Annotated in this window: 45 protein-coding genes, 1 tRNA gene and 1 pseudogene (1 of these 47 running past the window's edge); 24 read left to right on the top strand and 23 right to left on the bottom strand. The window is 67.5% G+C overall.

The genetic code is table 11. The annotated features are described in order from the left end of the window. On the bottom strand, window positions 1-19 hold the 5' portion of the coding sequence (locus tag ACWDN5_RS15210) for an SEFIR domain-containing protein (RefSeq protein ID WP_449676719.1). Its footprint begins 1,175 nt before the window's first position; only the first 19 of its 1,194 coding nucleotides appear in the window; it begins with the start codon at window positions 17-19; the stop codon falls past the left edge of the window. A gap of 119 nt (window positions 20-138) precedes the next feature. Here ACWDN5_RS15210 and ACWDN5_RS15205 point away from each other — a divergent pair, with 119 nt between their 5' ends. The 3 genes from ACWDN5_RS15205 to ACWDN5_RS15195 are packed head-to-tail and all read left to right on the top strand — an operon-like array spanning window position 139 to window position 5,661. Then, window positions 139-1,512, top strand: a complete 1,374-nt coding sequence (locus tag ACWDN5_RS15205) for an SEFIR domain-containing protein (RefSeq protein WP_449676718.1) — start codon at window positions 139-141, stop codon at window positions 1,510-1,512. 10 nt (window positions 1,513-1,522) lie between these two features. Next, window positions 1,523-4,459 carry a DEAD/DEAH box helicase gene (locus ACWDN5_RS15200; RefSeq protein WP_449676717.1) on the top strand — a complete coding sequence of 979 codons (2,937 nt, stop codon included), beginning with the start codon at window positions 1,523-1,525 and terminating at the stop codon, window positions 4,457-4,459. Next, window positions 4,456-5,661, top strand: a complete 1,206-nt coding sequence (locus ACWDN5_RS15195; protein WP_449676716.1) for a hypothetical protein — start codon at window positions 4,456-4,458, stop codon at window positions 5,659-5,661. The genes ACWDN5_RS15200 and ACWDN5_RS15195 overlap by 4 nt, the downstream gene beginning before the upstream one ends. Here the strand turns inward: ACWDN5_RS15195 and ACWDN5_RS15190 are convergent. Together ACWDN5_RS15190 and ACWDN5_RS15185 are read right to left on the bottom strand one after the other, a co-directional pair. Continuing rightward, entirely contained in the window at window positions 5,654-6,463 is an 810-nt protein-coding gene (locus ACWDN5_RS15190) for a MerR family transcriptional regulator (RefSeq protein ID WP_449676715.1), read from the bottom strand. The two genes, ACWDN5_RS15195 and ACWDN5_RS15190, sit on opposite strands and share 8 nt — an antisense overlap. Further along, the gene (locus ACWDN5_RS15185; protein WP_310971563.1) at window positions 6,447-7,736 is read right to left on the bottom strand and encodes an amidase family protein; all 1,290 of its coding nucleotides are present in this window, start codon (window positions 7,734-7,736) and stop codon (window positions 6,447-6,449) included. Before ACWDN5_RS15185 ends, ACWDN5_RS15190 begins: the two co-directional genes overlap by 17 nt. Before the next feature lie 299 nt (window positions 7,737-8,035). Between ACWDN5_RS15185 and ACWDN5_RS15180 the strand changes: the two genes are divergently transcribed. Beyond that, on the top strand, window positions 8,036-8,482 hold the full coding sequence (locus ACWDN5_RS15180) for a nitroreductase family deazaflavin-dependent oxidoreductase (protein WP_449676714.1): 447 nt from the start codon (window positions 8,036-8,038) through the stop codon (window positions 8,480-8,482). Between the two features lies 1 nt (window position 8,483). On the opposite strand, the gene ACWDN5_RS15175 is transcribed toward ACWDN5_RS15180, so the two are convergent. Further along, window positions 8,484-9,254 carry an ANTAR domain-containing protein gene (locus ACWDN5_RS15175; protein WP_449676713.1) on the bottom strand — a complete coding sequence of 257 codons (771 nt, stop codon included), beginning with the start codon at window positions 9,252-9,254 and terminating at the stop codon, window positions 8,484-8,486. Between the two features lie 60 nt (window positions 9,255-9,314). Then, a complete protein-coding gene (locus ACWDN5_RS15170; RefSeq protein WP_310971566.1) occupies window positions 9,315-9,746 on the bottom strand; it encodes an Hsp20/alpha crystallin family protein in 432 nt (143 codons plus the stop codon). A 106-nt stretch (window positions 9,747-9,852) separates the two neighbouring features. On the opposite strand from ACWDN5_RS15170, the gene ACWDN5_RS15165 reads away from it, so the two are divergent. From ACWDN5_RS15165 to ACWDN5_RS15155, 3 genes are all read left to right on the top strand, one after another. Beyond that, window positions 9,853-10,461: an HSP18 transcriptional regulator gene (locus tag ACWDN5_RS15165; protein WP_310971567.1), complete on the top strand. Its 609-nt coding sequence runs from the start codon at window positions 9,853-9,855 to the stop codon at window positions 10,459-10,461. Window positions 10,462-10,711: 250 nt separating this feature from the next. Beyond that, window positions 10,712-10,945, top strand: coding sequence for a DUF6480 family protein (locus ACWDN5_RS15160; protein WP_310971568.1), 234 nt, complete (start codon window positions 10,712-10,714; stop codon window positions 10,943-10,945). 29 nt (window positions 10,946-10,974) lie between these two features. Further along, window positions 10,975-11,148, top strand: a complete 174-nt coding sequence (locus tag ACWDN5_RS15155; protein WP_310971569.1) for a hypothetical protein — start codon at window positions 10,975-10,977, stop codon at window positions 11,146-11,148. Here ACWDN5_RS15155 and ACWDN5_RS15150 read toward each other — a convergent pair. Genes ACWDN5_RS15150 through mdlC form a run of 4 tightly spaced genes read right to left on the bottom strand, consistent with a single transcriptional unit; the run spans window position 11,145 to window position 15,555 of the window. After that, window positions 11,145-11,303, bottom strand: coding sequence for a hypothetical protein (locus ACWDN5_RS15150; RefSeq protein WP_449676712.1), 159 nt, complete (start codon window positions 11,301-11,303; stop codon window positions 11,145-11,147). The genes ACWDN5_RS15155 and ACWDN5_RS15150 overlap by 4 nt on opposite strands. Window positions 11,304-11,334: 31 nt before the next feature. Continuing rightward, window positions 11,335-12,546, bottom strand: a complete 1,212-nt coding sequence (locus ACWDN5_RS15145) for an MFS transporter (protein ID WP_449676711.1) — start codon at window positions 12,544-12,546, stop codon at window positions 11,335-11,337. Window positions 12,547-12,556: 10 nt separating this feature from the next. Beyond that, window positions 12,557-13,984, bottom strand: coding sequence for a benzaldehyde dehydrogenase (locus ACWDN5_RS15140; RefSeq protein WP_310971572.1), 1,428 nt, complete (start codon window positions 13,982-13,984; stop codon window positions 12,557-12,559). A 2-nt stretch (window positions 13,985-13,986) separates the two neighbouring features. Then, window positions 13,987-15,555, bottom strand: coding sequence for a benzoylformate decarboxylase (mdlC, locus tag ACWDN5_RS15135; RefSeq protein WP_449676710.1), 1,569 nt, complete (start codon window positions 15,553-15,555; stop codon window positions 13,987-13,989). Between the two features lie 90 nt (window positions 15,556-15,645). On the opposite strand from mdlC, the gene ACWDN5_RS15130 reads away from it, so the two are divergent. Beyond that, the gene (locus ACWDN5_RS15130; protein WP_449676709.1) at window positions 15,646-16,536 is read left to right on the top strand and encodes a LysR family transcriptional regulator; all 891 of its coding nucleotides are present in this window, start codon (window positions 15,646-15,648) and stop codon (window positions 16,534-16,536) included. Here ACWDN5_RS15130 and ACWDN5_RS15125 read toward each other — a convergent pair. After that, window positions 16,533-16,841: a cellulose binding domain-containing protein gene (locus ACWDN5_RS15125; protein WP_449676708.1), complete on the bottom strand. Its 309-nt coding sequence runs from the start codon at window positions 16,839-16,841 to the stop codon at window positions 16,533-16,535. The genes ACWDN5_RS15130 and ACWDN5_RS15125 overlap by 4 nt on opposite strands. Here ACWDN5_RS15125 and ACWDN5_RS15120 point away from each other — a divergent pair. The 4 genes from ACWDN5_RS15120 (at window position 16,828) to ACWDN5_RS15105 (ending at window position 19,302) form a co-directional block, all read left to right on the top strand. Further along, window positions 16,828-17,157, top strand: a complete 330-nt coding sequence (locus tag ACWDN5_RS15120; RefSeq protein WP_449676707.1) for a hypothetical protein — start codon at window positions 16,828-16,830, stop codon at window positions 17,155-17,157. The genes ACWDN5_RS15125 and ACWDN5_RS15120 overlap by 14 nt on opposite strands. A 419-nt stretch (window positions 17,158-17,576) precedes the next feature. After that, window positions 17,577-17,660 (top strand) — tRNA-Leu (locus tag ACWDN5_RS15115). Window positions 17,661-17,800: 140 nt separating this feature from the next. Next, window positions 17,801-18,268 (top strand): hypothetical protein, encoded by a 468-nt coding sequence (locus tag ACWDN5_RS15110; RefSeq protein WP_449676706.1) that lies wholly within the window; start codon window positions 17,801-17,803, stop codon window positions 18,266-18,268. Beyond that, window positions 18,265-19,302 (top strand): tyrosine-type recombinase/integrase, encoded by a 1,038-nt coding sequence (locus ACWDN5_RS15105; RefSeq protein WP_449676705.1) that lies wholly within the window; start codon window positions 18,265-18,267, stop codon window positions 19,300-19,302. Before ACWDN5_RS15110 ends, ACWDN5_RS15105 begins: the two co-directional genes overlap by 4 nt. Window positions 19,303-19,377: 75 nt before the next feature. On the opposite strand, the gene ACWDN5_RS15100 is transcribed toward ACWDN5_RS15105, so the two are convergent. Next, window positions 19,378-19,932, bottom strand: coding sequence for a hypothetical protein (locus tag ACWDN5_RS15100; protein WP_449676704.1), 555 nt, complete (start codon window positions 19,930-19,932; stop codon window positions 19,378-19,380). A gap of 572 nt (window positions 19,933-20,504) precedes the next feature. On the opposite strand from ACWDN5_RS15100, the gene ACWDN5_RS15095 reads away from it, so the two are divergent. Beyond that, window positions 20,505-21,116, top strand: a complete 612-nt coding sequence (locus ACWDN5_RS15095) for a hypothetical protein (protein WP_449676737.1) — start codon at window positions 20,505-20,507, stop codon at window positions 21,114-21,116. Between the two features lie 258 nt (window positions 21,117-21,374). On the opposite strand, the gene ACWDN5_RS15090 is transcribed toward ACWDN5_RS15095, so the two are convergent. After that, complete coding sequence (locus tag ACWDN5_RS15090; protein ID WP_449676703.1) at window positions 21,375-22,061, bottom strand: RICIN domain-containing protein; 687 nt, start codon at window positions 22,059-22,061, stop codon at window positions 21,375-21,377. 921 nt (window positions 22,062-22,982) lie between these two features. On the opposite strand from ACWDN5_RS15090, the gene ACWDN5_RS15085 reads away from it, so the two are divergent. Beyond that, window positions 22,983-24,212, top strand: coding sequence for an ABC-three component system protein (locus ACWDN5_RS15085; protein WP_449676702.1), 1,230 nt, complete (start codon window positions 22,983-22,985; stop codon window positions 24,210-24,212). Here ACWDN5_RS15085 and ACWDN5_RS15080 read toward each other — a convergent pair. Beyond that, a pseudogene (locus tag ACWDN5_RS15080) lies at window positions 24,203-24,325 on the bottom strand (ATP dependent DNA ligase); the annotation flags it as partial. The gene ACWDN5_RS15085 and the pseudogene ACWDN5_RS15080 sit on opposite strands and share 10 nt — an antisense overlap. On the opposite strand from ACWDN5_RS15080, the gene ACWDN5_RS15075 reads away from it, so the two are divergent. Further along, on the top strand, window positions 24,290-24,433 hold the full coding sequence (locus tag ACWDN5_RS15075) for a hypothetical protein (protein ID WP_449676701.1): 144 nt from the start codon (window positions 24,290-24,292) through the stop codon (window positions 24,431-24,433). The pseudogene ACWDN5_RS15080 and the gene ACWDN5_RS15075 overlap by 36 nt on opposite strands. 76 nt (window positions 24,434-24,509) lie before the next feature. Here ACWDN5_RS15075 and ACWDN5_RS15070 read toward each other — a convergent pair whose 3' ends face one another. Continuing rightward, window positions 24,510-26,828, bottom strand: a complete 2,319-nt coding sequence (locus ACWDN5_RS15070; RefSeq protein WP_449676736.1) for an ATP-binding protein — start codon at window positions 26,826-26,828, stop codon at window positions 24,510-24,512. 1,069 nt (window positions 26,829-27,897) lie between these two features. Here ACWDN5_RS15070 and ACWDN5_RS15065 point away from each other — a divergent pair. The 3 genes from ACWDN5_RS15065 to ACWDN5_RS15055 all read left to right on the top strand — a co-directional run bounded on the left by ACWDN5_RS15065 (window position 27,898) and on the right by ACWDN5_RS15055 (window position 33,600). Beyond that, a complete protein-coding gene (locus ACWDN5_RS15065; protein ID WP_449676700.1) occupies window positions 27,898-29,373 on the top strand; it encodes a tyrosine-type recombinase/integrase in 1,476 nt (491 codons plus the stop codon). 1,642 nt (window positions 29,374-31,015) lie between these two features. Then, window positions 31,016-33,202: a hypothetical protein gene (locus ACWDN5_RS15060; RefSeq protein WP_449676699.1), complete on the top strand. Its 2,187-nt coding sequence runs from the start codon at window positions 31,016-31,018 to the stop codon at window positions 33,200-33,202. Between the two features lie 20 nt (window positions 33,203-33,222). Continuing rightward, window positions 33,223-33,600, top strand: coding sequence for a hypothetical protein (locus tag ACWDN5_RS15055; protein ID WP_449676698.1), 378 nt, complete (start codon window positions 33,223-33,225; stop codon window positions 33,598-33,600). Window positions 33,601-33,763: 163 nt separating this feature from the next. Here the strand turns inward: ACWDN5_RS15055 and ACWDN5_RS15050 are convergent, their stop codons facing one another. The 4 genes from ACWDN5_RS15050 to ACWDN5_RS15035 all read right to left on the bottom strand — a co-directional run bounded on the left by ACWDN5_RS15050 (window position 33,764) and on the right by ACWDN5_RS15035 (window position 37,926). Further along, on the bottom strand, window positions 33,764-34,996 hold the full coding sequence (locus tag ACWDN5_RS15050) for a hypothetical protein (RefSeq protein ID WP_449676697.1): 1,233 nt from the start codon (window positions 34,994-34,996) through the stop codon (window positions 33,764-33,766). Window positions 34,997-35,097: 101 nt separating this feature from the next. Beyond that, the gene (locus ACWDN5_RS15045) at window positions 35,098-35,661 is read right to left on the bottom strand and encodes an ATP-dependent DNA ligase (protein WP_449676696.1); all 564 of its coding nucleotides are present in this window, start codon (window positions 35,659-35,661) and stop codon (window positions 35,098-35,100) included. Between the two features lie 791 nt (window positions 35,662-36,452). Continuing rightward, window positions 36,453-37,097 carry a hypothetical protein gene (locus ACWDN5_RS15040; protein WP_449676695.1) on the bottom strand — a complete coding sequence of 215 codons (645 nt, stop codon included), beginning with the start codon at window positions 37,095-37,097 and terminating at the stop codon, window positions 36,453-36,455. A gap of 106 nt (window positions 37,098-37,203) precedes the next feature. Continuing rightward, complete coding sequence (locus tag ACWDN5_RS15035; protein ID WP_449676694.1) at window positions 37,204-37,926, bottom strand: class I SAM-dependent methyltransferase; 723 nt, start codon at window positions 37,924-37,926, stop codon at window positions 37,204-37,206. 373 nt (window positions 37,927-38,299) lie between these two features. Here ACWDN5_RS15035 and ACWDN5_RS15030 point away from each other — a divergent pair, with 373 nt between their 5' ends. The 4 genes from ACWDN5_RS15030 to ACWDN5_RS15015 all read left to right on the top strand — a co-directional run bounded on the left by ACWDN5_RS15030 (window position 38,300) and on the right by ACWDN5_RS15015 (window position 42,409). Next, a complete protein-coding gene (locus ACWDN5_RS15030) occupies window positions 38,300-39,265 on the top strand; it encodes a nucleoside hydrolase (protein ID WP_449676693.1) in 966 nt (321 codons plus the stop codon). 99 nt (window positions 39,266-39,364) lie between these two features. Then, window positions 39,365-39,970: a histidine phosphatase family protein gene (locus ACWDN5_RS15025; RefSeq protein ID WP_449676692.1), complete on the top strand. Its 606-nt coding sequence runs from the start codon at window positions 39,365-39,367 to the stop codon at window positions 39,968-39,970. Between the two features lie 1,058 nt (window positions 39,971-41,028). Continuing rightward, window positions 41,029-41,733 carry a hypothetical protein gene (locus ACWDN5_RS15020; protein WP_449676691.1) on the top strand — a complete coding sequence of 235 codons (705 nt, stop codon included), beginning with the start codon at window positions 41,029-41,031 and terminating at the stop codon, window positions 41,731-41,733. Window positions 41,734-41,773: 40 nt separating this feature from the next. Next, window positions 41,774-42,409, top strand: a complete 636-nt coding sequence (locus ACWDN5_RS15015) for a GNAT family N-acetyltransferase (protein ID WP_449676690.1) — start codon at window positions 41,774-41,776, stop codon at window positions 42,407-42,409. Between the two features lie 22 nt (window positions 42,410-42,431). Here the strand turns inward: ACWDN5_RS15015 and ACWDN5_RS15010 are convergent, their stop codons facing one another. The 3 genes from ACWDN5_RS15010 to ACWDN5_RS15000 all read right to left on the bottom strand — a co-directional run bounded on the left by ACWDN5_RS15010 (window position 42,432) and on the right by ACWDN5_RS15000 (window position 50,216). Continuing rightward, complete coding sequence (locus ACWDN5_RS15010) at window positions 42,432-46,694, bottom strand: hypothetical protein (RefSeq protein ID WP_449676689.1); 4,263 nt, start codon at window positions 46,692-46,694, stop codon at window positions 42,432-42,434. Window positions 46,695-47,521: 827 nt separating this feature from the next. Then, window positions 47,522-49,162 (bottom strand): hypothetical protein, encoded by a 1,641-nt coding sequence (locus ACWDN5_RS15005; RefSeq protein WP_449676688.1) that lies wholly within the window; start codon window positions 49,160-49,162, stop codon window positions 47,522-47,524. 382 nt (window positions 49,163-49,544) lie between these two features. Further along, window positions 49,545-50,216 (bottom strand): hypothetical protein, encoded by a 672-nt coding sequence (locus ACWDN5_RS15000; protein WP_449676687.1) that lies wholly within the window; start codon window positions 50,214-50,216, stop codon window positions 49,545-49,547. A gap of 307 nt (window positions 50,217-50,523) precedes the next feature. On the opposite strand from ACWDN5_RS15000, the gene ACWDN5_RS14995 reads away from it, so the two are divergent. Together ACWDN5_RS14995 and ACWDN5_RS14990 are read left to right on the top strand one after the other, a co-directional pair. Next, window positions 50,524-52,278 carry a hypothetical protein gene (locus tag ACWDN5_RS14995; RefSeq protein WP_449676686.1) on the top strand — a complete coding sequence of 585 codons (1,755 nt, stop codon included), beginning with the start codon at window positions 50,524-50,526 and terminating at the stop codon, window positions 52,276-52,278. A gap of 32 nt (window positions 52,279-52,310) precedes the next feature. Continuing rightward, complete coding sequence (locus ACWDN5_RS14990) at window positions 52,311-55,769, top strand: NACHT domain-containing protein (protein WP_449676685.1); 3,459 nt, start codon at window positions 52,311-52,313, stop codon at window positions 55,767-55,769. Window positions 55,770-56,035: 266 nt separating this feature from the next. On the opposite strand, the gene ACWDN5_RS14985 is transcribed toward ACWDN5_RS14990, so the two are convergent. Both ACWDN5_RS14985 and ACWDN5_RS14980 read right to left on the bottom strand, forming a co-directional pair. Continuing rightward, window positions 56,036-56,446 (bottom strand): histone-like nucleoid-structuring protein Lsr2, encoded by a 411-nt coding sequence (locus ACWDN5_RS14985; RefSeq protein ID WP_449676684.1) that lies wholly within the window; start codon window positions 56,444-56,446, stop codon window positions 56,036-56,038. 714 nt (window positions 56,447-57,160) lie between these two features. After that, a partial coding sequence (locus ACWDN5_RS14980) for a hypothetical protein (RefSeq protein ID WP_449676683.1) occupies window positions 57,161-57,671 on the bottom strand: 511 nt, incomplete at its 5' end.

Below are 57,671 nucleotides of genomic sequence, written 5' to 3'. Positions count from 1 at the left end.
TGTCGTACCGGTTCGCCATCGGAAGTCCTCAGCGGGAAAACAGGACAAATATCGGACAGTTACCGCGTTCGGTGCTGCCCCGTTCGCGATCATGAGAGGGTACAAGCCGCCGTGATCTTGCGGGGGGAAGGGTCAGAAGTGGGGACAGCCGGCACTTCGCCGCGGATCTACGTGTCCTATGCCCACGATTCGGCGGAACACGATCGCGCGGTCCGGGAGTTCGCGACCTTCCTGCGCGAAAAAGCCGGCGTCGACGCGCAGCTGGACGTCTGGTACACCGATCGGCGGCGGGACTGGACGGCGTGGACCATCGGCCGGCTCCGGGAGGCCGAGTTCGTGCTGGCCATCGCTTCCCCGCAGTACAAACACATCGTGGACGGCCGCGTGCCGTCGGCGGCCGGGAGCGCGAAAGTGCTCGAAGCCGCGATGCTCCGCGACAACCTCGCCCGTGATCTGCCCGGGGAGACGCGCCGGATTCTGCCGGTCGTGCTGCCCGGGCATGACGCCGGCGAAATCCCGGAGTGCCTGTGCGCCCATTCGACGACGCATTACGCGGTCGAGGAACTGACGCTTCCCGGCGTCCGGAATCTGCTGGCGGCACTGGCGGGCACGCCGCTCTACGAAATGCCGCCGCTCGTTCCCTTCGTCGTACCGGAACACGGCGTCGACCCGGTCGTCGTGGGCGTCCGGCCCGCGCCGAGCCGGCCGGCCGAGCTCCTGACCGCGGAGGCGGAGGTCGAGATCGGCGGGGTGCGGTACCTCGTCCACGGTGACCCGCTCGAAGACGCGGCCCTCCGCCAGGCGCGGGCGCTGCGGCTGGGGCCGCCGCACGAGGACGTCTGGCTGCGGCAGGTCGACGTCCGGCGGGAGACCCCGGCCGCGCTGGCGGCGTCGGCGGCGCTGACCCGCGAACGCGACCTCCTGACCGCCCTGCGCGGCAACGGTTTCCCGGCGGTCCGGGAGCTGGTCCGGGAGAACGGCGTGGTGACGCTCGTGACCGCGTGGCCTGGCTCGAAGTCCGCCACCTTGGCCGACTTCGTCCCGCAGCCCGCCGAGGTGATCGACGCCTGGCGCAGCCGCCGGACGCTGTCCGGTCTGGCCGGCCTCGGCCGCACGTTGACGCTCCTGCACGCCCGGGGCGCCACCCACCGGCTGCTCACCCCGGCGGGGCTCGTCCGGTTCGACGACGGGCGAGTCGTGCTGCGGGACCTCGGCCTCGCCGGGACGGACTTCCGGCCCGGCGAGGGAACACCGCCCTACCAAGCTCCCGAACAGCGGGTCCGCAGCGCCGGCCGGGTGGGGCCGTGGACCGACGTCCGCCAGCTCGCGGCCGTCGCCTACCACGTCGTCACCGGGTTCGCGCCGGACCCGGCCGTTCCCGTGCCCGTCCGTCAGTTCGCCACCGCGCTGCCCGAACGCGCGGCCGTCGCCATCGACGCCGCCCTGGCCACCGACCCGGCGAGCCGCCCCGCGATGCGGTTCCTGGCGGCCGCGCTCGATCACCGCCGATGAGGAGTTCCGGTTGCTGGAGATTGTCGATCTTCCCCGCTGGGTCGTGCTCGTCCCGGCGAAGTCGCTCGACGGGCGGCTGGAGCGGCAGCGCCGGGACCACCCCGGCCTGCCCGCGGGGATCGGCCGGGTCGCGGCGGATCTGGCCGCCCGGTCCGAGGGCGTGCCGGCCACGCTGAGCCCGCCGCAGCGCCCGGGTGGCGACCCGAGCCTGCTGCTGCACACCCACACCTACCTGGTGCGGCTCTTCGTCACCCAGTACGGCGACGCCTACACGATCGCGGGGATCACCCCGATCCGGCTGCGGGACCACGATCGGCTGGCTCGGGGCTGCCTGCTCCTGCGCACGGCGTGGCACACCGTCTTCGAACGCCGCGAGATCCCGCCGGGGTCGTCCGCGCACTGGCCGCGGATCGAACAGGCCTGGGCCGGGCTGCACCGGGACCGGGAGCGGCCGGTCCGGGAGGTGCCCGCGCACACGCGGTTCCTGGACCGGCTGGACGAGGTGATCGACACCGACCAGCAGCTCGCCGCGAACCGGAGCCGCTCGGCGCCGGCCTACCCGTACCGGGCCGTGGAAACGGTGGGGGAGCGGCGGTACACCGGTTCGCCGGTCTACGTCTTCCGGGTCGTCGGCGGCCGGGTTCCGGATCGCGACAGGTTCGTGCAGGTGCGCGGCGAACCGGAACAGCGCGGCCAGGTGACCCGGACCGCAGGCGACCGGGTGACGGTCCGCTTCGACCAGCCGATCAGCTGGGAACGACTGGCGCAGCAGGGAGAACTGGAACTCAGCTCCAGCGACGTCGTCTACGCCAAGCAGCGCGAGGCCGTCGCCCTCCTGCGGACCGGGCGGACCCGCAACCGGTCCCTGCTCCCGGTGCTCGTCGACCACCGGGTGCAGCCGTACCGGCCGGTTCCGGTGCAGCCGGGCGAAGAACTCGACGAAGACCAGCTCGCCGCGTTCCGGAACGCGCTCGGCGTGCCCGATCTGCTGGTGGTCCTCGGGCCACCGGGCACGGGCAAGACGCGGACGATCAGCCAGATCGCGCGGGCGTGCGCGCTGGCTCCCGAGCGAGGACCCGTGCTCGTGGCCTCCCACACGAACCGGGCGGTGGACAACGTCCTGGCCAAGCTGCCCGCGGACGTCGTGGTCGTCCGGGTCGGCAACGAGGGCAAGGTCGATGCGTCCGGCCGCCCGTTCCTGCTGGAGCGGCTGGCGGCCGAGCTGCGGGCCGAGGTCCTGGCCACCACCGCGGCGGCCCGTCCGAAGTACGCGGGCTTGCCGAACGCCGGACGCTGGGCCCAGGAGCTCGGCCGCCGGATCGGGGAACTCGGTGACGCGCTCGGGGCGCTCCGAGCCGCCGCGAACCACCTGGCCGAGGTGCGGCGCCACTTCGGCGGACCGGCCCAGGAGCAGTTCGCGGCCGCGGTCGCCGCGCTCACCCGCCAGCAGGCGAAAGCCGCCAAGCGGCAGGACAAGGTGAACCGCCTCGCGCAGCGCGATCAGCAGGCACGCGCCCGGCCGCCGTGGCCCGGCTTTCTCGCGAAAGCCGTGGCTCGGCGGCGAGCCCGGCTGCTGGCCGCCGGGAGCACCGAACTCGCCGGACTCCGGCAGGCCGCCGACCGGCTCCGCGGTGCGGTGGACACGGCCGGGCACGCGCTCGACCGGGCCACCCGGGACGTCCCCGAGGTGCAGCTCGCCCGGCAGGCCCTCCAAGAAGCCGGTCGCCGGACCGACGAACGCCGAGCCGGGGCGATGGCGGCCGCGCACGCCGTCCGGGTCGCCGTGGGGCCGGCGGACGCCTTGCCGGTGCTCCACGACGACGGCGACGCCGAAGCGGCCATGGCCGGGCTCGCCCGGTTCCACCAGTGGCTCGGTCCGCGGCTGGCGTTGCTGGAAGCGCGGGCGAAGCTGCTCGACGAATGGCACGAGGAGGCCTCCGGTGCGGTCGAGCAGCTCTACCCGGAGCTGATCCGCTACGCCGACGTCATCGGTGCGACGTGCATCGGTGCGGCGTCGCGTCCGGAGATCGCCGAGGTGGAGTTCGACCTCGCCATCGTCGACGAAGCCGGCCAGATCAGCGTCAACAACCTGCTGGTGCCGCTCGTGCGGGCCGAGCGGACGGTGCTGGTGGGTGACGACCGTCAGCTGCCGCCGTTCGTCGACGACGAGGTCGAAGCCTGGGCGGACCGCAGTGATGACCCCGCCTTCCGCGACCTCGTCACGAAGAGCGCCCTGGAGGTTCTCGTCGGGCACCTGCCGGAGAGCCACGTCGTCCAGCTGCGTCAGCAGCGCCGGATGCCGAAGGTCATCGCGGACTTCATCTCGGAGACGTTCTACCGCAACACGCTCAAGACGATGGTGGAGCGCGACCACGACGACCCGCTGTTCGCCAGCCCGCTGGCGTTCGTGGACACCTCGGGCCTTTCGGCGGCCCAGCGCGCCGAAACCCCGGCCCGCGACTGGGATCCGCGGCTGCCGGGCGGCACGGTCAACCTCGCGGAGGCCCGCCTGCTCAGCGAGCTCGCGGCCTTCTACCACCGGCGGCACGAGGAGTGGGCACTGATCGTTCCCTATGCGGCGCAAGTGAAACTCGTCAAGGAGCTGCTCCGCGCGCAGATCCCGGAGCAGGACACGATCGACACCAACGTGGGGACCGTGGACTCGTTCCAGGGCGGCGAACGGGACGTGATCCTCTACGGGTTCACCCGCAGCAACCGGTCGAAGAACGTCGGGTTCCTGCGCGAGCTGCGCCGGGCGAACGTCGCCTTCACCCGCGCCAAGCAGCAGCTGGTGCTGATCGGCGACCTCGCCATGCTCCGGCTGGCCCGTGACGGCGACTTCCGCGAGCTGGCCCGCTCGCTGGGCGAGCACGCGGCCGCGGCCGGGGACGTCCGGTCGTACCAGGACATCGCGCGCCTGCTGGACGACCTGCGGGACGCGTCATGACCGGCCGGCTGCTGCGCTACCCGGAGGAACGCGCTCTCGAAGACGCGGCCTTCGGCCAGGGCCTGACCCCGACCCGGATCTTCGCGATCCTCCTGCCCGTCTGGCAGGTCGAAGTGCGGGCGACGACCACCGACGGCCGGCCGTACGAGCTGATCGACCGGTACCTCGAGCGCGGGATCGCGGAGGCCGGCCTGTGCACCGTGGCCGAACTGGCTGGGTTCTTCGCGCTGGACCACGCGCTGGTCGACCGGGCGCTGCGGGTCCTCGACCGGATCGGCCACCTCCGGTGGGTCGGCGGGCGCGTGGAACTGACCGACCTCGGGCGGCAGTCCCACCGGGACCAGGTGTGTTACGTCGCCCGGCGCGAGGACCGCCGGAAGCTGTACTTCGACGGGTTCCGCTCCGTCCCGCTGAGCCGTGCGTATTACGACGCCGGGGTGGTCACCTTCCTGACCGTCGGCGAAATCCCGGCGGCCACGGCCGAGGAGGGCGCCCGCACCTACCGGATGCTCCACACCAGCCACGGTTTCCGCCGGGAGGCCCTCGCCGAGCTGGCCGGGCGCGCGGATCGCGACCACTACAACCTGCCGACCCGGATCGAGCACCCGGAGAGCCTCGGTGAAGAGTGCGTGTACCTGCCGATGTTCGTCGTGCGCGCGACCGGCTCGGCCGGCCGGATCCGGCAGCTGGTCTACACCCAGGCGAGCGACGTCGCCGACCCGGAGCTCGGCGCGCTCTGCGAATCGACCCCCGAAATCCTCGGGGTCCTCGAGTCGGACGCCCGTGCGGTGAGCGCCGAGCAGACGGAGGCCAGGATCAAGACCTGGCTCACCGGCAAGGGGATCGCCGAGCATCCCCCGACCCGCACGGCGCAGGGCGGGTGGCGGGTGACCCTGCCCGCGAAGAGCTTCCAGCCGGACGGGCCCGTGCCCCTGGCCAAGATGGGTTCGTTCGCCGTCCTGGGCACCGACCTGGTGCACCTGTGGTGCGCGGACCGAGGCGCCCGCGAACGCGCCTTCCTGGAGCGGCTCGACGCCTACCTCGGCCGGGCCGTCCGCGGGGACGCGGAGCAGGTGAAGAGCCGGGTGACGCGGATCGTCCGCCAGTTCAGCCTCGGTGACCTCGGGTTCGGCGAGATCCGGGACCTGGCCGTGCGGGCGGGCAGCGGCAGGCTCGCGGACCGGCTCGCCGCGCTCAGCTGATCGGCTCCTGCAGCTCCGTCACCCAGCCCGCCGGGTCCTCCGGGCAGTCCAGGTAGACCTCCCGCTGCGGCCCGGCCGACCGGCGGCCGTGGTCGTCGATCCACCGCACCACCGCCTGCCACGCGGGCAGGACGTCGTCGATCGGGCCGCGGTGGACGAGCGTGGCCGCGCGGGTGGCCGGCAGGTCCGCGACCGTCAGGCCGTCGAGGTCACCGCCGCCGACCGACGCCGGGATCGCGGCGTGCACCACGACCTCGTCCTCCGCGCGCTGCTCGTAGTAACAGGTCAGCCGGCCCGCCGGTGTGACGTCCGCCTGCGGGAGCCGCCGGCCGAGCTCCGCGCACAGCGGGTGCACCACCGGCCCGATCGCCTCCGGGGCGAAGCCCGCCGCGATCCCGGTCAGCTCTACCACCCGCATCCCCGGCAGCTCCTTGACGACGACGTCGTCGGCGAGCAGGCGGCCTTCCGCCTCGATCGTCCGCAGCCGGGCCTCGACCCGCGCCAGCCGCGCCGCTCCTTCGGCCAGCGCGGCCTCCAGTTCCGCGCGCCGCAGCGTCAGCATGCCGCGGACCTGCTCGACCGTGACCTCGTCCGCCAGCAGCGTGGCCACCTGCTCCAGGGTGAAGCCGAGGTCCTTCAGCGCGACGATCCGGTTGAGCCGCGCCAGCTGGGCCGCCGTGTAACTGCGGTAGCCGGTCGCCGGGTCGACGCGGGCCGGGCGCAGCAGCCCGAGTGCGTCGTAGTGGCGCAGCATCCGGACCGACACCCGGCCGTGGCGGGCGAAATCACCGATCGAGAACACGGCCCGATCCTGCCCCAGGCGGGACGAACCCACCGACGACGTCCTCGGCGAGTTCCGCGAACGTGATCGCGGTGCCGTCCTCGTGCGCGGGCCCGACGACCTGCAGGCCGGCCGGCCCCACCGGGGCCGTGACCGCCGGCAGCCCGGGCAGCGACGCCTGGGCGATCCAGAACACCTGGTCGTCGTAGCGGTGCCGGTCGTCGTGGGCGGGGGCGGTGGTGAACACCGTCGGGCAGAGGAAGACGTCGACGTCGGCGAAGTACCGGGCCCAGGCCGCCCCGGCCGCGAACCGCCGCTGCTCCTGCTCGGCGGTCCCGGCCGGCTCACGGCCTTCCTGGCTCGCGAAGAACAGCTCCACCTGGAAACCGAACGCCTCGGCTTGGGCACTCGGGTCGACGTCCGCCGGCCAGCCCTCGCGGATCCGCACCCCGGCGCGGGCCAGCGCGTCGACGGCGTCCGACAGCGCCGCGCCGACCTCGCCGGTCACCGGGCAGGCCGGATCGTCGAGCACGACGCCGACGCGGAAGTCGTCGAGCCGGGACCGCCGGGCGGGTGGCAAGGGACCGCCCGTGACGCGCAGCGCCAGCCGCAGATCGGTCGCCGACCGGGCCAGGGGGCCGACCGCCGAGGGGAATTCCCGGGCGAGCGTCGTGGGCGGTCCCGGCGGCTGGAAGCCGCGCAGCGGCACGGTGCCCGGGGTGGGCTTGAGGCCGTGGACACCGCAGTAGGCGGCCGGGATCCGGATCGACCCGGCCAGGTCGGAGCCGTATTCGAGGTAGGTCAGGCCGTCGGCGAGCGCGGCCGCGGCACCGCCGCTCGAGCCGCCCGGCGTCCGGTCGGGGCCTCTCGGGTTGAGCGTCCGCCCGTGGAGGGGGTTCTCGGTCCGGCCGAAGTCCGCGAGCAGGTGGTGGACGTTCGACTTGCCGACGACGATCGCGCCCGCGGCCCGCAGCCGTTCGACGACCGCCGCGTCCTCGTCCGCGACGCAGTCTTCGAACGCCGGCTCGCCCCAGGTCGTGGGCAGGCCCTGCACGGCGAAGGCGTCCTTGATCGTCATCGGGACACCGTGCAGCGGCCCGACGTCGTCACCGCGCGCCACTGCCCGATCGGCTTCCTCCGCGGCTTCGAGCGCGGAGGCGCGGCAGGTCGCGATCACGGCGTTGACGGTGGAGGCGTCGATGCGGGCGAAGAGCTGTTCGGTCAGGTCACGCGCCGAGAGCTCGCCACGGCGGATCCCGGCGGCCACCTCGGTCGCGGTGCGGAAAGGTGTCATGGGGTCCGGGATAGCGCCTGACACGGTGTCAGAGTCAACCGCAGCGGGTAGCCCACGAGGTGATCGCCGCCCGGACCGCGGGCGGCGCGTGGCGGAGGGAAAACCGATGACCGCACCGCCGATACCGCCCGAACCCGTCGTCCCGGAGACGGATCCGCCGCCGGACCGGCCGCTTCCCGAACCCGGCAGTGTGCCCGTGCCGGATCCGCTGCCGCCGGAATCGGAGCCCGGTCCCGAGCGAAAGTAAATACGAGGTTCGGATCATACGAGTTTCGTATGAGTTGGTGTACCGTCGGGGCATGACAACAGCGCAGAGCTACCGTCGGATGGTCAACACCGGCAACAAGATCGTGGTCGGGCTGCAGCGGCTCGGCGTCGCCTTCGGCCCGATGCAGCTGCTCACCGTGCCAGGGCGCCGCACCGGCGTCCCGCGCACGTTCCCCATCGCCGTCAACCCCATCGACGGGCAGCACTACATCGTCCAGGCGTATCCGAAGGCGGCCTGGGTGGCGAACGCGCGGGCCGCGGGCGAGGTGACGCTCACCCGCGGCCGCCGCTCGTCGGCCGCGCGGCTGGCCGAACTGCCGGTCGAAGCACGGCGGCCGGTCCTGCGCCGGCTCGTCGAAACGAGCCCGCCGAGCGTGGGGAAGCGGTTCGTGACGACCGGCCTGGCGGCCGCGCCGACGCCGGACGCGGTCGCGGCGGCCGCGGAGCGCATCGCGGTCTTCCGCGTCGAACGGCCCTGAATCAGCGGCTTTCGAGGGCGCTCAGCACCTGCCGCGCGGCGCGTCGCGCGGCCGGGCCGGGGTGGATCGTGCGCTCGCCGGCGGGCTGGGGAGCCGGGGCGCCGCCGAGCAGTTCCACCAGTGCGACGGCGAGTTCGCGCACCTTGACGTTGAACTCCTGGCTCGCTCGCCGCAGCGTGTCCCAGGCTTCGTCGGGGTCGCAGCGGCGGAGTGCGATGACGATGCCCTTGGCTTCCTCCAGCGCGGCTCGCGACTGGAGGAGGTCCAGCATCTGGCCGGTCCGGTCCGGCTGGGTCGCTTCGGCGACGACCAGCGCCATCGCGGCGAGCCGCTCGTGACGCCGGAGCACGTTCACGGTTTCGTCGGTGGCGGGGCGATCCAGGACGACCGACAGCACCAGCGTCCCGTCGGCGTCCCAGGCCGAGGGCAGGGCCGCGATCCCGCGTACCCGCGCCCACTCTGCCGCGAGGGCGGGGTGGTGTTCCACCAGTCCGTTCAGCGTCAGGGACGGCCAGCGGCCGTCGGCGTAGACGTCCGCACTCACCACCGGCTCGCCGGTCCGGCCGGCGGCCGGGACGGGACCGCCGAGCCCGCTCAGCTGGGCGGGGACGAGCGCCGCGGAAAGGCCGTGCGCGGCCGCCAGGTGCAAGGGGCCGCCGCGGTGGTGCACGGAAACCGCCGCGCCGAGGGCGCCCGGCACGTCGGCCGCGATCCGGGCGAGCAGTTCCTCGAGCAAGGGTGTCACGCTGAGGGTCGTCGGAATTCCGGTCACCGCACGCCCTCCTCGGCGCGGTGGAGGCGGGGGCACCCGGGCCCCCGCCTCGATCGGACATCAGGCTTCGAGCTGCGTGCGGTCGCCGGCGGCGGCGATCTCGATGCGCCGCGGCTTCGCCTTCTCGACGATGGGGATGCGGACGGTCAGCACCCCGGCGTCGTAGTTCGCGGTGATGTGCTCGGTGTCCAGGGTGTCGCCGAGGAACAGCTGGCGGGAGAACACGCCGAGCCGTCGTTCGGAGACGTGCATCCGGACGTCGTCACCGCTCGGCAGGGGCCGTCGTTCGGCCTTCACGGTGAGGACATTGCGTTCGACGTCCAGCTCGACGGCGCCGGGATCGACGCCGGGGAGGTCGAAGCACACCACGAACTCGTCGCCGGCGCGGTAGGCGTCCATCGGCATCGCGGCCGGTTTCGACCAGGTGCCGGCGCCGAAGACCTGCTGGGCGAACCGGTCGAGGTCGCGGAACGGGTCGGTGCGCATCAACATCGGGACCCACCTCCTGGAATCTGACAGCTCTGGTGTCAACACGCGGCTCTGTTCTAGCATGTCGTCAAAACGATGACAAGATGTGGGTCGTCGAAAGGATGACGTGATGGACGGAACCGATCCCACCGGCGCCCTGCGCCGGATCGAGGAGGTGGTCGCGGCCGCCCGCGCCGGGGTGGGTGACCGCAACGAGGTGCTGGCCGCGTTGTCCGGCCTCCGGCTGCTGCGGGAGCAGCTGGCGAGCTGGGAACCGGAGCTGATCACCGCGGCCCGGGCGGCGGGCGCCAGCTGGGTGGCCCTCGCACCGGCCCTGGGCGTCGCGAGCCGCCAGGCCGCGGAACGGCGTTACCTGAGGCTGCAGCCGTCGCACACAGGGGAGAAGACCGGCGAGGCCCGGGTGGACGCGGAACGCGACCGCCGCGCGGGCGACCGGGCCGTCGCGGACTGGGCCCGCCGCAATTCGGCGATCCTGCGCCAGCTGGCCGGCCGGGTCAGCGCACTGGACGGCCTCGGCCCAGCAGCCCAGGAGAGCGCGGACCGCCTCGGAGCAGCCCTCGGCGACGACGACCCGGCGACGCTGCTCCCCCCGCTGGCCGCCGCCCAGCCGCACCTGAGGGCCGCGCACGCCGGCCTGGCCGAGCAGCTGGGCGAGATCTCGGCTCAGACGGACCGGCTACGCCGAGATGCGGCCGGCAATCGGCGTTCGCGGGAGTGAGCCGGGGTTGGTGGGGTCGGACCGGCCGGGTTGCGCCGGTGCCGCTGGTGGCCGCCGCCTGCGGAAGTGACCCAGGCTCACCTGGCCGCCCGCCGGGCCTCGCGGCAGCTTGCGGGCGAGGCTCGGGGCCCGGCCATGGGCGGGCAACTGCGCCGGAACGGGGCCGGTAGTCGCGTTCGCGGGAGTGAGCCGGGGTTTGCCCGGCCCCGGGCCGGGCACCCGCCGCGGAAGCGACGGAAGGACGTACCCCATGACCGCCCCACCGCCGGACCCGGATCCCCGCCGGACCCCGGACCTGGAACCCGGGGGCGGCGTGCCCCCGGGCAGCACCCCGCCCGACTCCGCCCAGACGTCCGGCCTGTCGCACCCGCAGCCGATGCCGTCCAAGGCGATGCCGGTGCTGTGGCTGGTCCTCACCGGTGTGCTCGTGCTGATGGTCGCCGGCCTGGTCATCGCGCTCGCCGTCGGCTGGCTGAGTGTCTGAGACCGGCCCGGACCGGGTACTCGCCGACCATGGACGACACGCCTGACCGCACCGAAACCCGGGCCGAACTGCTGCCCGAAGAACAGGCCGTGGAGAGCGCGGACCCCGAGGGCCAGGCCCGCGAGGTCCTGCGCGACTCCGACCGCCGCACCGAGCACCCGGAGGCGACGCTGGGGCGCCGCCGTCCGGAGGACACGGTCTAGTCGTCGCCGCGGAAGTTCTCCTGCGTGGCCGGATGTCCCGGCCGCGCCTTCGCGTCTTCGTCTTCCAGCGGCCCGTCGGGCTCTTCGCGGCGAGGTGGCTCGACCGGATTCCCGCTCGAGTCCACTTCGCCGGTTTCGTCGTGGGGCTGCGACATCGTTCCTCCTCGGGTGGCCGATCCTTCGCGGCTACCCGGCGGAGATCGGCGTCAACCGTTCCTCGGCCGGCGTCCCGCCGCGCAGCAGCGCCATCGCGCCCAGCCCCAGGACGGCCACGACGGCGAAGAAGTAGAAGCCCCACGGATACGCGATCCCGGCCGTGACCAGCGCCCCGGTGACGAACGGCCCGAGGATCGAGCCCAGCCGCCCGACCGCCGACGTCAGCCCCAGCGCGGTGCCCCGGACGTGCGCCGGGAACGCCTGCGCGACGTAGCCGTAGATCAGCACCTGCGCGGAGAACACGAAGACGCCGGTCAGCAGCACGACCGCGTTGAGCACGAACGCATTGCCGATCCGGAGGCTCAGCGCCGCCAGCAGGACCGCCCCGGCGCCGAACCAGATCCGGGCGATCGGGCGGATCCCGAACCGGTCGGCGATCGTGCCGGCCAGCACCAGCCCGAGCACCGCGCCGATGTTGAGCACCAGCAGCAGCGTGATCGACGTCGAAATCGGGTAGCCCGCCGTGCGCATCAGCTGCGGCAGCCAGGTGTTGAGCCCGTAGACCAGCAGCAAGCCCATGAACGAACCGGTCCACACGGCGATGCTGATCCGCCGGAACCGGCCGCCGAGCAGATCGCGCAGCCCGACGCGCTCGGCCGTCTCGCGCGCCGCGAGGTAGGCCGCGGACTCCGGCAGCTTCCACCACATCAGCGGCACGGCGAGCAGGCCGACGATCCCGCCGCCGTAGAACAGCAGGTGCCAGTCCTCCTTCGCGTACAGCGCGAGGACCGACGTCAGCACCGCGCCGACGTGATAGCCGGTCATGGTGAACGTGCTCGCGCTGGCGCGCCGCCGGGCCGGCAGGTTCTCCGACATCACGGTCAGCGCCACCGGCATGCACGCGCCGAGCCCGAGCCCGGCGACGAACCGGAAGACCCCGAACGTCGCGACGTTCGGCGCGAGCGGCGTCAGCAGGGTGAACAGCGAGAACAGCAGGACCGAGCCGATGAGCAGCACGCGACGGCCGTACCGGTCGGTGAGCGGGCCGAGGCCGGCGGCGCCGACGGCCACGCCGATCAGCGACACCGTGGCGACCACCGTCGCGCCGGCCGCGGTGAAGCCGAGGTAGCCGCTCTTGAGCAGGGTCGGGATGGTGGCGCCGAGCGCGACCAGGTCGTACCCCTCGAGCAGGACGGTCAGCCAGCAGAGGACCGCCGTCCACGGGCCACGGGACGTCGTCATTGTCGTCTCCTCAGAACGGGTAGGGCGCGATGTCCGCGCGGACGGTCAGCCATTGGGTCTCGGTGAAGGCTTCGATGTTGGCTTTCGCCCCGCCGAAGCGGGAGCCGTTGCCGGAGTCGCCGACGCCGCCGAAGGGCGCGGTCGGCTCGTCACCGACGGTCTGCTCGTTGATGTGCACCTTGCCCGAGCGGACCTCCTCGGCCAGCTGCATCGCCGTGCCGACGTCGCCGAGGATGCCGACCGACAGGCCGTACTCCGAGTCGTTGACCAGTCGCGCGGCCTCGTCGAGGTCGCGGTAGGCGCGCACCGGCGCGACCGGGCCGAAGATCTCCTCGCGCCAGGCCGGGCTCGCGTCGTCGAGTCCGAAGAGGACGGTCGGCGGGTAGAACGGCGCGTCGGGCTTCCCGCCCGCGAGCACCTGCGCGCCCGCCGCGACGCTGCGGTCGACGACGTCGGTGACGTGCGCGAGCTGGCGGTCGTCGATGATCGGGCCGAGCGCGACCTCGTTCTCGGCCGGGTTGCCCACGGGCAGCCGGCGCGCCTTCTCGGCGAGGGCTTCGACGTAGGCGTCCACCTGGGACTCGTGGACGAGGTGCCGGCCGGTGGTCATGCAGATCTGGCCCTGGTGCAGGAACGAGCCGAACGCGCCGGCGGAGGCGGCCTTGGCGACGTCGGCGCCCGGCAGCACGACGAGCGCGTTGTTCCCGCCGAGCTCCAGGTGCACGCGCTTGAGCGAGCGCGCGGCGGCTTCGCCGACCTTCCGCCCGGCCGCGGTCGAGCCGGTGAACGACACCACCGACACCTCCGGCGCGTCGACCACCGCGGCGCCGACGCCGGCGTCCCCGGGCAGCAGGTGCAGCAGGCCTTCGGGCAGCCCGGCTTCCTCGAAGACGCGCACGATGCTCACCCCGCCGCACACCGCGGTGCGCAGGTCGGGCTTGAGCAGCACGGCGTTGCCGAGCGCGAGCGCGGGCGCCACCGAGCGGATGGCCAGGATCAGCGGGAAGTTGAACGGCGAGATCACCGAAACCACGCCGGCCGGGACGCGGCGGGCCAGCGACCAGCGGGGTTCGCCGGTGCTGAGCACCTCGCCGAGCGGGTGGGTCGGCAGGGCCGCGGCCTCGAAGCAGATCCCGGCCGCCATCTCGGTCTCGATCCCGGCCTTGGGCCGCGTCGACCCGGCTTCGCGGACGATCCAGTCCTGCACCTCGGCGGCGTGCGTCTCCCACAGCTCGCCGGCGCGGCGCAGCACGGCGGCGCGTTCGGCGGGCTTGCGCCGGGCCCAGTCGCGCTGGGCCTTCGCGGCGGCCGTGGCGGCTTCCGCGGCGTCCTCCGGCGTCGCGACGCCCACGCGGCCCAGGATCGCCCCGGTGGCGGGTTCGACGACCGGCCGGGTGCCGCCGGTGCCGCGGACGAAGTAGTCATCGAGCAAGGTCATGATCACTCCGGGGTGGTCGGTTCGGTGTCGACCTGGATCAGCCGCGGGCCGTCCGGGGTCGTCTTGAGCTGGGCACGCAAGTCGTCTTCGTCGCGGGCGGTGGTGGCTTCGACGCCGTAGCCGGCGGCGATGGCCGTGAAGTCGAGCCCGGGGATCTCCGTGCCGGGCACGTCCGGCGTCCCGAGCAGCTCGCCGAACCACCGCAGGGCGCCGTAGACGCCGTTGCGCAGGATCACGAAGGTGACCGGCACGCGGTAGTGCGCGGCGGACCACAAGGCCGTGATGCCGTAGTTGGCCGAGCCGTCGCCGATGACGCCGACGACGGGACGGTCCGGGCTGCCCATCGCGACGCCGACCGCGGCGGGCAGGCCGAAGCCGAGCCCACCGGCGGCGGGGAAGAAGTAGGAACCTTCGCGCCGCAGGTCCATCTGCCGCCACCAGGCCGAGTTCGTCGACGTCGACTCGACGACGTAGCGCGTGTCGTCGGCCTGCGTGGCGCGCAGGGCGGCGAACACCTGCTCCGGGTGCAGCGCCTTCCCGCCGGCCTTGGGCTCCGGGTTCTCGACATAGCCGAGTTGGGTCTCTCTGGCGGGGATCTTCGCCAGCAGTGCTTCGATCACCGGCGCGGGGTCGGCGACCAGCGCCTCGCCCATCGGCGCGCGGGCCGCGGCGCCGAAGTCGTCGGTGACCTGGACCAGCCGGGTGCCCTCGGGCAGGTACGCGCCGGGAACGTGCTGGTGGTAGCGGAACACCGGCGCGCCGAGCACCAGCACGAGATCGTGCCCGGTCAGCGCGGCCGACACCGGCGCGATGCCGGCGGGCAGCACGCCGCGGAAGAGCCGGTGCCGGTGGGGGAACGGCAGCCGGTGCGGCGACGGCGCCACCCAGGTCGGCAGGCCGAGGTGCTCGGCCAGCGCGACGGCCCGGTCGAAGAGCCCGGTGGTGTCGATGTCGCCGCCCAGCACCAGCGCCGGGTTCTTCGCCGCGGCAACGCTCCTGACGAGGTCGTCCAATTGGGCTTCGCTGGGTGTCAGACCTTTGTGGACCTGCCGGTCGAGCGTCGCGGTCTCGGTCAGTTCGACAGCCCAGTCGTCGTAGGGCACCGAGAGGTAGCTCGGCCGCCGATGCAGTTCGGCCTCGAACACCGCCTGGGCGAGCGAACGCGGCACGTCGGCGGCGCAGCTCGGCTCGCCCGACCAGGCGACCAGCGGCCGCATCAGCTGCGTCGCCTCGACGTTGGCGAGCATCGCCTCCAGCCCGATCGCCGTCCGGACCTGCTGGCCGGCGGTGAGCACCAGGGGAGAACGCGAGTAGACGGCGTTGGTGAGCGCGCCCATCGCGTTGCCGGAGCCGGCGGCGGCGTGCAGGTTGACCAGCACCGGGCGGCCGGTCGCCTGGGCATAGCCGTCGGCCATCCCGACGACGGCGCCTTCGTGCAGGCCGAGGACGTAGCGGAAGTGCTCCGGCAGCTCGGCGAGGAACGGCAGCTCGTTGGACCCGGGGTTGCCGAAGATGGTCGTCAGGCCTCGGCGGTCCAGGAACTCGTGGGCGAGCCGGCGGGCGGTGGGCATCGGTGCCTCCTTGAAGTCGGACCGACCCTATGGAGCGCCGCGGCCGTGTTCCAATAGATGTTGGCGCGTTGCTTCATCGATGGGATCGATATGCCGGACTTCGACCTGAACCTGGTGCGCACGTTCGTGCTGCTGTACGAGACCCGCAGCGTGACGGCCACGGCCGAATCGCTGCACGTCACGCAGCCGACGATCAGCTACAGCCTGCAGAAGCTGCGGCGCCGGTTCTCCGACGAGCTGTTCCGCCGCACCGGCGGCGGCCTGGTGCCCACGACGACCGCCCGCGCCCTCTACGAGCCCCTGCACAGCGCGCTGTCGGAGATCGAGACGGCGGTCAGCGGCGCGAAGTCGTTCTCGCCGTCGACGGCCCGGGCGGCGTTCACGCTGTGCCTGTCGGACCTGGGGGAGATCTCGCTGCTGCCGCGCCTGATGGCGGCGCTGCCGTCACGCGCGCCCGGCGTGACGCTGACGGTCCGGCCGCTGGACGTCGACCGCGCGGCCGACCAGCTCGGCCGCGGCGAGATCGACGCGTTCATCGCGTCCCCGCTGATCAGTTCCCAGCGCGTCGCCCGGATCCCGCTGTTTTCCGAGGGTTACCTGGGCATGGTGGCTGCGGACCACCCGCGGCTGTCGGAGACGGTTTCGTTCGACCAGCTCGCGGCGGAGCGCCACGTGACGGTGTTCGGCCCGACGGGCCACAACGGCCCGCGCCGCGCGCTGGAGGCGTCCGGCCTGCTGGACCGCGTGGTGCTCGAGGTGACCCGGTTCGCGGCCCTGCCGTACCTGGTCCAGCACGGCGAGCTGGTGGCGATGGTCCCGCGGCTGGTGGCGGAGGTGTTCGCGGCCGAGCACCGCGTCCGGCTGTTCGAGCTGCCGCTCGAAGTCGAGCCGGCTCAGGTGTCGGTATACACGCGGCACACGCACGCCCGCAGCCCGGCCCAGCACTGGCTGGTGGGGTTCATGCGCGAGGTGCTCGGCTAGGTCGTCTGGCAGCGGGCGCCGTTGAGGGTGAAGCCGACGGCTTTGGGGTTGTCGCGGCCGAAGGAGCCGTTGAAGCCGATGTTGACGGTCGCGCCCGGGGCCAGCGTCAGGTTGTAGGAAACCGCTTTCATGGTGACGCGCGAGCCGCTCTGCGAGTAGTCGCCGTTCCAGCTGTGCGTGACCTGCTGACCGGCGGTGAAGTTCCAGGTGGAGGTCCATGGGTTCAGCGTCTGGTTGCCGGTGTTAGTGACGTAGACGTTGGCGGTGAAGCCGTTGGGCCACTGGTCGGTGATGTCGTACCGCACGGAGCACGAGGCAACCGGAGCGGGAGGGGGAGGAGGAGCAGCCTGGGACGGGCTGGAGGCGGTGGTCTTCGGCGCCGTGGTGGTGGGAGACGCGGAGGTCTGCCGGATCACGGTGGGCACCGGCGAGGGTCTTGGCGCCTCGGCGGTGGCGGTGGTGCGCGGAGTGGTGGCGGGAGCGAGCGGGTCGGGAGCCATGGCGGCCTGCCGCCCGGGCGAGCTCTCCGAGGTGACGGCGATGATGACCAGGCTCCCGATGACGACAACGCCCCCGCAGACGGCGGAGACCCACCGAATCCGCCGCCCCGCACGCTGCTGAGCGGCGGCGGCCTCCCGAGCCCGTTCCTCGAGCCGTTCCCGGTACCCATCCCCGGTATCGGCTTCCCGAACCCGCGTGATGGGGACATAGGCCCCGAGAGACCGAGGCATGGCCCCAGTCTCCCGAAGGAGCTCATCAACGGAAAACTCATCATCAGACCGGCCGGCGCGCGCCATACCGCAACCTCCACTCGGCGAGGGCGCTCGAACGCGCTGTCTTGCCCGGCGAATCCTAGGAAGCCGTAGCGGTCTTGTAAACCATGTGTTCGCAGCTCGCGACCTGCCCACCTGCGCAGCTCCAGGGCGACTGGATCGATGCAGCCCGTCGAAAACCGTCGATCATGCCAGACGAGGGCGAGAGGTGGATCGACACCCCCCTGAACGAGGGGGCGGAGTGGCCGTATACTCTTTCTTCAGCAGGTCCGAGTGGCGGAATGGCAGACGCGCTAGCTTGAGGTGCTAGTGCCCTTAACGGGCGTGGGGGTTCAAGTCCCCCCTCGGACACAAAAACACGGGATATCTCCCGCATCGCAGAGTAGCAGGCCCGCCACGGCGGGTCTTTCCGGCGTTCGGCCTCGGTCAACCTCAGCTACGCTGATCTTGACTGTGCCCTCCCCGCGCGACCGTTGTCGGGGAGGTGCGTCATGACCGACATCGCGCCGCTTGCGCTCCCGCCTCGCACCGGCGGCCCCGAACCCGCTCCTGTACGAACCGGCACCCTCGTCCCGCTGCCGATACCGGCGCTGCCGGACCTGGCCACCGACGGGCAGCGGCGATTCTCCACCGCGCTGCTGGACGCCTCCGGCCGGATCCAGGACCGCGGCATCGTCACCGCCCTGGACTGGAAACCTGGTGACCGTCTGCTGATCACGCAGGTCAGCTCGTCCGCCGTAATCTGCCGCCGCAGCGACGGCGTCTTTCAGATGACCACCAAGCCGTACGTCGTCCTGCCCGCACCAGTCCGGCACAGCTGCCGCGTCCTCGCCGGCAGCCGCGTCCTGCTCGTGGCCGACCTCGCCCAGGACGTCCTCGTCGTGCACCCCGAGCACGTCGTGCACGCGATGCTGCGCGACTTCCACACCACCCTTGCCGCTGGGAAGGCGGACCAATGACCGACACCACCACCACGAACTCCGCCGACCTCGAAGCCGCCCGCCTGCTGCTTTCGCGCCTGGGCGTCAACCCCGCCGACCTGCTCACCGAACCGGCCGCGAACGGGGACCGCAAGCCCGTCCCGACGATCAATGAGTGGATTCCGGTCGTCGCCGGGCTCGTCTCGCCCAGCACCGCCGCCTCCTACGGCTCCTACTGGAAGAAAGCCGAAGCCGCCTGGGATGGCCGCCGGATGGACACCATCACCGCCAGCGAGATCAAGACCCAGGCCGAGATCGTCCGCCGCACCGCCCGGATCCGGCGCAACTCCCGCGGCGGACGTAACGCAGCCGAGAACTTCATCGCCGCCGTCCGCTGCCTCTACAAGCACCTAGTCAACGACCAGCGCATCGATGACCGCCACAACCCGGCCCTCCGCGTCACCAAACCGCGCCGCAACCCCTCCACCCGGCGCGGCCTGGCCAACGACCGGCTCATCGAGCTCTCCGACGTCGCGGCCAGCACCGGCAACGACCCAGAACTCGACGCGCTGATCTGCCGCCTGCACGTCGAGACCGCCTGCCGCCGCGGCGGCGCACTGGCCCTACGGCCCCGCGACCTCGACGACAAACAGTGCCTGATCCTGCTGCGCGAGAAGGGCGAAACCGAACGGTGGCAGCCCGTCTCGCCGACACTGATACGCCACCTCCTGGCACACGCCGAGGAACGCGGTGACGGCGACCGAAATGGACAGCTGCTGCGCTACGCCGACGGCAAGCCGATCACCAAACGCCGCTACGACTACATCTTCAACCGCGTCCAGAACGAGCTCGACTGGGCCAAGGCCATGGGCGTCACCGCCCACTGGCTCCGCCACACCACCCTGACCTGGGTCGAACGTCGCTTCGGCATCGGCGTCGCACGTGCCTACGCCGGACACGCCGACAGCGGTAGCGACCTGACCACCACCACCTACGTCAAAGCCGACATCACCGAAGTGGCCAACGCGCTGTCCGCCCTGACCGGTGAGCCACATCCGCTCGCACCCGCCTGAGCCGCCTGCGGGGTGTTCGCGCCGCCGTCGTGTCGCGCGGACATCCCGCAGGAGCGGCGATATGGCTCCCGGTGATCAGGGAAGCGAACCGGGCTCGGCCCGAAGGGTGGCGTGGTAGGCGAGAACCATGTCGTAGAGACGACGCTGCGGGTAAATGACCAGCAACTTGTGCTCGAGCAGCGCAGCGAGGAAGACCTGGTCGCCGGCGCGGACACGGCAACGAGAACGGATTCTCGTGGGCAACACGAGATTCAGCTTCGCCGGCACCCGCCGTCCAGCGGTCGGGTCCGCGGTGACAACGACCAATCCCGAACGTACGTCGTAGCGAATCGGGATGCCCGCAGACCAGCCGAGCAGCGTGATGGCTGCCTTCGACGCAACGGCGCCTGAGCCGTCCACCCGCACGAGGGCAAAACCCGCCGTCGAGTCATCTACCAGCGGCTCTAGCGGCGGGACAGGAAGGGCCGTAACCATGGAGCCCGCCCTGGGTAGTGGTGGGATCGCGAGCGTCTCGACGATGCGGTCGGCGGGCTGTACGACACGAGTGTCGGACGGGAGATCGGCCGGAGTCCTGTGAGCGCGAGTGCTGGTTGTTGCCGCTTCTTCGCGGGCGCTCGACAGTGTTGACACGTTGCCTCCACGTGCGTTGACGTGGGAGGGCGTCGGTCATCCAAGCGGATCACTAGTGCCAGAATGCCCCGCGATGGGCCTGACTGCCAACTCGGCGCCAGAGCCTCAGCTCAACGCGACAACTCGAGTTACTGGTTGCGCAGGGGGACGGTTCAGTTCAGCCCTTTATTGGCTGCGCGTGTCGACAGCTGCTCGAGTGCGCCGCTTCTCAGGATCGTTCGAGCAGAGGGTGAGACGGACACGCCTCGGACACTCGGCTCGAGCGACGATCTTTGGATACCGCCGGAATCTCAACCCGCTGATTAAGAGAACGCGTTTTGGGGTGTCGGGTGGTGTCGAGTGATGTCGGACAGGACCTTTTCGGCTGGTCACCGGACATCACTTGTGTCGGACTATACCGCGTTCTGTCGACGTGTACGAGACCTCTCGGGCACTTCTCGGGCACGTCCGTGCCGGATTCTGCCGGGCTGTTCGTGCAGGTCGTTCGTGGTTCGTGGTGTGGACGGCGGGGCAGGGTGGTTGCCGTGTTGAGCCCGGGCGAGGGACGTGATCCCGTGCTTTCGGCAGTGACCCTGATCGGGGGGATCATCGTGGCGCTGACCTTCTTGTTCGGTTTCGGGAATGTGTTCTCGTTGGCTCTTCGGCTGGGGGTGCCGGTTTGGGTTGCGCCGTTGGTGGCGCCTGCGGTGGATCTGTCGGTGGTTGGGCTGCTGGTCGCCATTCGGTCCCTGTCGATGCGAGGCGCTCCTGTCGAAGTGATCCGGCCGGCTCGGCGGCTGTTGCTGGCCTCGAGCGTGGTGACGTTGGCGTTGAACGTCGCGGAACCCCTGATTGCTGGTGAGGTGGGGAAGGCGTTGTTCGATGCGGTGGGTCCGCTGTTGTTGATCGGTTGGTCGGAGGTGGGGCCGGTCCTGCTGCAGGCGTTGGCCGTCGTATCAGTCGCTGGACGTCCGGCTGGCGTCGCCGAGGCCGCCGACTCAGGCGGCGCTTGGCCGGAGCGGGCAGAAGGTGCGAACGTAGACGCTGAGTTGCTGGATCGGGCGCGGCAAGAGGATCGGCGGCATCGTGAGTTGTATCAACGTCCGGTCTCCGCGGAAAGTCTCCGGAAGGTGCTGGGAGTAGGTGCAGGGAGGTCGCGCGCCTTAGTGAAGCTGGTACGTGCAGAGCACGGTATCTTACCGTAGCAGTCAACAAACTTAGTGTAGTCATCGGCGTTGATGACGCCGTTCTGGCAGCGTCATCCAGAACGCGATGTCGACGTGATCGGCAAAGTCTTCTCACAGTCTCCTGGGGCTGGCCGTGTCGGCGAACGTCCGGTCAGCGGCATGAGCGGCCGCGGCCGTGGCGGCTACCGGCTCGTGTGTGCCTCAGTCGTCATCCGGCGACCGATGCGACCCGTCGCCGCGGCGTCGGACGTTGACGGTCCCGGGGCAGGCGAGGGCTCAACGAGCTTCCGCCATGCGGCCTTGGGGGTGCAACAGCATCCATTGCTGTGAGCTGCGCGAATGGCGGTCCTCGAACCACGGACTCCACCCTCGTGCGGCGTCATGGCCGATGGTGAGGTAGCGGCAGCTGTGCACGGATTGGATCAGGTAACCGTTGCCGTCCGGGCTATCTTCGAAACGCCAACGCTGCCGTGGTTCTTCGGTGGTTTCCGACATCACCGGATGAATGTCGCCGGAAACTTCGAAGGTGGCGTCGAGGACGAGCCCGTTGGCCACGGACACGATCAGCACCTCGCTCTTTTCGCCGATGGCCTCCAGCCGCCAGAGTTGATGCGGTTGGCCATGCGGTGACCACACGGTTACGTCACCTCCGGGCTCAGTACCGATGGGGGTGTCGAGGGCGAACCCGCACGCTCTGTTGACCAGAAGGAAAGGGCCGTCCTTTGACATCTTCGCTCCCTTGAACCGAGTCCGGTAACCGCGCTGTGCAGAGTCGGACTCGCTTCGCGCCCGCAGCGGCGAGACTGGCAGCGCCCATACAGCGACGGCCAACGCACCGATGCCGCCGACCCAGCTCACCCCCTCCACGATGGGGCGCCAGGGGTGGTGCGCGTCTCCGAGCCAGTTCAACAATCCGAAGTGGGTCACCGCCCACGTCACGATTCCGCCGGCAACCAGCCACACCGCGCGACCACTTCGGCCAGCCAAATCGACCCCTACCTGACGACGACATCCGTGTCCTGCCCTAACAGGTCGCGAGCGGCGACCGATTTGCTACACCGAATCGGGCTCGGTTCAGACACGGCCAGACCGACCTGCAGAGTCGGCAGCGGGACGAGATCACGTCGGGGTTGCATAGACATCCAAGAGGCTGGGAGAACCGTCCGCCCATCGGCACGTGCGAACGTAGCGGCAGTCGTCGCGACCTTGAAGCTGTGGGCGAGAAGCCAGAGCGTCCAGGAGCCGGTGAAGAGCGCCATCTCGACGCGGTCCGGTTCGTCGCCGAACTCGGGACGGGGGAACTGGTCCGCCGCCCAGCGCAGGTAGGCCAGCCGCCGTAGCACTTGACGTCGCCACCGTCAGTCTTTACCCGGCATGTATCGCTCTAGCGGGCTGGAGACACGCTCAGAGGCAGAAGAGGACGTTCGGCTCAGCTGTTCGGTGTTTGATCGATGTGTGCGCGGGTGGCACACGATGTTCATGTGCTGAAGGCAAGGTGGGACGTGGTCGCCAGGGCTGTGGTGACGGCCGTGCTGGTGGGCTTGGGCGCGAGGGCGGGCGGCTTGGTCGCCGGGGTCGTCAGGCACGGCCCCTGCGGGGTAGGTGGTGGTGGCCAGGCGTCAGGGCCGAGAACCAGCGCCGCGACATCGACGCCGAACGCGCCGTCGCGGCGATCAAGCAGCCAGCGGCAACGATCTCCGATTGCCTCGTCAACCGTGAGCCTGCATGCCACAAACCGGGGCGGGGACGTCCTGGACGCCTGTCCGCACCATCCTCACGTGCATCGCTGCTATAACGCCGTGTAACACGCGAGTGCCTCGCCACGGTTAACGGCGGGACGGCCGGATCATGTGATCGGCGGGCGACGCGGCGGGGAGGTTCCAGATGGGTGAGCAGATCGACTTGTTCGAGGCATCGGCTTCGGCGGTCGGCTACCTCTATCAGCTCCGCAAGGCACTCTACTTCTGCGTCGAACAGACAGGAGCCGGTCCCGACTGGTCCGTAGCCATCGAAGCGGGCGACGACATCGAGGTCCACGAGGACGCGGGACCGGGCCTCTACCAGCTCAAACACCGCGCCCCGGGGACCAAGATGACTGACAAGGCCACTGACCTGTGGAAGAGCCTGCGGATCTGGGCCACCGGTTGGGCCGAGTCTGCAGCCAGCCAGGATCGCCCCACCTTTTTCCTGCTCACGACCGCCGAGGCCGCCGCGGAGGGCGCTGCTTACCACCTCCGGCCTCCGGGCCCTGGCAGCCCCCGGGACGAAGCGAAGGCGCTCGGGCTGCTAGATGAAGCCCGTCGCACCTCCAGGAACGAGACCAACAAGTCCGCGTACGAGGCCTGGGACAGGCTCACGGCAGACCAGCGTCGATCCCTGCTCGAGCGGATTCGCGTGCTCGACGCGGCGCCTGACATCGACGAGACAACCGAGCGCCTCCAGCGCCTGCTGGGCCTCGCCGTGGGCCACGAACACGCGAAGGTCTTTCTGGAGCGCCTGGACGGGTGGTTCTTCCGCAGGGTCGTCGCCCAGTTGCGCGACCCTGCGTCGGGACCGGTGACCGGCTTGGAGTTCGACGTGGTGTTCAGCGACCGCCGCAAAGGCTTCGGCCCGGACAGCCTGCCCATCGACGACGACCTGCCTGAGACAGGCGGCGCGGACCCCGCCGGCGGAGAACAGGTCTACGTCCGGCAACTGCGCCTCGTGAATGTCGGCGACAGCAGGATCCAGCAGGCGGTCAGCGACTATCTGCGGGCGTTCACCCAGCGGTCGAGGTGGGTCAACGACAACCTGCTCCGGCCGGGTGAGCTGGGCAAGTACGAGAAGCGCCTCGTCGAGGAGTGGTCAAGCCGCTTCGAGGAGATGCGCGAGGAGTTGGGGCAAGAGGCCGCGGAGGAGGCGATCGGCGGCGTCGGCGTGGCTGCTTTCGCTGCCGAGGCGGTGGGCGAGGGGTTCCGCGCGGCGGTCATCCGGCGAGTGGGTGCCGGTGTGGTCTCGGCGGCGACGCGCTCGCGGGCGCGCGGGGCGCGCACCTCACCGGGAGTCCGGTCGTCGCGCAGGCCACGCCAGGCGGTGTGGCGTAGCCGGCCGGCGCCGCGGGTGAACTGGCGGTAGACGACCTCGCCGACCAATTCGGGTTTCACCCAGTGCGCGCGGGCGGTGTCCTCGCGAGGAGGTGTGGTTTCGAAGGGGTGGTTGCGCTGATCGAGCTGCTCAAGCTGGACCAGCAGTTGGGCGCGTTGGGCTTCGCTGAAGCCGGTGCCTTCACCGGACTACGGTGGGTCGGCTCCAACATCGGAAGGATAGGCCCGTTACTTGCTCGTCGATTGAATTGACGATTACAACTGCCGACAGTGTTTGCCGAAACAACAGTGCGGACACAGAACTAGCTAGCAATTTGCGAATTCGCGGTCACTTGTCGGCGCCGATGCGTGCGGTAATTTTGTCGCGAAGATCCTGCGTTTCAGCGATCGCTTTAGGCGCACCCAGTTTGAGGTAGAGGGTGAGCGCCTCCTCGGCTTCGGCGAGACCGCGGTCAAGTTCGCCAGTCGTAATCCGGACCTCGGCGAGATTGCGCAGCGTGTTCGCCACACCCAGGGGCTGGGCGGACGAGCGGTAAATGGTCAATGCGTCGCTGAGGATCGCCGCCGCCGCATCGCTGTCGCCCGCTAGCAGACGAGCCTCGCCGAGGTTCCGCATCGCTGTCGCCTCCCCGAGCCGGTGGCCGATCGTGCGGAATAGGCGCTGTGCGACGACGAGCTGCCTTTCGGCCTCAGTGTACCGGCCGAGGCCGATCAGTGCGGCCGCCAACTGCTGACGGGTGTTGCCCTCCCCAAGCCGTTCGGCGAGTTCTTCGTACATCATCAGCGCTTGTTCGAGCAGCGGTACCGCGTTCTCGTGGTCGTCAGCCAGGGCTCGGACGGTGCCCAGGTCACGCAATGCTTGTGCTTCTCCCGTGCGGTTGCCGACTTTGCGGAAGCCAGCAAGGGCGGCTGTCAGTAGTCGGTCGGCCTCCTCATGTCGATCCTCGGTGAAGCGGAGTTCGCCGAGGTGAAGCGCACCGAGTGCGGCGTGTAGCGGCGCATGCAACTTATTCGTGGCGAGGTCGACCAAGCGGGTCAGGTGCGCGCTCGCCGCTGAATAGTCGCCGACGAGTCGTGCGAGAATGCCGAGCTCCATCTCGCTGTTGACTACGCCTGGCAGATTTGTCGCCATTTCGTGGCTTGCGAGTGCCCGACGCGCGAGGTCGCGCGCCTTCCGGTGGTCGCCGGTCAGCCGGGCCACGCTGCACATGCCCAGGAACACGTAACCGAGCAGGACATCGTCGCTCAGCTTGGTCGCGAGCACTCTGGCGCGCTTGAAGGCCAACTTTGCCTCGTCGAGGTCGGTCATCGTGACCGCGAATGTCCCGAGGTCGGCCTGTGCCCTCGCCTCCTCCATGACGGCACCGGAACGTTCGGCCAGAACGGCAGCGACCTGTTGCAGACGCCTGCCCTCCAGCCACACGCCGTCGTGACGCAAGTAGTAGGCCAGCGAAGAGGCCAGGCGAAAGGTGGTTCTTGCGCCCCGCTCGGCGTCGGCGAATGCACAGGCGAGGAGGTTCGTGCGTTCGGCGCGGAACCACCCTATCGCCTCCTCGAACGCCATCGGCGTCGACGTACTGTCCGCCGGAGTAGGGCGAAGTGCCTCGTCGGCGCGGTCCGCGAGCGAGCAGTAGTGCAGTGACAACCGATCTCGTGCCTCTTCCGGCTGGTCGTCCGGGCTGGCGAGGCTCTTTGCGTAGGCGCGAAGCAGGTCGTGCATGCGATAGCGGCCCCGGGCGACCTCCTCGATGAGGTGGCTCTCATACAGTTCGAGCAGGCGACTGCGCGCAAGTGTTCGCGGGACGTCGAGCAGCGCGCCAGCCGCACCGGCGTCCAGGTCATCGCCGGGGTGCAGCGCGACAGCACGGAACAACGCCGCACATCCCGAGGACAGTGCGTGGTAGGACATTTCGAATGCGGCACTCACCGCCCTGCGGCCCACGGCCAGCTCGCTCAATCGGTCCTGTGCTGCCATGAAGTCAGCGGCTAAGTCGACAACTCTCCACGTCGGATGGTGGCTGAGCCGCCCGGCCAGCAACGCAATCGCCAGCGGGAGCCCTCCGCACGCTGCCGCCAGCATGTCGGCGGCAGCGTCCTCGTCTGGGCCCGAGCCGGTTCGACCGGACAGCCGCAGCAACAGGTCGCGAGCGTCCGCCTTCGGCAACGGCGGAACGTCCAAGGGAACCGCGCCGTCCAGCGCAAGCAACCTACGGCGACTGGTCACCAGCACCGCGCTCCCCGCCGACCCCGGCAGTAGAGGCTCGACCTGTGTGTCGTTCACTGCGTCGTCAAGCACCAGCAGCACCCGTCGACGAGCGAGTTCGCTGCGCCACAGCGCGACACGATCGACGGGATCGGCCGGGATGCGGCGCGGAGTCACGCCTAAGAGCAACAGCAGACGGGCGATCATGTCGTGCGGATCGGCTGGCTGGCGGCCGGCGGTGTGGGCGTGCAGGGGAACGTACAGCTGACCGTCCGGGAACCGGTCGGCGAGACGGCGCCCGAGGTGCACGGCCAGCGCAGTCTTCCCCACGCCCGCCATACCGTCCAGCGTGCGGATCACCAGACCGTCGCCAGCGTCCATGGCCGCCACCAACTGGTCCAACTCGCTAACTCGGCCGGTGAACGACCGTACATCTCTCGGCATGGTCTGCAAGGCAGTGTCCCGCCCCGTTGCGGTCGGTCTCCGAGACGTGGGCGACTGTTCGTGCAGGTCGCGCCACTTACGCTCGTCGAAGCCCCGACCCGCCCACGCACTGAGCAGACGAATAAGGGAGACAACTTCTTCGACGCTGTCCGACCGCGGCGGAACCGGCGTCCTTGGCTGACCGTTCCGGGTCACCGTGCTGGTCCAGGCGCTGATGCGCTGATAGGTGGGGTACCGACCGGGATTAGCGGCCCGCAGTGCCTTTGCTATTTCACGGACGCTGAACGGCTCCCCGCGATCGCTCCGTGCCCGCCTTGCGTCATCCCACAGGGCGAGCAACGCGATCTGGAAGCTAGTCAGTCCGGCTGGCACGTATACATTGTCGCGCAATGTCCGCTGTCCGTTTCGGTGCCAACGCTCGCTGCGCTCATCAGCGATAATGCATGGGTTCGTCCGCTTCGTCCGCTACCGACCTACCTAGCAGCGCCAGCAGCCGAGAGTGGTCGTCGTACGCACGACGAGGAGGAAGACGATGACGGGACGAACCGCCAGGTGGCGGAGACTCAGGCAGGTGGCGCTCGTGGCGATTGCGAGAGGTATGGGTACTGCAGCAGGTACCGCGGCGGTGACAGCCCTCGTTTGGTGGCTGCAGAAACGGTAGGCAGTAGACCGAAGATGGAGGTGGGCCCTGGACGCGACCTGTCCGGGGCCCACTTAACCGCCTAATGTTTCGGCGGGCACTCGTTCCGCGAGAGTTGTAAGAGTTGGTGCCGGCATCGAGCCGGGCGGTCTGGCGGGCGTGTCCTCCGTTAGTCCGGTCAACAGGCCGACGTCGCCGATGTAGATCAGGTCACCGGTATCAGGGTCGTGCCCGCCGAGCAAAAGACCACCGAGGCTGCCCGACAGCCGGTTCTGCCCCGGCCGCCATCCACAGATGATCACCTCGGTGGCTGGATCAGAGCGTGCTTGCACCAGTAGTCCGGGCGCTTGCCCGGCAGGTACGGGGCGCTCAAGCGCTTGGCGACGAGCCCTTGTGCACAGGCGGTCAATGACCGGATGATCTTCGGCCATGATCAACAACGTGTGGACGGTGCAGGCGACGACCGAGGACCTTGCGCGGCCGTCGACGCCGCCTCCGTTCGACGCCGAACTTGCCGGTGTGGATCGTGACGCCTGGTTGCGCCGGGTGGGCTTGGAGCCCGGAACGCCGTTTCTGATCTCGCCGACGTTCGAGTACGACGTCACGTTGAACGACTTCTTTCGCTCGCCCGGCATGCGGGCGAAGGCGGAGACGACGCAGGTCGGCTACGCCCGAGATCTGGCGGCGTTCTTGACGTTCCTGTGGTCGGCGCGCGGTCGGACGTCGTGGCGGGACGCCGTCGAGGACGACCACTTGGCGTATCTGGCGTGGCGGCGCCGAGATCCGGCCGGCCCGATGGTTGCCGGTGCGACGTGGGATCGGGAGGTCGCTGCGGTCGATGCCTTCTACCGCTGGGCGGTTCGGCATGGGCACGTGGTCACCGGTCCCGTTCCGCAGGTTGCCCGCCGGCCGGGGCTGGGCCGCGAGCTGGGGCGGCGCACGCTCGATGAGCACCGCCCGGCCACCTACGCGCACGACACGGTGCGGGAACGGGTCGAGTGGCTGCCGCCGGCGTCCTACCGGTCCTGGCGCGACGCCGGGCTCCGTGGCTACGGCACGGACGGCCTGCCGCGGCGCGACTTTCGGGGTCGGTGGGCCGCGCGCAACGCCACTTTCGCCGACCTCATGGTCCGCACCGGCCTGCGCCTGTCCGAACAGGCTTCCCTGACGGTCTTCGACCTGCCGCGTCGCGGCACGCAAACGACCGGGCACCGCCGGTTCTGGCTACCCGCCGCGATCGCGAAAGGTGGCTCCGCCCGGTGGGTCTACGTCCCGATGTCGGTACTGGCGGACGTGGAGGCTCTTGCCCGCTGGGACCGGTCAGACGTCATTGCCGAAGCTCGAGCGGCCGGGCAGTACGCGCGGTGGAGGCGGCCGTGGGTGGTGACGGACCCGGCGGTGCCGGTGGCCCGGCGTGTCGGGGCGGGCGAGCGGGTGAAGGTGGAGCATCTACAGCCGGCGGAGCGGCGGCTGCTGCTGGTCGAGACCGCTGACGGGCTCGAGCCGGGGATGTTCTGGCTGGGCGAGAGCGGGCGGCCTCTGACGGTGTCGGCCTGGAAGGAGACGTTCTCGACGGCGAACAGGCGGTGCGCGGCCGTCGGGATCGACCTGCGCTGCCACCCGCACATGCTGCGGCACACTTTCGCCGTGGTCACGCTGGAGCTGCTGCAACGCGGACACATCTCCGCGCTGGCCGAGCAGCGGCCGGAGCAGCGCGAGCACTACACCCGGATCTTCGGGGATCCGCTGGACTGGGTCCGGCGCCTGCTCGGCCACCGGTCGGTGACGACGACGCAGATCTACCTGCACATGCTGGCGCAGCTGGAGATGGAGACGCGTCTGGCGTTGGTGCCCGACGGCTGGGATCTGGCCGACCCGCCTGTCCGCGCGGCGGAGACACAGTGACGCCCCGTGGACGGCGGCGCACCTACCCCGGCATGCGCGCCGCGCTGCCCGATGGCTCCTACGACGCCCCGGCCGCGGTATCGGAGACCGGGCGGGGTTCGGTCGTTGTCGAGTTCACCGGCGAGGATGGCCGGCACCGGAGTTTCGACTTCGCTGGCTGCCCACTGCCGGGCTGGCACCGCGACCTCGCTGCCGTCTTGGCGAAACGGGTCGGTCCGGGCGGTGGGTTGCGCACCTCGGCGTCGGCGGTCTCGGGAGCGTGGCGGCCCCTGGTGCTGTTCCTGCAGGCGCTGGCCAACGCGCCAGCGCCGCCGCAGCAGCCGGCGCAGCTGCGGGTCGGGCACGTCCGCTGGTTCATCGAGGACCGGACGCGGCAGCGGGAGCAGCTCTACGGGCTTCGCGAGGTCGAGAACGTGGCGGCGCTACTGCGGCTGGAGCCGATCGCCTCCCTGATCGCGACCGAGGCCCACTCCGCGCTCCGGCAGCGGATCCCGCTGAAGGCCACGGCCGTCGCCGGGTACTCCGACGGGGAGCTGCATCGTCTCGTCTCGGCGGCCTGCGGCGACCTTACGCGGGTACGGAAACGCCTCGTGCTTGGCGAGGCAGAACTGTCCGGCTTGAACCGCCCGGGCATGCCTGCCGGCCCCGATCTCGATCGCGCACGCACGCTGCGCAAGCTGGCGCTCGGCGCAGAGCTGTCCAAGAAGGACAACGTCAAGTCCTTGGCTCAGGCGTTGTTCGTGACCCGCGCGGACTTGCCGGCGATGCTGCTGCTGATGGTCGCAGTCACCGGCTGCAACATCGAGACGATCAAGGAGCTGCCCGCCGACCATCGCGTTGTCGAAGGACGGGCGGTCGAGCTGCGGCTGACCAAACGGCGCCGCGGTCGTGGCCACGGCTGGTCGGAGACCGTGACCTGGGAAATCGGCAAACCCAGCCAGCAACTGGCCCAGCCCGGCGGGCTCTACCTGCTGCTGCACCGGCTGATGTCCCGCAGCCGTGCCCTGGCCGAGGATCCCCGCTGGCTGTGGTCCTGCCGCCACCAGGTCCGCCGCCACCGCCACGACAACCCGTTCCGTGCGTCCATGACCGCCGGCATCGACCTGCTGCCGTGGGCCCGACGTCACCAACTGCTCGACGACGCCGGCGAGCCACTGATCGTCTCGGCCAACCGGCTGCGCACCAGCGTCGAGGTCCGCCGCACCCGCACGCTCGGCGGCCACCTCCCCTCAGCCGCGCGCAGCAACACCGTCCCGGTGCTGTTCCGCGACTACCTGCGCGACGATCCGACCACCATGGACTGGGCCCAGGGCATCACCACCGACGCCATCGCCGACGCCGAGGCCGCGGCGCTCGCCGCGCACCACCGCATCCTGGACGCCCATGACGGCGCACTCACGGTCCTACCCGTGCGGGATACCGACACCGCGGCAACGGCGACCGCCTGGTCCGGCTGCCGCGATCACGAGCATCACCCCGCGACCGGACGCGCGTGCCGCGCCTCGTTCCTCGACTGCTTCCACTGCGGCAACTGCGTGATCACCCGGACCCACCTGCCGCGGCTGCTGGCACTGCTGGACGCGCTCGACGACCGCCGAACAGCCATGGCGGTCGCCGACTGGTGGCGACGCTACGGCCCCGCGTGGTCGGCGATCCGCCACGACATCCTGCCTCGATTCACCCCCGAAGAACTCAAACTCGCCCGCACCGAACCGGCGCCCGACGCGCTGCTCGACCTCGTGGAGGCCCCATGGCATCGCCCCTGACCGCGCACACCACCGCCGTTGTCCCGCCTGAGCTCACTGACGAAAATCCCTTCGTGCTGTCCGGACGCCCGTTGCGGCCGGGGACCGATCTCGCCGCGACCTCGCGCTACGCCGACGAGGCCTGGCAGCTCGGCGCGGCGCTGCTACAACGCCAGCAAGGCCACCAACGGGTGGACTTCCGGCAAATCCCGGACTCCTACATCCCGGCAATCAAGCAGCTGGTCTTCACGATGCTGTCCGGACCGCTGCCGCCGCACGAACCCCGGCCGAAGATCATGTCGATCAAGCGGCACTTCACCGAGTTCATCCGCTTCACCCGCTGGGCCGTGACCCGGCCTGGGCCGCGCCGGCTGGCGGAGATCACGCTGGAAGATCTCGCCGAGTACGGCCAGCATGTTCGCGGCACCTTGCGCGGCGAAGCCAGCCGCGAAGTCGCACTGAGCTCGGTGCGGTTCCTGTGGCGCTACCGCACCGTGCTGCCCGGAGACACCTTGACCATCGACCCGCTCTTCGCCGACGGCTGGGGCAAGAGCACGCGCCGCGCCCGCGGCGAGAACACCACGCCGCGGATCCCCGAGGACGTCATGGGCCCGCTGCTGGCCTGGTGCACCCGCATCATCGAGACCTTCGGCCCCGACATCCTCACCGCACACCACCACGTCCCCGCCCCGCTCTCGGCGCCCTCGCGGACCCGCCACGACGCGATGACCCCGGTTGAACGGACCGCGCGGCTGCACCGCCTGCTCAGCGAGCACCGAACCAGTGGAACGCCCCTGCCAGGATTTCAAGGCCGCCCCAACATGCAGCTGGTGAACATCGCCGCCGGCAACCGCCAGTTCAGCCGACTAACCGCGGCCCAGCGGACGGCGATCGCGGAGACAGCCGCGCTGGTCGGCCTCACCGACGGCCCCGATCTCGACGTGCCTATCACCGCCCGGCTCGACGGACGACCGTGGATACGGGCCATCACCGGTGGATGGGAGGGCCCTTACGGCCGTGAACGTCTCGTCCGGGTCCTGCACACCGCCTGTTACGTCGCGATCGCCTACCTATCGGGTATGCGCGACAGCGAGATCAAGCACATGCGGCGCGGCTGCCTGCGCACCCATCGCGACGCCCGCGGCGAGGCCTATCGGTGGACGATCACCAGCCTCGCATTCAAGGGGGAGCACGAACCCGCCGGTGTGCCGGCGACCTGGGTGGTTGGCCGGCTCGCCGCCGCCGCGGTCGATACTCTCGAGCACCTGCACCACTCGGAGATCGACCTGCTGCTTACCCTCCCGGGCAGGACCGACCGCGCACAACGGCCGCCGCGCGTCAATGACACCAACCTCCTGCTGCGCGATCTGCTGGCCTGGATCCGGCGCTACTGCGCCGACCACGGCCGCGACGACGCCGTGCCGTTCGTCGACGGGACAGCCTGGCAGCTCACCACCCGCCAGTTCCGCCGCACCCTCGCTTGGTACATCGCCCGCCGGCCGGGCGGTGCGATCGCCGGGGCCCTCCAGTACCGCCACCTGAGCATCCGCATGTTCGAGGGCTACGCCGGTACTAGCGAATCGGGCTTCCGCGCCGAAGTCGAAGCGGAACAGGCGCTCGCCCGTGGCGAGCACCTGCTGGCCATGACCACCCAGCACGAACACCACCTGACCGGCCCCGCGGCCGCCGACGCCGCCACCCGGCTGGAGTCCTTCGCCGCCCGGGCTGGGTTCGCCGGCGCCGTCGTCACCGACCTCCCGCGCCTGCGCCGGGTGCTCAAGCGGCACGATCCGCACGTCTACCCGGGCACCTACGTCACCTGCGTGTTCAACCCGGACAAAGCCCTGTGCCGGCCCCGCACGGACGGCGCCGGGGTCGCGCGGCCGGTGCCCGCAGACTGCCAGCCGCTGGAATGCCGCAACGTCGCGGTCACGGCGGCGAACGCCGAGGCACTGCGGGCCGAAGCCGACCGGCTGGCAGCCGAGGCCGCGCGCCGGCCCACGCTGCCGCCCCTGTTGCTAGCCGATCTCACCGCCCGCCAACGCAAAATCATCGCGCTGCTACCGATCACTCCGGAGAGTTGACCGTGCCCCACCGCGTCCCTTTGCCCACTGAGGCGCAGGTCCGCGCTGCGATCGACGCCGCCCGCGGCGAGACCGGCCGGACGCCGAGCGCGCTGGCGCTCGCCACCCGCCTCGGGCTGGCCAACACGACCTTCCGCCGCAACTTCCCCGACGTGTGCGCCGAACTCGCCCGCACGCCGCGTACGGCCGCGGACAGCGGCGCGCTCGACGCGTACACCCGGCTGCAGGAGGACAACGCCCGCCTTCGCCGCCGGGTTCGCGAACTCGCCGAGCACGTCGAGCTTGCCGTCGCCACGATCCAGCGGCTGGCCATCGACAATTCCCGGCTGCACAACGCGCTTGCCGAAGCGCACCAGGTCAAACGCCTGCCGCGCGCCGCGCCGGCCCGGCGCAGCTGAGGTCGACCGCGCGATAGCCGACCGAGCACGGAGGCGTCTTGGCGGAACCAGCGGCGCCGCCGTGCGGCTTGGTCGAGCCGAACGTCATTGGTCGAATGCCCATTCGACGAAGCTCGGGCGGGCTGTCTGGTGGCCGACATGGCCCGTGTACCTGCCGTACAGCTCAGCCGGTGTACCGCATGAATGTGACCGGGCCAACTCTGATCGAGCTTGGGTCAACGAGCCTGCCGCGTTCGTCTGTCGCAACGGCGACCATGTCTGACACCTCGCACGAGTGAGCACCGGCCATCAGCTCGTGCCCCGTGCGGGAATCGCCCGACGCCTTGCCCGCGATCTGCTGGGCTCGGTACGCGCCGGGGTGCACGATTGGGATGCTGCGGGGGATCGGCGGGTGGGCCTGCACCGTTATCTTCCGCTTGACGTTGACGGTGAAGCCGACATGGTCAGGTAGCGGGGTCAGGTGTCGAGCATTGGTCAGCGTGCCCTTTTGGGGCTTGAACCGCTCCCAACTCACCAGGAGTGCCCCGAAGCGGGCCGGTCCCGGACCGACAGGCTCGACAAGCCATCGCGTCTCGTGTCCTCCCAAATGCACCCAGGAGGGGAAGACGCTTCCCGATACGTGCGTGAGAAGCGTTTTTCTAGGCTGGATCCTCCAGGTGATCCTCGGAGGTTGCGGATGGCCGACCGCCATGCCCAAGGCGGCCGACTCATCGAGCAGCCGTCCTACCAGCCCGATGGCTTGGGCGGCGTCATCACGCACACGTTGTTCCTCGGCTTTGGCGCGCTTCTCGTAATGGCGTCCCCGAAAGTCACCTTGCCCTGCGTACTTGGCGCCTCGATCCTCGCCGCGATCGACCAGGCGCTGCTTGGCGATCTTGTACGATTCACGGACTGCGTCGGCGTAGTCGATCGCGGCGATAGTGAGCGCGGCGTTGAGCTGCCCCCAGGCTGCCAGTGCGGCATCGAGGCGCCCGAGTCCGAGCGCGCAGACCATGACGTACCGCTCGGCGGCGGCTGTCTGCAACAGGGTCCGTGCAGCGGCGGCGGCGTCCTCGAACCGTTCGCACGCGCCGATCAACTCGTCAGCGCGCAGGCGTGAGTCGGTGGTCATCGCGACTGTTAGCAGCTTACGCAACCCGGCGGTGATACCGTGTTCGTACCGCTGTTCCAGCACTTCATCCAGGCGTTGCTCTATGTCAGCCAGCCGGCGCTCCACCTCGGCGAGCTGGCTGCTGAGTCGGTTCTCGCTCGTCGCTAGCGCTCCGAATAGTTCGCTGGCCAGCGTGCCGAGTTCCTGCTGCCCGGTCAAAGCGCCGACCACTTGCTGCGCACCGTATCGCCCGACGAGCAGCGCTATGGCCGTTAGCCCCTCCACGACTTCATTCAAGAACTCCAACCGGAACTCCGCAAGCACAAGACGCTGGATGGGTCAACCTCGGAGCAGCTGATACCCCAACCGATCACTTGCATCGAGTTAGGCGGTCAAGCGGTCAACGGCTAACTCTGGCTACAAGAGCCCTTCGTGGCCGGTGGCGGCCACGTGATCGAGCAGGTCCTGCGGGGTGCGGCGATCGGCGGCCAGCTCGGTGAAGGTGAACTGCCGCACGACCGAGATCCGTATGGGGCCGGCATCTCCAAACCGGCCAGTAGGCCACGGCGCTCCTCGTACGGCTGGCGCAGCAGCGACCTCGTACCGAGCTGGAGCAGGTCGAAGGCGAGAAACCGGACCGGCACATCGTCGAACGGTTCGTCGCGGCGCGGGGAGCTGCGATGGGTCTGGTACCGGCCGCGGCGCTCCTGCAGCAGGCCGAAGTCGATCTGCCCGGCCTTGTTGTAGACCACGATCTCGCCGTCAATCACCGCGGGCCGGCCGTCGAGGGCGGGTGCGAAGATGCCGGCAAGGCCGGCGAACTCGTGGGTGAAGTCGATCCCGTTGCGGCTGGTAAGCACCGTGGTGCCGTCAGGGGCGATCTGCATGCAGGCCCGGTAGCCGTCCAGCTTGTATTCATACGCCCACTCCGGGCCGGTGCGCAGCCGGTCGCCGTCGGGCTTGGCCAGCATCGGCGTGATCCAGTCGGGCACGCGAGAGGACGCACGCACAGTCATGGCCGGCCTCCCGAGGTCGAGGGATCATCGCCTGGCTCGACGGTAACTCGACTAGCTGCCCAACTGTGCTGTGTTTGCGCTGGTCAACATCCTGATCGGTGACAGGGGGTGCGGAGCCGAGCGCCGTACGCTGCGGCAGCGTCACGGTGGGGTGAGGTTGCCCGGCTGCCGGTGCAGTGCACGTATTCGCCTCTGCGATATTCGTCAGGGTCACGCGGGTGCGCCTCGGCCTCGTGGCTGTTGAACCTCGTCGCAATCCGAGGCGAACGTCGCGGGGCCGCCGCTGTCGTCATCGCACAGCGACCTGCACCACTGAGGCAACATGTGCCCGGACGACGCGGGGCACTGGGTACCGGCGCAGTGTGCCGTCGACCCCGATGGCGGCGCTGTTCAGGCCGGTCTCCTGGCTGGCGATCGACAGGTACGCAAGCCTCCTTCTTGTGCTGCTGACACAGGCTCAGCGTCGTCCGGATCAGACCAGGCCGACCTCGCTGTTGCAATAGCTTATTGGAAAGGGGTGGGCGAGTCGGCACCAGCACCGAGAATTTGGTGACATGATTCGTGAACCGCTCACAGGTAGGTTCTGTGAGTATTTTCACCCGATGCGGTTGTTAAGTTTGACAGAGATTCGATCGATTCATCAGCACCTTTGGCCTCCAGATGCGAGCCTGACAAGCCAACCTTCCGGCCTACATGCGCCCTAAAAGAGCGGAGGTCCTGTCGTTCTATTCTAACCTAAACTCTCATCAATTATTAGAGTTTGCGCGAGTGATAAGATACTGGCGGACATCGTCATGTGACGACAGGGTTGGGTTGTCCAGTATTCGCTCCATGGTGTAGAAGCGCTTAATGGGAATACTTCCGAAATCAACAAAAAACGCGTACCCTCGAGTATATTTCCCCTTATGGTTGCGATCAAAACTTAGAAGGCCAAAGTTTCTTACGGTTTCTGCGGGGTCGCCGACGAGAGTTCCTTCGCCGATGTGTGCGAGCTGATTATGATCCAGGTCTATTAGCGTCTTAGAGCTCTGCCAGGTAGCGCGAACTTGGTAGCTTGGATCGAAAGCTACCCCGTGATAGTTGTAATCATCGTTGATTGGGTTGTACTCAATGACGGCTATAGCAACTGGTCTTTCAGGCTGGTCTTGTACATCAATCAACCAAGTGCCCTCAAACGCTGCGCGTCGATCAACGAGGCGTCGAAGCGTTTTGAAGCGCAATGGGAGGCGAAGAACCACCCGCTCTACGACGGCTGCCAGAAGTACTCCCAGTATGGCAGATATAACAACGAGGGGCCCGTCCTTCAAGGTTGGACTTTGCAACAATCGTGAAACGCCGAGGGCTGCAGCTGCAGCAACGGCGAAAAAAAACGAGCGAACGGCGGTGGACATGATCCTTTATTCCCCTGCAGGGTCGGAAGTCTGCGGTTTCAATTGAGCAAAATCATCGGCGGCAGCAGCCTTAAACGGAAGGCCGCCTTTTTTTGTTGGGCGCGCCTCAGGTGCAACTGGGCGTAAGCATTAGTATCCAAAACACTGGCTTCGTGTCGAACCCGGAAAATCTGGTGCCGAAGCGTTCTGCGCCGATCGGGAGCGCAATAGTCTCCTCGGCCTTGACGTATAGCTGAGGCTCCGACAGTATCTTGCGATACCATGCTGTATTCCGATAGTATACACTAAGTGAAACTCCATCCCAGCCCACTGGAAATGTAATGTTCTTTGAGTGTTCCTCCTGGGTAAAAGCTGTGTTCGCTGCAAGCGTCCAAGACGGATGGACAATCGATACCAGTGCGATACCTGCATCCTTTAGGTGTGCCCGCATCCAGGCTGCGGCACGTCGCACCGTTGCCTCGTCGACAAGCATGAGCACGCTACAGCACAGAATGACATCAAACTGCCGACTAATGCTTGGAGGGTTTCGGAGATCTAGGGAGGTGATAGTTACCCTGGATTCAAGTTTTTTCTTGCATTCAGTTAGCAGGGTCTGATTTACGTCGGTTGCTGTGATGCTGCAACGGTCGGAAACTGCCGATATCAACATCGCTGTCGCGGATCCCTCGCCGCATCCGATTTCGAACACGCTGGAAGGTTGATGGTCGGATATAATATCCCTCAGACGCGGGAATAACAACGTCTGTCGGACTGCGTCCCATCGTTTCAATCGCACAAGCCATTGCTCGGCGAACTCTCTGCTTTCGACACCGCCCGCGAGAATTCCCATCGGATCATCATAGCAAGCGTAGTGTAAACTAGCGAGGAGCAAGCGGTAGTGTCAGCCTGGTACCCGAATGGCGGATTGATTGATCGTGGATTTTGGATAGCTCTCCGTCTTGATCCGCGTATCGGCATCGCATGACGCAAATGATGATCTTACGCCGATCACAAAGTTGAGGACCCCGAATCGTATGATCTTTAAGCTGCTCGAGTGGTGCTTGGGCCTCCGGGTTGTAGCCGCTGTAGCAGCCTGTTATTGGCGTACTCGGCTGGCTTGCGATGACAGGTCGTCGTGCTGAGTTTACTTCCGGCTTCCGTGTCCCGATCGTCTCAAGATCGCCTGCTAGCGCCAGAGGCGCACCTCTGCGAAGATTAAGCCCGTGGCTTCTCCTCTACTCATCGACTGTGACCCCGGCGTCGACGACATGATCGCGCTGCTCTTCGCTTGCGCCAGTCATGAGATCCGGTTGCTCGGTGTAACGACTGTCAGCGGCAATGTTGGTGTCGATAAGACGACTGCCAACGCTTTGGCTATCTTGGCGCTGGCCGGCCGGTCCGACATCCCAGTTGCGATGGGCTCATCTCGTCCGCTGATCAGATCGGTCCGTGGCGGGGCCGAGGGTGTTCACGGTGATAATGGGCTGGGCGGGGTACGCTTACCCCGTTCGGGCGTAGCTCCCGATCCGCGTCATGCTGTGGACTTTCTGGCCGAAACTGTTACTGGTTCGACGGAGCCTGTCACACTCGTTGCGACTGGGCCTCTTACTAATATCGCGTTGTTCTACGCGCGCTATCCCGAGGTGGCGAGTTTGCTGAGGCGGGTCATAATTATGGGGGGATCAATAGGTCCAGGGAATATTACTCCCGCGGCAGAGTTCAACTGTTGGTTTGACCCCGAAGCGGCGTACCGTGTGTTGACGGACACTGGTCTCAGTCGTCAGGTTCCGACTTTCATGATCGGTCTTGATGTTGCGGCTCGTGTGTCCCTAGGGGTGGATGAGTTGAGAGTTCTTCGACAATCTGGTCGGGTGGGCGCCTGCGTCGCGGATGCTTTGGGAGGGCAATATCTCAACCATTTTCGTGATCTTGACGGCCGCGATGCGGTGCCAATCTATGACCCGGTAACAGTCGTGGAGGCCGTTTGTCCAGGACTTGTTACTATGGCGCCGGCTTCTGTCGAAGTAGATACCTCGACAGGGCAAGGGCGTGGCGCCACTGAAGTGCATTTCAGGTCCTCAAGGCTTCAGGTTCTGAATCAATCGGTAGGAGTTGATGCGAACGGTGAGAAAATTGTAGAAATCATCTTGGATCGGCTGACGCAGGGCGATCTCTCGCTTAATGTGTAAGAATAAAGTGACCTTCATGCGTAAGATGCATTGCGTTTGCCGTTGTCGGCTTACTCGGGACTGTGTGGCGAGAGACTAGTGTGCTCACTGCGACTTTTAATGATAAGGCACGGCAAGACGTCAGCGAACCTTACTGGCGTTTTGGACTCGCTCCCCCCGGGGCTCCCTCTTATAGAGGAGGGGTATCTGCAGGCGGAGAAGCTTGCTGATGCGCTATCGGGTGAGCCGATCGTTGGCGTGTACGCGAGCCGGGCGGTGCGTGCGCAGCAAACTGCAGCTCCGATTGCGGGCAGGCATGGTCTAAAGGTGGTGGTCTTGGGTGGTGTACATGAGGTCCAGCTCGGCGACTGGGAGGGGACCAGTGATGCGGAATCCCTCCAGAAATTTTTGAAAATCTTCGCATATTGGCTTGAAAGGGATCTGGATCGGCGAATACCGGGTGGGGAGTCGGCGCGTGAGGTCTTAAAAAGATTCTTAATTGATGTTCGCGCCATTCATGCAGTGCACGCTAGCGGAGGCGTGGCAGTGTTGGTTAGTCATGGGGCTGCGATCCGACTGGCTTCGATTAATATGGCAGATAACCTCGACGTGAAGACGGTCGGTGCTCGATTCATTCCGAACGCAGAATACGTCGTTATGGAGTCCATTTCGTCGAGTGGTGAGAGTTGGCGTTGTTTGGAGTGGATGGGGGATCAGGTCGATTAGGGTTCCCGCGCTCGCGGGTGCAATGCCTTGCCGATGTGGCCATCGTGTCCGGTAACGTTCCGCCCGCGGCTACCTGGTGATTCCGAGGCATCGTCGCTTCGTCGGTGGAGTGAATTATCGAAACTACTGGTAGCCGGAGGCAATGATCATGGATAAGGCGTATTCCCATATCTCGCTCCGCCAAGCGAAGAGCGACCGGCGGATCACCCTTCGTCAGCCCTTCCGGCACGCGGGCAGACAAACCTGCCCGATGTACTCTTAGTGATGCTCCGCGCATGCGAAGCTACATTCTGCGCCCTCCGTGGAGCATCCGCACGCATACCCGCAAGTAGCTTCGTGGGGTTGAAGCCCGGTGGCGGCAAGGTGATTACCCGGGTCTTCGGCGTGTCCAACAGCGTCTTGGACGCCGCCGCCCTTCAACTCGACGGAGCCGAACGCGTCTACCTATTCGACCTCGGCCGCGCCGTGAACGCCGCCGGCCGCCCGACGCAGGCGGTCCGGCGAGCAGTGTCTGCAGCCCAGGATCGACGCGGTGCAGATAGTCCCCTTACCCGTGGGCAGAGCGGTGCAGCGGACCCGCAGATCGCGCAGACGGGTGACCGACGGCAGCAGTGCGTCCAGCCGTTGGTGGGTAACCGGGACGCCGTCAGCGACCAGCTGGTGCAGTGGCCGCACGGAGCCGTCGAGCCCACCGTCAGACGCCATGGCGTTGCATTAGACACAACAATGTGACGTCGATGCCGATCGACCGTCGTTCCCGAAGACGCCATCTCCGGAGACACGCGACACCCAAGGGTTTCTAAGCGGCCGACGGTTTCTAAGCGGCCGACGCGGCACCCATGCGATCGACCACCGATCGCGAGCCCCCAGTACAACTGGTTGACCTGCAGACACTTTGCAGGATCGTCTGTTGTGGTGGATGCAACTTCGCTCGCTCTTGACTTGACAGCGCCTGCGCTGTTTCGGAGGATCCGAACAAGTGTTCGAAGGGTTCGGGTTCGCTCGCGGCTTCCCTCGTGGGCGTCTTCGGTGCGTGTTCGTGGTGCTGGAGGTGCGTGGTGGCGGTACCGGAAGCGATTGCCGGGCTCGCGGCGTTACCCGGCGTCCGCACGGCCGCGCAGCTCGGCGAGCCGAGTCTGGACCCGTCAGCGGCCGTGGGGTCGCTGTCGGTGACTCCGGCGCTGGCCAAGTTGGTGCCCGACGGTCTGCGGCGCGGCACGGCAGTGTCGGTCTCGGGCTCGACCGCGCTGGTGCTGGCGTTGCTCGCCGAGGCGACCCGGGAAGGCTCGTGGGCAGCGATCGTCGGCATGCCCGAGGTCGGGGTGGTGGCCGCCGCCGAGCTGGGCGTCGAGCTGGAGCGGCTCGCGCTCATTCCCGATCCTGGGACTGAGGTCGCTGCCGTGCTGTCAGCGCTGATTGACGGGTTCGACCTGGTCGTGCTCGGCCCCTCCGTTGCCCGCGGCATGCAGGCGCCGCTGGCGCGTCGGCTGGCCGGACGCGTCCGCAACCGAGGTGCGGTTCTGCTGGCCGCGGGCCCGTGGCCGGGCGCGGATCTGGAGCTGAGTGTGTCGAACCGCCGGTGGCGCGGCGTGACCGATGACGGTTTCGGTCACTTGGAGTACCGCGACATCGTCGCGACCCGGCGCGGGCGGGGCGCCGCGACCCGCCCGCGCACCGTCGCCCTGCAGCTTCCAGGCCCCGGCGGTGCCGTCACGTCTGGCGAGGAACCCGCTGGCCGCGGGCTGCGTGAGGCCGCCGGATGATCTACACGTCGAGCGGGTCACGACCGTCACGAGGTGCTAGATGATCGGCTCAGCCGTCCGCTCGGGTGCGCGCGGGGAGTTTGGTGCGCTGGTTCCGATCCGGCCGGCGGTCAAGGACGTGAAGACGTGTTTGCGTGGGCACTGGCTGAACCTCGATCTCTACGACAAGCTCGCCCCGTTCAGCCAGCGTTACCGGCTGCATGGCTGGCTGTGCGAGGTCTGCCGTGGTCAGGAGGCGTGCGAGCCGTATGCTCGGCGCCTCGCCGAGTGGGCGCTCCTCGACGTCACCGTCCAGCACCGGCCCGACGCGGCGCCGACCAACGGGCTCGTCATGGTCGTCCATCCGCCGGCCACGGCAACGCTGGCCGGTCGAATCGAACTTCGGCTCGACGGCACTGAGGTCGGCTCGGTGACGGCGAGCCCGTGCGGGAGGTGCCGGACGGCCACCCTCGATTACGTCCACGTCGTCGTGGAGAGTACCGGCGCCTGCGCTTCGGTCGCACGCTGGTGGCAGCTTCGGTGGCTCGGGCGCCGTCGTACCGGTGGACGGCGCCGCTGCCGGACGGCCCGGTGGCGCGGTCGTTCCGTGCCCGGATCACCATGCGTCGAGCCGGTCCGTCGTGCGCCCACGTCGGAGACGCGGAGTTCAGATGATAAGTGGCCGGGGAGTGAGTGAGAAGCGATGGCAGTCTTGTGTTTCAGCGGCGCGGTGGGCGCGCTGGGTGTTCGACGTCTCGGTGCCTCGGGTCGAGAGTGGTCCACCCTTCGGCTGTGGGTACGTGGATGTGCAGGGTGGTCCGGGTGATCATGCCGGGCCACGGATCGTGTTCGTGCGCCTTCGCGGAACGACGTTCCTGATAAACGAGGCGCCCTAGGGCGAGGTCGGCGTCAGCGAGTCCGGCGTGGAGCAGGTCGCCGCGGATGAGCAGGGTGGAGTCGCCGGGTTCGTAGGTGTCAGGTGCGAACGCGATGACGGTGCCGTCGGATTGGCGGACGGCACCGTCGAGGATGTGGGAGTCGGAGGAGAGTAGGTGAAGAAAGTGAGCGCTGGGCAGCGTGACGGATACGGTGCCAGTGAGGGAGCAGTCGTAGTTCGAGCCCTCCCAGACGTAGCGGTCACTGGCATGCAGGACAGAGGCGGGGATGCTGGTTTCGGTGGTCCATCCGTCCGCGGTTTCGCGTTCGGCGAGGATGTCGAGGAAGTTAGGGTGGTGAGGAAATTCGCCGAGGAAAGCCCCGTCGATGAAGTCGTGCTGGTAGTCGTGTGGGCGGTAGTCGTTCAACGGCGCCGCGAGGATCGTGGGAATGTCGGCTTGCCGGATGAAGACTGTGTGGTGGACAAGCCCGTGGTCAGCCCACACTCCTTCGGAGGTTAGGCCGGGGGCCGGTCCGTAGGCGTTCCAGTACCAGGATGCGCTGCCGCGTAACAGGATCCAGCTGTCTTGGTCGTCGAGGCCGTATGCAGCGCCTGCCGGGGAAGCGGCAGCAATCGCGCCGGGAACGACGATGAGGCCGGTGGTGTCGATCAGCTGTGTGCGATCGCTGACCCAGGCGCACTGCGCATCGAAGGCGGTCAAGTCTGGTGGGTGAGGGCGCGAATAGGGCATCCACCAGGTGTTGGCGGGGCTGTACTGGTCAGGCTTTGAGTCCTCCGGATTGCCGGTGAGTTGGTGTGTTGGGTCGATGTCGCGGGCGGCGGCGCTACGGGTGGGGGTGACTCGCCCGTAGAAGCTGTCGTCGTTCGGTTGGTGGGTGTCGGCGAGCAGGGCAAGGGCTTCGTGCCATGCTTGCCATTGGTACTTCTTGCCGATTCGTTCTCGCTTGTGCGGACTGCGGCCTGCCCGGTGGTTTCCCTCGAGTTCGCGGTCGATATCCCGGAACCTTTCGGGTGTCCAACCCCGTTCGGCGACACCGCAGACCACGTACCTGGTCACCAGAGCTGCGTCAACTGGTGTTGTGCGCTGGCGGGCCGGCTGCTCGGCAGCGGTGGAGGCGGCTGCGGCGATCAGGTCGTCAACAGCCTCCCGTAGTGGGTTGTCCTCGGGCAGGTGTTCCAGCAGGCCTAGGGACGGTTCGGGCTCGTCCTCGGTGCTGACGTTTTCGGAGTTGGACGCGAAGGGGAAGCTGAGCGGGTTGTTGGTGCCGATGATGTAGATACCGAAGTCGCCGTGTTCTCCGGCGCTGAGGTGGATGCTAGCCCACAACGATCCATCTCGGGAGGGTTCACCTTCTGCGAATAGGGGAAAGCGTCGTTCCAGTTCGTCTTGGGCCGGGATGTCTTCTTCCGGCCATCGGCTTGGCCATGGGCCGGTCGTCCGCGCGTAGTCCTTGTCGGTGACGAGTCCGCGCGCGTGCGCTAGGCGAATCGTGTTGTGGGCGTAGTCGCGAATCAGGATGTGGGCCGGTGGTGCGGTATCTCGGAAGACGGTGTTGAGGACGGCGTCGGCAACCAGGCTCAGCTCGCCATCGGGCAGTGTCCGTAGTGCTACACCGTATGTTGCGGCGCACACGCGTTCTAGCACGTATAGGTCATCAATCTCGATCGCGCGTTGCAGGAGCGGCACGAGAACGTTCGGGTGCACCTCGGCGAGTTTGACCAGCCGGCGCGTGGCGGTGTCCCGCAGGACGCGGTCGGAATTGGTGAATGCCCACATCAACGTCACCGCCGCGGCGAGGGCAGCCTTGTCGGTGAGAGCGGCGATTGTTGCGGCGTCCTCGGTCTCGATCCACGTGAGTATGCGCCGGTATGGGGTCGGTCGCCGCGACAGTTCCGCGGTCGCGGCGGTCCAGGTAATGTCGCGCTGCCACATCGGCATTGCGGCGAGGGTGGCATGCAACCAGTCGTGATCAATCCGGTGCCCGGGACGGCAGGCGAGTGAGACCGCCACATGCGCTGCAGACCGAGCGTTTCTGCGGTCCTGGCCGAGAAGTCGGTCGGTGAGCAGCGCTGCGGCGGCGTCCGTGATCGCGTTGCCGGCACGCAGCGGCAGCGACGTCACGACCCGGCCCGCCATGGTTTCTCGGAACTCAGGCTCGCTGTTGTCGGCGAGATCGATCAGCTCGGAGCCGGTGAGCTCGGGGAGGAGCAGGGCGAGCGCGTCGAATGTTGTGTCGCGGGTGTCGAGCTGCGCGATGGCGTCCGCGAGCTTGTCGCGATCATGTCCACTGGTGCTGCGTGCGGAGGCAATAAGGTTTGTGGCAACCAGGTGGTCGGCGAGGCGTTCGTAGGAGAACTGGATCGGGTTGTGGTCGGCCGTTCCATGCTGGGAGTGGACGAAGCTGTTGATCAGCACCCGTTCCGTCAACAGGGCTGCGTACAGCGACCGGGAATAGCCATTGGTGGTCGGACAAACCTCTTCGGTGATTCGTTTTGCCTCCGTCGTGCTCAGCCACCGGCGTCCTTGCTCGGCCATTGACCGAGCGAGGGCGAGGGAGGCGGTGGTCACCACCTTGTCGTCGGGGTCGAGGTCCAAGCGTTCAGACACGATTGTGTCTCGTGTCGCGAGGAACCCGTCGAGGACCGCGCTCAACCCGGGTGTGGACTCCAGCATCATCCCGGGGCGCTGCTGGGCGGTGCGGCAGAACAGATCAAGGAACAGTGGCTCCCGGAATTCGGGTAGCAGCAGTGGTGTGGCGGGTGCGATCAACCCGTAGTGGGCGAAGAACTCTCTGACTGCGTCGAACTCCACATTAGCGAATCCGGTGTGCTCGACCCGCATCACGGACTTCGTGACGCTGTCGGGCACACACACCGGGAGCGCGATCGTCCGCACGCTCAGCACAACGCCGATATGCTCGAACTGGTCGACCTGCTGCAGGAAACCCGCCAACCAGCGTGGCCAGATGACCCGGCCTTCGCCTTCGTTGAGCGCGTCAATCATCAGTAGCGCCCGACGGCCGGCACCAACGGCCAAGGAGTTCAATGCTGTCAGGAGTTCGTCAACGGTGCCTGGCCATTGTAGATTTCCGACCGCTTGGGACCTCGGCTCCGAGGGGGAGAGGAAGTGTTGCCCGAGAAGCAGAAGCACCGGTTGACCGTCGTTGATGGCGGCTCGGGCGGTGTCGGCCAGGAGGTGGCTCTTGCCCCGGCCCTGCTCGCCTTCAAGGAGTACGACGCGCTCGTTCCAAGCTGCCGGCACCTGCCCTTCCAGCCACGCACTTGCCCGCTCCAGGCTCAGCCAGCACGACTCCAACGGGCCGGCGAACGGGTTGCTCTCACGCTGGTGAGACGGATACCCCTTCGTCATCTCCTGCACCGGTGCTAGTACTGCGGCGATCCGCTCGCCCCAGCGCTCTACCGGCAGCGTCCCGCCACGTCCAGACTCCTCGACATTGGCGGAGAGGTGCTCCATCTCGGCGATCAACTCGGGCAACGGCTCCAGGTCATCGACTTCAGCCGCCTTCAACAACGCAGAGCGCGCAGCATCCAGTTCGTCACGAAATGGCGCTAACGCTTCGCGCCGTCGGGCGAACGCGGCGATCACGGCAGCAGGCGGGACCTCCACGGTCAGCTCGCAGTTATACCGCGGCCCCAGATCCTCGATTGCCGCGTCAAGACGCTCCCGCAGCCACCGCATCGATACCCGCCCACGCGGGTGATTCGGACGCCCGCGCTCCACCTCCACCGGGACACCTGCGCGTGCCTGCAGTTCATGCCGCAGATACCACGCCCGTTCACGCGCTGCGCGCAACCCTATCTCGGTGAGTAGCTCGAACGTCGCTTCGTTCGCCCCGGCGTGGTCGAGCCAGGCCGCCGCCTGAATCCGATCCGCTCCTGACCCATTCTCCAAATCCAACCGCTGAACCTCGACAACGCGCAGGAACCTGCGCAGCACCTGCTCTTCAGGGGCTGCACCGACCACGGTCGGCCACACGGCGACGACGACACGACGGAAACGTTCCCAGGCCCCCACGTCTTCGACGGTGCGGGCCGCATCGGCGACCGGTAGCGCGTCGGGCATGCTTCGGAATCGATCCAGGACGTCGGCCAGTACTGAGTATGACCGACTCGAACTGGAATCGGTGGCAAGGACTAATCGGTCCCGCGCGTCGTCAACGGCTCGCACGTCGACCCGAGTGCGCAACCCATGTACAAACGCGTCCACGAGTTGCGCGACGGCAGCACGAAGATCTTTAGTACGAGGGTCAAGCCGCAGCCCGCGCTTGGCCTGGACGAGGATGAATCCACCGTCGTCCAGAACAACGCCCACATCGTCCACGGGCAGGCCGGTCTCGCATCCAACCGCCAGCGGCCGCCCCGCACAACCACGACTGAACCCCGCGTCCAGGCCAGCCACACAGCGTGCAGCCCACCACGCGAACACCTCGGCTTGAAAGCCCAACCCGCCTGCGGCGCGAGCCCCACCAGCGCTCGCGGCCACACCCACACCAGCCGCAACCAACAGACGCACTCCACTTCTGTCCGAACCAGACCATGATGACAGAGCCGAGCATCAAATGCCGCTGATGCACGTCGAGTCGGAACTGGTCGACGGCGGTGGCGAGTACCGCGTTCGGTCAGGGCATGTGTACGGAGTGGCAACTCGTGGTAGGACTGCGTCGTACCTAACCGATCAGTTCTCAGGCTGGCGCATTGGCGGCAGGCGTCCGTCGTACGCTCGAACGGCCGCGGATTCGGCCGGAACGGTGAAGCGTCGGCGCAAAGTACGTCAGCGTGCCCACCTGTCGGTGAGGCGTGTTGTCTCGATGCAACCTGTTTCGCCACCCATGCAGGTTAGCGCCAACGAACCGCAGAGCACTCATCAGTCAGCCTAAGCTGCGTCTCGCTCTAAGCTCCCGCGCCTCTTGGCGCTGAGAGCGTTTCAGCAATCGAGGCGAGTGCCTGAATGATCTTGTGGCAGAGGTGCTCGAAGATTTCGGCTGGTGTGCGAAGCCCTGGCGCTATTGCAGCGATCTCCAGATCGGCGGTCCCACCTGTGTAGTGGGCGAAGCCGCCTTTCGAGCGAAGTCGTTGAAGGTCTCTCAGTGGTTGGACAGTCTCGGCCGTGCCGCCGCGCTCGACAAGATAGAGCTCCAGAAGCTTCAAGCTTCCGGTCTGGTTGTCCATCGGTGCGGAGAGGGCGCCCTGAAGCTGAACTTTGTCAAGGCTGTCGACTAACACCTTCGACAGAGTCAGCAGCGGACGCCCCAACGCGTTCATGTCGTCGACGACCGGTGCGTGAAGTGCTTGCCACTCGGTCGCTGCGGGCCCGGTGAGCTGCCGCCATAGTGGCCAACCCTGCAGTTGTCGGGCCGCCTCGTTGGCGAGTTCAACCGCACTGCGCACCTCTCGTGCCGTGTCGGGGCTCGAAGCGATCCTGTTAAGCCGCTCCCGTTGGAGTTTGCCCAAGTCGGGCTCGCCGCCGGACGGCGAGACATTGTGGCTCTTCCAGTGGTTCCACTCCGGCGACGGCATTCGCGATAAGTCGTATAGGTCCACTTCAATGAGCCCGTCGGACGTTCGTCCGATCGACATCCCCCACACGTGCAGGCATGCAATGCGGTTCGTCGTGACGGTGTCGCGGCCGGGCTCAGCGAGGTAGCGGTCGAGGACTTGCGCTCGGAAGTACACCCGAGTCCAGAAATGTGGACCAGGGCTACCGTCGGTACCGACGTTGGCCGGCGTCGGCTCCACCGTGAGGGGACCTCCGCTGACGCCGTCAGTTCCATAGACGAAGGCCGGGTAGTCCAATGGCTTCTCGTCGCTGCACCATGCGGGCCCAGGTCCGTTCGCCGCAGGAAGAATGACATACTGGCCATGCAGCGAGCTTGCCGCGATAAGCGGACTGTCGCCTCGTCTTCCTTCGTATTCGTAGGTCTGAAACTCCATCGACGCCCAGTCGCATCGTAGGCTATGCTCTTCCGTGGTCACGGAAGTTCCTTCTGGATGATCCTTATCGATCTGAACGGCGAGCAGCATCGCCATTTGTCGAAGGTTCAGATAGTTGCGCAAGGCCATCGCCTGCACCTCGACGCAGTAGTCGTCGGATGCCACGGCCCGGACCCGGGCCAACTCTACATCGCGGCCGGCGCTATCGAGGTAGACCCAGCTGTCGCCTCGACGTACGGCTCTCCAATACCAGAGAAACGGCAACGCCCATTCGACGGACGGCTCGGCGACTGTCGCTAGCCACCTGACCTGGCAGAAGAACTCGGCCCGGCCGTCGAATGGGTCGAGCTGCCCGTCATGGAAGCCCCGTTGGTCGAAAATCTCCACCTGCCCGACCTCGAAGGTGCGTGATCGGTCGCGTGCCAACTCGTTGGACACATCGCCGAGTGGGACTAAGGCACAGCGACGCATGTCAGCTGCCGGGCCCGGCGTCAGCTCCGCGATCTTCACCCAGTGAGTGGGGTACGGGATGATGGCTCGCATCGCCGCCTGCGGCCACCAATCCTGGTGGCTGCCGACTGGTGCGAACTCGGTCTCCAACGATACGTTCGAGGGTGATGCCATGTAACGATCACACCATCAGCGCTGGCCCGGACAGCGGATGACGTCAGCGGACACGCCGGAGAACTGACCGAAGCATTCCGTCCTCGCAGGTCACAACCCAGGAAACTGCCCCGTCGCCGCACGAGAGACGTGACGACGCGTGATTCTGGCGCGTCGGCCTGGCGGACCTCTCGACCATCCCAATACCGGGAGCAGTCGCGTCACCACTGCGAGACCTTGCCGCTCCGTATGCCTACGTGGATCGCTGCGCACATTCCCAACTGCCGGCGCGCGGCGCCTGCCGTCGCCGCTTATTCTCTGCCAGCGCGGCGGCGCGCGGCCGGACCAACGAGTGCTGCACCCTTCTCGGCGCCCACGCTCAGTGCCCCGGTTCGACGTGGTCGCCGGAAAGGTCGGGGACCGGCGCCCGCTCGCCGACCCGACGCCAACGCGTACCCCCCAGGTCGGTGAACGTGATCTCAAGTTCGCTCGCCTGCGCCTTGAACAGCAACTGCAGAGCTTGGCGGAGGTCCTCGCCGTCTCCGACGTCGTACTCAGGTAACCACGGCTGACCGGGCAAGAGTGTCCGCTTGGGGCCGTTCTTCGCTCGGAGCACCAGCCGCTCACCGTCGGCAAGCCAGTTGGTCGCGACGACCGCGACATCCGTCACCGGATCAGTCCCCACGTTCTCGATCTTCATCGTCGGGCGCTTGTGCACCAACGTCTGCTCGCCGTTGTTCGTGCCGACGTGGACCACGTCGGAGTAGGTCCACGAGCCGCTGACGAAGTACGCGTGCACCCGCAGCCGCTCGTCCTCGCGCCGGTTCTCGCGGCCGGCTTCATCGCGGGCGATCCGCAGTGCTGCCCATGCGGCGTAGAACGCGCCGAGCCCGCCGACCCACTGGCCGAGCCCAGCCCAGTCGTTAGTACCGAGCCAGACGCGGAGACCGATCATGGCCAGGACCGCTACGGCGATGCTAGCCAGCAACCACCACGGGCGGGAGCCCCTGAACAGCGCCTTCAAACGCTGCACCGAGACATCCCGGTTCACAGCGACGCCTCGGTGCAAGTGGGATTCAGGCACTGGACGGGTCCCTTCGTGTTCGTAGCCGAGTTGCCTCGGCGGACCAAAGACTACGGAGGGTCGCAGCCAGCCGCGCCGCCACACGCGGGCTTAGCTCGCACCCACGTGTGAGCGCCCACTGTTCGACCGGTTGCTGGCGCGAGGCCTGCATCGGCCAGCGCGCTGGCGAGGACCTGCGAAAATCGCGGGCGATCAAGGTCGGACTCCTGGTTCACTGGCCTTTGGTCGCTCCGTTGGGTGGCGTGGCCAAGTGGGAGCGATACGGAGGAACACGGTGAGTGACGGTGATGAGACTCGCCCGGACGGGCGCGCAGTCTCGCCCGCGATCGGCAAACTGCGGGTCGCGACACGTGCGCTGCGCATGCACCTCGACGAGTTCCCCATCGACTTCCACCTCAACGTGCCCGGTGACCGCTTCCTTACCGGCCTGGCGTTCATGTTCGCTCGCCAACGCTACGACTGCGCCGACTCCCTGATTGGAGCGAGCTTCGGCGGCACCGTGCTGGGGTCTCTTGCACGTAGCCTATTCATCGACGGACTGCGCTGGATATGGATCGCCGAGCGGCCTGAACGCCGTCGCGCCCTGTTGGGCGACCTGTTAACGGAACGTAACCGAGTGTGCATTGTGCTTGAGGAGACAGACTGTACTTGCCCGATCCTGCCTCGCTGGCTGATGCCGCTGCCCGACGTCGCCGACCTCACTGGGCAGTCCATGTCCTGGCTCGACGCGCCGACGATGCCGGGCGAGGACGAGCTGCTCAACGACTTCTTCGCTCGCGCCGACGCAGTCGCTGCTACGCCGTCCGCCGGAGAGAAGGACGGACTGCTGGCGCAGGTGGGGCCTCTCTTGGATATGGCCGGCCTCCGCGGGGCGATGATGGTTCTCGCGCACGCCGGGCACGGAAACTATCTCGGGCTGCAGAGCAGCCTGACCGAGGACGGAGTACCCGGGCATGACTTGCGCGCCGATCATGAAGCCCTGTTCATGCACGTTGCAGCGGTCGGTACCACCACCACGCTGTTGGGCGCGACCTGCACCGTTACCGAGGCGTGGCCGGTAGATGTTGACCGGGATCGGTTTCTGTCGCGCGCGGTCGAGCTGGCCGCCGCCGTAGCGGAGGCCGCGGCGCCGATCCACGGCCTTGGAGCTGCGCGCCGGCCGGTCCAGCAGAAGGTCGGCTCCAATCAGCGGGGGCGCCGACCTGTGATAGTGCGGCCGCAAGCAGTCCTCTCCGCCGATGACCTCCTGCCGGACGTCAATTCGGCCGACGGCGTGGTCGAGGCGGCGGAGAAGTATTTCCAGACGGCGCGGACCTTGCTGATCAAGCCGTGGGACTTCGGTCCGCCTCCCCTACACGCTTTGCTCGGTTTCGGCGGTGGTCACTCCAATCTGCAGGCAGTGATGGAGACCTACGATCAGCCGGGTTCTGGGGTTATTGCGGTGTTCGCAGCGCGGATGCTTCTGGAGGAGGCAGCTCGGTTGAGGTGGCGGTTCTCCGTCACGGAGAAGGCCTTTGAGGAGCGCGCCAAGCAGTACTTCGACGAGTTCCGTGCCCGTCAGAAGAAGACCATCAACCTCCTGACGGGGAGCGGAATCCGCAAAGCTGATGCGGAGAGGATCTTCGCGCTGCCGAGTAGGGTGCAGATCGTAACACCGAACGAGATTGCGAAAAACCGAACGCCGCTGCCGACGATCTCGAGCATGCTCCGGGACATGGGTGCACCCTTCCCTGAACCGGGGTGGCTAGAGGTCGCATACTCCCTGCTGAGTCAGACGACGCACAGCACGGCGATCGGACACCTGCATGCAGTACGTGTCCGTGACGGTGTCTGGCGCGGCAACGAGCTGAGCACGGAGATGCTCGGCCTCGCGCTCGACACAGCGTGTCTTGGCAGCGCTCACCTCATCGGCACTTCCGCCATGATCTTGACCAACGCGAGCGAGGAGGCCGCACATTTTCAGGAGACGTTGCTACGCGAGGCCGCCGTCGTGCATAACGCCGCGCGCATGGTTCACGGCCTTGACTAAGGGCTGGAAGAGCGTCAGCTAGGGTCCTGATCGTGCCGAAGAAGAGTGCGGACCGCGCAGGAGTCGCAAACGAGGCTGGCAGCGTGCACCGGCGTGGCGTGGCCGTGTTCCTAGCCGTGCACGGCCTCTGCGGAACGCAGGTCCTGGGTGGTGTTCCCCGGTTTTTGCAGTTCGAGACTGAACACAAGACTGACGATATCCTCTGCGTCCTCGACACTGATCGTCGGCTGTTCATCTCGGCCAAACGCACCTGCGGCGCCACGAAGGCGTTCAGGGAGACAGTCAAGGACTGGGCCTCCACACCAGCTGACGCTGGTGACCGCTTGGTTCTGGCGACCGCTGAGCCGAAGGGGGACATCCGTTACCTCGACGCAGCCCTCAGCCGGCGCCGTGACTCCGCTGAGTCGGTGTTTCCTGCGGATCAGAAAAGGGCGTTGAAGACGCTCACCGACGAGCTCGTTAGCGTCGATACGGTGACCCGGGACAAGGTGATCGAGGCTGCGGCAGTACTCGTCGTCGACGGGCGGTCGCGCAACCTGCTGTGCGCGATGCTCGAAGGTACTGTGGTGCCCCCTGGACATGGGCCCCAGACAGTTTCCCACCTGGAGGCACTGCTTCACACCCAGGCTGGTGCCGCTTACTCAGGTGACCTGAATTCCTGGCGAGAGTATCTGGCCGCACTGAATGTACCATTCCTTCCTGGGGTGGCAGGCTCCTCTCATGCCGAGTGGATGGCGGTTACCCACTATCGTGCCGCTCTGGCGGCACGCCTGGGCGAAGTGGACCTGAATCTCCTGGCAGATGATCTAGAGCCGCTCGTCATCCCGGAGCTGGTCGAGGGCATTCAAGTCGTCAGACATACCGCCGACCCGGAGGACCCCCGCGACACCAGCTCCCTGAAACGTGTGGCCCGTCGAGTCACACGACTGCTCATCGAAGGTCTTCCGGGTTCCGGCAAATCGGCCGCAGTCGTCCAGCTCGCCGCGCTCTGGGCTGGTGACTTCGATGCGCCACTGCCCGTTCTGGTCCGGCTTAAAGACCTCGCCAGGCGCTGCTCCGACGCATCGGACGTTTCTGTGGACCTGCTGTGCGAGCTGGCAGCGGCAGGCAAGCCAGACCTGTCGGCCGGCTTCCAAACTGTCCTGGCACGAGGACATGCCGTGCTGCTGCTCGATGGCCTGGACGAATGCTTAGAACAGGCCCCGGTCATCGCACAAGGACTCAAACGGGTAATTTCTCAGCTGCCGGCACAGACCGGGGTCGTCGTGACCACCCGTCCCGGATCAACTCCCGCCGCACACCGCCTAGGCCTGCACCCGGCCGAGCTAGCTGCTCCCCGCGATCTGGATAGCGTCCTAGCCAAGTTGTTCGAGCACGTCGCGAAAGCGCGTGTCGCAGAGAACCGGCCTGGCTGGATAGCCGACCGAATCGCGCGCCTGAATGCGGTCCGTTCCAGCCACCGTGACATCGGCGCGGTGCCCCTGCTGTCGATCTTGGTGGCCCTCACCATCGCTGACGACCGCAGCGCCCCGCTGCGGACGACGACCGCAGGCGTGCTCAACTCCGCAATCGAACAGACCATCACCCGCTGGGAACACGCAAAAGACAGCCTGCCCGCCGGATACAGGGTGCGCCCCACGGAAGGGCAACTACTAACGGCTTTCGGTGCGATCGGTTGGCTCTTGTCGCGCCAGCCGATCGCAGCCAGCAGTAAGGTTCTCGACGCCGTGGCCGACGCGCTACGCCAGCACTGGGGTCTCCCGATCGCGGAGGCCGTTGAACTGGCGCGGGCCGCCGTATGGTTCTGGGATGTCCGTAACGGCGTCTTTGTGACTGGCCTGGACGGCCGGGTCACCGCTCGCAGCCGGGTCTTCGCGGAAATCGGCGCCGCTCAATGGTGTCGCCATCTCGACGCGCAAGATCTGAACGCGTGGGTAGAGGTCGCCAGCGGCGATGAAACTCAACACGTCGCCCTCCTCCTAGCATCTCAAACAGACGTGCGGGTCAGTCCGCTGCTGCGCGACCATCCACAGCTCGCGTTTCAAGCACTGCGTGATGGTGCGGACTTCGCCGAAGAACAGATCGCTCATCTGCTTGGCCAGCTGTGTGAGGCCGCCCGGGCTGCCGCGAGCCAGAGTGCGGGAAAAGCAGGCCGGTCCACCGCGCCTGTGCTGCAGCAGATCGCGGAATTACCTGTATCTGGCGCGCTGCACGCCAGCCGAGTAGAGGTGCTGCAGTCGTTGGAGCTGCCGCAGGACGAGCGGGTGTCCCTGCTGGCAATTGCGGCAATGGCATCCGCCAGTGCCGAGTATCGACGGCTCAACCCTTCCGACGTTGATGACGTCATGGCGATGCTGTCGCTTCCCTTGCCGCCGCGAAGCGAACAAAGGTCGTCGGTCCGTCGCGGAATCCGTAGATATCGCGCCGGTGTCACGTTGCCCTCGCGTATGGCTCCAGCAGTCGTGCTGGCCAGCAACCACGTCGATGACCTTCCGGAGCCTGCGGTGGAGCTGATCAGGCGCCTTATACCTCGCATGTCGGCTCGAGACGCATCAGAGACCGTTACGAACCTGCTTCGTCAGGGATATGAAGCTGGTCTGAACGATTCGTTCGGACAAGTCCTCACGACAGTCCGCGACGGCTACAGGGAGCTCGTTGGTGATTTCCAGATCTTACTTGAGTTTATTGGCGAGCTGTCGCCGGCGGCTGCGGAGCTGGGTGAGTGGCAGCGGTGGCGGTTGCCGACAGTCAACGGACTTTTCCACGCCTTGCGCTTTCCCGCGGCGACGGACCTGCATGACGTCGTGACTTTATGTTCGCCTGAGCTGGTCAAAACCTGGTTAACGACAGCGGCGCTGGCCGCCGGGTTAGACATAGAGACGCTCGCCGCTGAGGCTCGGCACTGCCTGGCGAATTCAGTGGAGGACGAGTTCTCTCTGGCCACGGTCAGCCTTCCGCGAGAGGACAGGACCCTCAACGTCGAGCTTCTGGACCAGGAAGCTCGGTTAGGCGTCGTCGTGCTGCTGACCAGCGACCCGGAGTGGATCGCTGAGACCGCCGTGGAGATCCTCTGGGGGCATGTCGACCCCGCTTGGTTCTCGGCGGTGGCCTCGTTGATTCCCAAGGTTGCGCCGCTGCGGCGACGACGGCTGGCGAGTCTCGCTATCAGCCTCAGCAGCGACACTGCCGCTCAGGCTGCTGCATACTTCGCCTCATCCGACTCTCCGCTCCGCTGTGCTGGAGCCGAAGCACTCGCAGACAATGATCCCTTGCGTTCCAAGGCTCTTGTCGACGCCGATATCACTGTCCGTCACGCTGCCGGCGCGACGGCCGACAGTTGGGCCTTTATGGCAGCCGACTATTGGTCTTGCCCTCGATGTGCGAGCATGAACGAGACGTCTACTCCAACATGTACCGTCTGCGGAAATTGGGCTGGCGATATTCTCGAATCCAACACATGGGTTGACTCGGTGTACCCGGACCCGCCGTGATGACCACGTCGATTGGTCCCGTTCGGAGTACGACCGCCTACTGCTGGATGCCCACTGGCGATGACCAAGCACCTCCACATGGACAAGAGGCATAGCGAGAGCGTGGTCGAGCTGCCGTCGAAGGCCACGCTTCAGCGGCGTACCTGGTCCTCGATATCAGGCGTATGTCGGGATAAGAGTGGTCCGTCGACGGCGAGCGTGATGTGCCCTCACTGTCGACGGAGCAATCACTGCGGTCTCTCGCCAGTGATCGGCTGTCACAGGCGTTACTTCTTCGTGGCGGCGACGCTCTTACGTGCCGCACGCTTGCGGGCCGGGGCCGGTACTGGTTCGGCGGCCTGCCGCCGCGCCTCGTCGTATGCGGTGACAATCTCGGCGGAAAGACGGCCTCGCTCGGAGACTTCGTAGCCGTTCTCGCTGGCCCAGGCGCGGATCGCTCGCGAGCGCTCGCGGTCCGTCGTGCTAGCTGTCGACTGACCGGTCGCGACGCGCACTTTGCGGCCGCCGATCTTACGTCCCGCGGCGATGAAGCGGGCTAGCTCATCGCGCAGGGCAGCGGCATTGTCGTCGGACAGATCGATCTCGTAGCTGATGCCGTCGAGACCGAACGGAATCGTGTGTGTGGCGGGGCTGCCGTCGAGGTCGTCCAGCATCTCGACGAGGACCTTTTGAGCCATGGGAATTCTCCAACTGGTTGGCTGTGTGTCCGCTGTGAACAGGCGCCGGAGGTGCAGGTGTCCCCGTGGATCATACATACCCGTCGGTATATCGGCAATTTCCTTTCTCGGTGCTGGTTGATATCCCGGTGTGGGTGCGTGACCTCGGGTAACATCTCGTGGCGGTCTGGTGTTCGGGGCACCGAAAACACGGAACCACGACTTCGCGGCAAGTGAGTGCCTGCGTCGTCTTGCGGATCGCGCGTGTTGAGCTCGGGCTCGAGCGTTCGTCGCGTGCCCCGCTGGGCCCTGCTTGTCCGGCGGGACGATTCCATTGGGAGCTGCGCAGATCGCCTCGGCAAGCCTCGGCGACATGCCTCTTGGCGTCGTGCGGCCCGTGCGCGTGTGGTATTCGCCAGCTCGCGCGTCGGGATGCAATATTTCCCGCCCGGACGGCGGTGGATGCCTCGATCAGGCTTCGTGGACGTGTCTGAGCCCTGCAGCGTCAGACTCGCGCCGTGGGACGGCTTAAACCGAGATTCGGCTCGCCGATCTTGCGCTTGTTCAACTCGAACGGCTGCCGGCATGTCGCGCCCTGCCTATGAGGAGAGGTGTACGGGTGTGGGTGGGACAACATGGAGCTCACGATGCCTAGATGAGCGCTGGCGATGTCAACTGCCACCGAGGGCATGTGATCGTCTAAGGCGCATCGCTCGATCTGGCGGAGAACCCAAATTATTGCGCGCTCAGGCTGTCTGACTCGCTTGCCTTTGAAGTGAGTTGTTTCATTGTATCTAGCCACTCACTGACGAATCGTTCTCCATTTTCCTTACTGTCTTCGCCGGATATTAGTGGTGGGCGGTGCTTCAGCTGATCGAATAGCAGGTCGTAGATATTGGAGTTCCATTCGTCGAGACAGCTGGCTATGCAGGATGCTACCCCTGACGTCGAGTTGATTCGAGAGTTCATCTGTGAGGCTACATGCATCAGGTAGGTGCCCAAGCCAAGCTGTTCGATCAGGGACCGCAGTGCCGCTTGCCCAGTGCTGTCTGGCATCAATAGTCCATGAAATAGGTACAGCCCGCCACAACCTGCGAGGCCGAGGGCAACCGTTCGCGCGCGTCGCAGCTGTTTTCCGTCGGCCTGCCGCACAGCGGCAAGAGGGTCTTTGGTTTTCGCGTGAGATAATGCTGTTCGCACATGTCGAGATCGTTGTGGGTTGCGCAGCACCTCGGTCATGTCTTCC

Source organism: Amycolatopsis sp. NPDC003731 (genome assembly GCF_053586895.1).
This window is presented reverse-complemented; position numbering and strand designations above follow the sequence as displayed.

Coding starts and splice junctions, on each gene's coding strand:
- ACWDN5_RS15195 (WP_449676716.1), top strand. CDS start 4,456: ATGACCGGCCGGCTGCTGCGCTACCCGGAGGAACGCGCTCTCGAAGAC.
- ACWDN5_RS15185 (WP_310971563.1), bottom strand. CDS start 7,736: ATGACACCTTTCCGCACCGCGACCGAGGTGGCCGCCGGGATCCGCCGT.
- ACWDN5_RS15180 (WP_449676714.1), top strand. CDS start 8,036: ATGACAACAGCGCAGAGCTACCGTCGGATGGTCAACACCGGCAACAAG.
- ACWDN5_RS15170 (WP_310971566.1), bottom strand. CDS start 9,746: ATGTTGATGCGCACCGACCCGTTCCGCGACCTCGACCGGTTCGCCCAG.
- ACWDN5_RS15165 (WP_310971567.1), top strand. CDS start 9,853: ATGGACGGAACCGATCCCACCGGCGCCCTGCGCCGGATCGAGGAGGTG.
- ACWDN5_RS15160 (WP_310971568.1), top strand. CDS start 10,712: ATGACCGCCCCACCGCCGGACCCGGATCCCCGCCGGACCCCGGACCTG.
- ACWDN5_RS15155 (WP_310971569.1), top strand. CDS start 10,975: ATGGACGACACGCCTGACCGCACCGAAACCCGGGCCGAACTGCTGCCC.
- ACWDN5_RS15150 (WP_449676712.1), bottom strand. CDS start 11,303: ATGTCGCAGCCCCACGACGAAACCGGCGAAGTGGACTCGAGCGGGAAT.
- ACWDN5_RS15145 (WP_449676711.1), bottom strand. CDS start 12,546: ATGACGACGTCCCGTGGCCCGTGGACGGCGGTCCTCTGCTGGCTGACC.
- ACWDN5_RS15140 (WP_310971572.1), bottom strand. CDS start 13,984: ATGACCTTGCTCGATGACTACTTCGTCCGCGGCACCGGCGGCACCCGG.
- mdlC (WP_449676710.1), bottom strand. CDS start 15,555: ATGCCCACCGCCCGCCGGCTCGCCCACGAGTTCCTGGACCGCCGAGGC.
- ACWDN5_RS15130 (WP_449676709.1), top strand. CDS start 15,646: ATGCCGGACTTCGACCTGAACCTGGTGCGCACGTTCGTGCTGCTGTAC.
- ACWDN5_RS15120 (WP_449676707.1), top strand. CDS start 16,828: ATGTCGTACCGCACGGAGCACGAGGCAACCGGAGCGGGAGGGGGAGGA.
- ACWDN5_RS15110 (WP_449676706.1), top strand. CDS start 17,801: ATGACCGACATCGCGCCGCTTGCGCTCCCGCCTCGCACCGGCGGCCCC.
- ACWDN5_RS15105 (WP_449676705.1), top strand. CDS start 18,265: ATGACCGACACCACCACCACGAACTCCGCCGACCTCGAAGCCGCCCGC.
- ACWDN5_RS15085 (WP_449676702.1), top strand. CDS start 22,983: ATGGGTGAGCAGATCGACTTGTTCGAGGCATCGGCTTCGGCGGTCGGC.
- ACWDN5_RS15070 (WP_449676736.1), bottom strand. CDS start 26,828: ATGCCGAGAGATGTACGGTCGTTCACCGGCCGAGTTAGCGAGTTGGAC.
- ACWDN5_RS15065 (WP_449676700.1), top strand. CDS start 27,898: ATGATCAACAACGTGTGGACGGTGCAGGCGACGACCGAGGACCTTGCG.
- ACWDN5_RS15045 (WP_449676696.1), bottom strand. CDS start 35,661: ATGCTGGCCAAGCCCGACGGCGACCGGCTGCGCACCGGCCCGGAGTGG.
- ACWDN5_RS15040 (WP_449676695.1), bottom strand. CDS start 37,097: ATGTCCACCGCCGTTCGCTCGTTTTTTTTCGCCGTTGCTGCAGCTGCA.
- ACWDN5_RS15035 (WP_449676694.1), bottom strand. CDS start 37,926: ATGGGAATTCTCGCGGGCGGTGTCGAAAGCAGAGAGTTCGCCGAGCAA.
- ACWDN5_RS15025 (WP_449676692.1), top strand. CDS start 39,365: ATGATAAGGCACGGCAAGACGTCAGCGAACCTTACTGGCGTTTTGGAC.
- ACWDN5_RS15015 (WP_449676690.1), top strand. CDS start 41,774: ATGATCGGCTCAGCCGTCCGCTCGGGTGCGCGCGGGGAGTTTGGTGCG.
- ACWDN5_RS15010 (WP_449676689.1), bottom strand. CDS start 46,694: ATGCCCGACGCGCTACCGGTCGCCGATGCGGCCCGCACCGTCGAAGAC.
- ACWDN5_RS14985 (WP_449676684.1), bottom strand. CDS start 56,446: ATGGCTCAAAAGGTCCTCGTCGAGATGCTGGACGACCTCGACGGCAGC.